The sequence below is a fragment of the Methylobacterium amylolyticum genome (genome assembly GCF_030700245.1).
GTDB lineage: Bacteria > Pseudomonadota > Alphaproteobacteria > Rhizobiales > Beijerinckiaceae > Methylobacterium.
This window is the reverse complement of sequence record NZ_JAUYZI010000007.1, coordinates 109,638-158,437: the sequence shown is the minus strand read 5'-3', so window position 1 is coordinate 158,437 and position 48,800 is coordinate 109,638. Positions and strand designations below refer to the sequence as shown.

Annotated in this window: 46 protein-coding genes (1 of these 46 only partly in view); 23 read left to right on the top strand and 23 right to left on the bottom strand. The window is 73.4% G+C overall.

Annotated features, from left to right (window positions below; all coding sequences use genetic code 11):
• The first annotated feature begins 207 nt into the window (after positions 1-207).
• Positions 208-1,146 (top strand): IS110 family RNA-guided transposase, encoded by a 939-nt coding sequence (locus Q8W71_RS07890; protein WP_305524427.1) that lies wholly within the window; start codon positions 208-210, stop codon positions 1,144-1,146.
• A gap of 157 nt (positions 1,147-1,303) precedes the next feature.
• On the opposite strand, the gene Q8W71_RS07885 is transcribed toward Q8W71_RS07890, so the two are convergent.
• A complete protein-coding gene (locus Q8W71_RS07885; RefSeq protein WP_305524788.1) occupies positions 1,304-3,619 on the bottom strand; it encodes an NADP-dependent malic enzyme in 2,316 nt (771 codons plus the stop codon).
• A gap of 270 nt (positions 3,620-3,889) precedes the next feature.
• The gene (locus Q8W71_RS07880) at positions 3,890-4,762 is read right to left on the bottom strand and encodes a LysR family transcriptional regulator (RefSeq protein ID WP_305524787.1); all 873 of its coding nucleotides are present in this window, start codon (positions 4,760-4,762) and stop codon (positions 3,890-3,892) included.
• Positions 4,763-4,837: 75 nt separating this feature from the next.
• On the opposite strand from Q8W71_RS07880, the gene Q8W71_RS07875 reads away from it, so the two are divergent.
• On the top strand, positions 4,838-6,070 hold the full coding sequence (locus Q8W71_RS07875; RefSeq protein ID WP_305524786.1) for a YbfB/YjiJ family MFS transporter: 1,233 nt from the start codon (positions 4,838-4,840) through the stop codon (positions 6,068-6,070).
• A 129-nt stretch (positions 6,071-6,199) separates the two neighbouring features.
• Here Q8W71_RS07875 and Q8W71_RS07870 read toward each other — a convergent pair whose 3' ends face one another.
• Positions 6,200-6,625 carry a hypothetical protein gene (locus Q8W71_RS07870; protein ID WP_305524785.1) on the bottom strand — a complete coding sequence of 142 codons (426 nt, stop codon included), beginning with the start codon at positions 6,623-6,625 and terminating at the stop codon, positions 6,200-6,202.
• Positions 6,626-6,737: 112 nt separating this feature from the next.
• On the opposite strand from Q8W71_RS07870, the gene Q8W71_RS07865 reads away from it, so the two are divergent.
• A complete protein-coding gene (locus Q8W71_RS07865; protein WP_305524784.1) occupies positions 6,738-7,061 on the top strand; it encodes a hypothetical protein in 324 nt (107 codons plus the stop codon).
• A 31-nt stretch (positions 7,062-7,092) separates the two neighbouring features.
• Here the strand turns inward: Q8W71_RS07865 and Q8W71_RS07860 are convergent, their stop codons facing one another.
• The 4 genes from Q8W71_RS07860 to Q8W71_RS07845 form a co-directional block, all read right to left on the bottom strand.
• The gene (locus Q8W71_RS07860) at positions 7,093-7,491 is read right to left on the bottom strand and encodes a hypothetical protein (protein WP_305524783.1); all 399 of its coding nucleotides are present in this window, start codon (positions 7,489-7,491) and stop codon (positions 7,093-7,095) included.
• Positions 7,492-7,597: 106 nt separating this feature from the next.
• Positions 7,598-7,849, bottom strand: coding sequence for a hypothetical protein (locus Q8W71_RS07855; RefSeq protein ID WP_305524782.1), 252 nt, complete (start codon positions 7,847-7,849; stop codon positions 7,598-7,600).
• A gap of 234 nt (positions 7,850-8,083) precedes the next feature.
• Positions 8,084-8,284: a hypothetical protein gene (locus tag Q8W71_RS07850; protein ID WP_305524781.1), complete on the bottom strand. Its 201-nt coding sequence runs from the start codon at positions 8,282-8,284 to the stop codon at positions 8,084-8,086.
• Between the two features lie 311 nt (positions 8,285-8,595).
• Positions 8,596-8,844, bottom strand: a complete 249-nt coding sequence (locus Q8W71_RS07845; RefSeq protein ID WP_305524780.1) for a hypothetical protein — start codon at positions 8,842-8,844, stop codon at positions 8,596-8,598.
• A gap of 273 nt (positions 8,845-9,117) precedes the next feature.
• Here Q8W71_RS07845 and hrpB point away from each other — a divergent pair, with 273 nt between their 5' ends.
• Positions 9,118-11,616: an ATP-dependent helicase HrpB gene (gene hrpB / locus Q8W71_RS07840; RefSeq protein WP_305524779.1), complete on the top strand. Its 2,499-nt coding sequence runs from the start codon at positions 9,118-9,120 to the stop codon at positions 11,614-11,616.
• Between the two features lie 34 nt (positions 11,617-11,650).
• On the opposite strand, the gene Q8W71_RS07835 is transcribed toward hrpB, so the two are convergent.
• Positions 11,651-12,547: a bestrophin-like domain gene (locus Q8W71_RS07835; RefSeq protein ID WP_305524778.1), complete on the bottom strand. Its 897-nt coding sequence runs from the start codon at positions 12,545-12,547 to the stop codon at positions 11,651-11,653.
• Positions 12,548-13,719: 1,172 nt separating this feature from the next.
• Between Q8W71_RS07835 and Q8W71_RS07830 the strand changes: the two genes are divergently transcribed.
• On the top strand, positions 13,720-14,073 hold the full coding sequence (locus Q8W71_RS07830) for a hypothetical protein (protein ID WP_305524777.1): 354 nt from the start codon (positions 13,720-13,722) through the stop codon (positions 14,071-14,073).
• A 23-nt stretch (positions 14,074-14,096) separates the two neighbouring features.
• Here the strand turns inward: Q8W71_RS07830 and Q8W71_RS07825 are convergent, their stop codons facing one another.
• From Q8W71_RS07825 to Q8W71_RS07810, 4 genes are all read right to left on the bottom strand, one after another.
• On the bottom strand, positions 14,097-15,635 hold the full coding sequence (locus Q8W71_RS07825; RefSeq protein ID WP_305524776.1) for an undecaprenyl-phosphate glucose phosphotransferase: 1,539 nt from the start codon (positions 15,633-15,635) through the stop codon (positions 14,097-14,099).
• Between the two features lie 128 nt (positions 15,636-15,763).
• Positions 15,764-16,972, bottom strand: a complete 1,209-nt coding sequence (locus tag Q8W71_RS07820) for a glycosyltransferase family 4 protein (RefSeq protein WP_370875361.1) — start codon at positions 16,970-16,972, stop codon at positions 15,764-15,766.
• Positions 16,973-17,148: 176 nt separating this feature from the next.
• On the bottom strand, positions 17,149-17,832 hold the full coding sequence (gene trhA / locus Q8W71_RS07815) for a PAQR family membrane homeostasis protein TrhA (protein ID WP_305524775.1): 684 nt from the start codon (positions 17,830-17,832) through the stop codon (positions 17,149-17,151).
• Positions 17,833-17,994: 162 nt separating this feature from the next.
• Positions 17,995-19,101, bottom strand: coding sequence for a COX15/CtaA family protein (locus tag Q8W71_RS07810; protein ID WP_305524774.1), 1,107 nt, complete (start codon positions 19,099-19,101; stop codon positions 17,995-17,997).
• A 159-nt stretch (positions 19,102-19,260) separates the two neighbouring features.
• Between Q8W71_RS07810 and Q8W71_RS07805 the strand changes: the two genes are divergently transcribed.
• Together Q8W71_RS07805 and Q8W71_RS07800 are read left to right on the top strand one after the other, a co-directional pair.
• Positions 19,261-19,467 (top strand): DUF2842 domain-containing protein, encoded by a 207-nt coding sequence (locus tag Q8W71_RS07805; RefSeq protein ID WP_305524773.1) that lies wholly within the window; start codon positions 19,261-19,263, stop codon positions 19,465-19,467.
• 78 nt (positions 19,468-19,545) lie between these two features.
• A complete protein-coding gene (locus tag Q8W71_RS07800) occupies positions 19,546-19,893 on the top strand; it encodes a hypothetical protein (protein WP_305524772.1) in 348 nt (115 codons plus the stop codon).
• Positions 19,894-19,899: 6 nt separating this feature from the next.
• Here Q8W71_RS07800 and Q8W71_RS07795 read toward each other — a convergent pair whose 3' ends face one another.
• A complete protein-coding gene (locus Q8W71_RS07795; protein ID WP_305524771.1) occupies positions 19,900-20,961 on the bottom strand; it encodes a polysaccharide deacetylase family protein in 1,062 nt (353 codons plus the stop codon).
• 251 nt (positions 20,962-21,212) lie between these two features.
• On the opposite strand from Q8W71_RS07795, the gene Q8W71_RS07790 reads away from it, so the two are divergent.
• The gene (locus Q8W71_RS07790) at positions 21,213-22,394 is read left to right on the top strand and encodes a GNAT family N-acetyltransferase (protein WP_305524770.1); all 1,182 of its coding nucleotides are present in this window, start codon (positions 21,213-21,215) and stop codon (positions 22,392-22,394) included.
• 11 nt (positions 22,395-22,405) lie between these two features.
• Here the strand turns inward: Q8W71_RS07790 and Q8W71_RS07785 are convergent, their stop codons facing one another.
• Positions 22,406-24,619, bottom strand: coding sequence for a GumC family protein (locus tag Q8W71_RS07785; RefSeq protein ID WP_305524769.1), 2,214 nt, complete (start codon positions 24,617-24,619; stop codon positions 22,406-22,408).
• Positions 24,620-24,813: 194 nt separating this feature from the next.
• Between Q8W71_RS07785 and Q8W71_RS07780 the strand changes: the two genes are divergently transcribed.
• A complete protein-coding gene (locus Q8W71_RS07780) occupies positions 24,814-25,392 on the top strand; it encodes a polysaccharide biosynthesis/export family protein (protein WP_305524768.1) in 579 nt (192 codons plus the stop codon).
• Positions 25,393-25,547: 155 nt separating this feature from the next.
• Here Q8W71_RS07780 and Q8W71_RS07775 read toward each other — a convergent pair whose 3' ends face one another.
• Both Q8W71_RS07775 and Q8W71_RS07770 read right to left on the bottom strand, forming a co-directional pair.
• Positions 25,548-26,177, bottom strand: a complete 630-nt coding sequence (locus tag Q8W71_RS07775; protein WP_305524767.1) for a hypothetical protein — start codon at positions 26,175-26,177, stop codon at positions 25,548-25,550.
• An 82-nt stretch (positions 26,178-26,259) separates the two neighbouring features.
• Positions 26,260-26,523 carry a hypothetical protein gene (locus Q8W71_RS07770; protein ID WP_305524766.1) on the bottom strand — a complete coding sequence of 88 codons (264 nt, stop codon included), beginning with the start codon at positions 26,521-26,523 and terminating at the stop codon, positions 26,260-26,262.
• 346 nt (positions 26,524-26,869) lie between these two features.
• Between Q8W71_RS07770 and Q8W71_RS07765 the strand changes: the two genes are divergently transcribed.
• Positions 26,870-27,085, top strand: coding sequence for a hypothetical protein (locus Q8W71_RS07765; protein ID WP_305524765.1), 216 nt, complete (start codon positions 26,870-26,872; stop codon positions 27,083-27,085).
• Positions 27,086-27,109: 24 nt separating this feature from the next.
• On the opposite strand, the gene Q8W71_RS07760 is transcribed toward Q8W71_RS07765, so the two are convergent.
• Together Q8W71_RS07760 and Q8W71_RS07755 are read right to left on the bottom strand one after the other, a co-directional pair.
• On the bottom strand, positions 27,110-28,171 hold the full coding sequence (locus tag Q8W71_RS07760) for a hypothetical protein (protein ID WP_305524764.1): 1,062 nt from the start codon (positions 28,169-28,171) through the stop codon (positions 27,110-27,112).
• Between the two features lie 73 nt (positions 28,172-28,244).
• Positions 28,245-31,274: a penicillin-binding protein 1A gene (locus tag Q8W71_RS07755; protein WP_305524763.1), complete on the bottom strand. Its 3,030-nt coding sequence runs from the start codon at positions 31,272-31,274 to the stop codon at positions 28,245-28,247.
• 186 nt (positions 31,275-31,460) lie between these two features.
• On the opposite strand from Q8W71_RS07755, the gene Q8W71_RS07750 reads away from it, so the two are divergent.
• The 7 genes from Q8W71_RS07750 to gyrB all read left to right on the top strand — a co-directional run bounded on the left by Q8W71_RS07750 (position 31,461) and on the right by gyrB (position 38,764).
• The gene (locus tag Q8W71_RS07750) at positions 31,461-31,781 is read left to right on the top strand and encodes a BrnA antitoxin family protein (protein ID WP_305524762.1); all 321 of its coding nucleotides are present in this window, start codon (positions 31,461-31,463) and stop codon (positions 31,779-31,781) included.
• A gap of 112 nt (positions 31,782-31,893) precedes the next feature.
• The gene (locus tag Q8W71_RS07745; protein WP_305524761.1) at positions 31,894-33,561 is read left to right on the top strand and encodes an alpha-amylase family protein; all 1,668 of its coding nucleotides are present in this window, start codon (positions 31,894-31,896) and stop codon (positions 33,559-33,561) included.
• A gap of 55 nt (positions 33,562-33,616) precedes the next feature.
• A complete protein-coding gene (locus Q8W71_RS07740; RefSeq protein WP_305524760.1) occupies positions 33,617-33,916 on the top strand; it encodes a hypothetical protein in 300 nt (99 codons plus the stop codon).
• Positions 33,917-33,918: 2 nt separating this feature from the next.
• Entirely contained in the window at positions 33,919-34,428 is a 510-nt protein-coding gene (locus tag Q8W71_RS07735; protein ID WP_305524759.1) for a hypothetical protein, read from the top strand.
• 88 nt (positions 34,429-34,516) lie between these two features.
• Positions 34,517-35,161, top strand: coding sequence for an MBL fold metallo-hydrolase (locus Q8W71_RS07730; RefSeq protein ID WP_305524758.1), 645 nt, complete (start codon positions 34,517-34,519; stop codon positions 35,159-35,161).
• 17 nt (positions 35,162-35,178) lie between these two features.
• Positions 35,179-36,141 (top strand): aldo/keto reductase, encoded by a 963-nt coding sequence (locus Q8W71_RS07725; protein WP_305524757.1) that lies wholly within the window; start codon positions 35,179-35,181, stop codon positions 36,139-36,141.
• A 178-nt stretch (positions 36,142-36,319) separates the two neighbouring features.
• Positions 36,320-38,764 (top strand): DNA topoisomerase (ATP-hydrolyzing) subunit B, encoded by a 2,445-nt coding sequence (gene gyrB, locus Q8W71_RS07720; RefSeq protein ID WP_305524756.1) that lies wholly within the window; start codon positions 36,320-36,322, stop codon positions 38,762-38,764.
• Positions 38,765-38,777: 13 nt separating this feature from the next.
• Here gyrB and Q8W71_RS07715 read toward each other — a convergent pair whose 3' ends face one another.
• Genes Q8W71_RS07715 through Q8W71_RS07705 form a run of 3 tightly spaced genes read right to left on the bottom strand, consistent with a single transcriptional unit; the run spans position 38,778 to position 40,901 of the window.
• Positions 38,778-39,236 carry a DoxX family protein gene (locus tag Q8W71_RS07715; RefSeq protein ID WP_305524755.1) on the bottom strand — a complete coding sequence of 153 codons (459 nt, stop codon included), beginning with the start codon at positions 39,234-39,236 and terminating at the stop codon, positions 38,778-38,780.
• A gap of 45 nt (positions 39,237-39,281) precedes the next feature.
• Positions 39,282-39,914 carry an alpha/beta hydrolase gene (locus Q8W71_RS07710; RefSeq protein ID WP_305524754.1) on the bottom strand — a complete coding sequence of 211 codons (633 nt, stop codon included), beginning with the start codon at positions 39,912-39,914 and terminating at the stop codon, positions 39,282-39,284.
• Between the two features lie 60 nt (positions 39,915-39,974).
• Positions 39,975-40,901 carry a ring-cleaving dioxygenase gene (locus Q8W71_RS07705; RefSeq protein WP_305524753.1) on the bottom strand — a complete coding sequence of 309 codons (927 nt, stop codon included), beginning with the start codon at positions 40,899-40,901 and terminating at the stop codon, positions 39,975-39,977.
• A 123-nt stretch (positions 40,902-41,024) separates the two neighbouring features.
• Here Q8W71_RS07705 and Q8W71_RS07700 point away from each other — a divergent pair, with 123 nt between their 5' ends.
• The 6 genes from Q8W71_RS07700 to Q8W71_RS07675 all read left to right on the top strand — a co-directional run bounded on the left by Q8W71_RS07700 (position 41,025) and on the right by Q8W71_RS07675 (position 46,433).
• Positions 41,025-41,945 carry a LysR family transcriptional regulator gene (locus Q8W71_RS07700; protein WP_305524752.1) on the top strand — a complete coding sequence of 307 codons (921 nt, stop codon included), beginning with the start codon at positions 41,025-41,027 and terminating at the stop codon, positions 41,943-41,945.
• A gap of 219 nt (positions 41,946-42,164) precedes the next feature.
• On the top strand, positions 42,165-43,463 hold the full coding sequence (locus tag Q8W71_RS07695; RefSeq protein WP_305524751.1) for a glycosyltransferase: 1,299 nt from the start codon (positions 42,165-42,167) through the stop codon (positions 43,461-43,463).
• Positions 43,460-43,642, top strand: a complete 183-nt coding sequence (locus tag Q8W71_RS07690; RefSeq protein WP_305524750.1) for a hypothetical protein — start codon at positions 43,460-43,462, stop codon at positions 43,640-43,642. Before Q8W71_RS07695 ends, Q8W71_RS07690 begins: the two co-directional genes overlap by 4 nt.
• Positions 43,629-43,871 (top strand): ferredoxin, encoded by a 243-nt coding sequence (locus Q8W71_RS07685; RefSeq protein ID WP_305524749.1) that lies wholly within the window; start codon positions 43,629-43,631, stop codon positions 43,869-43,871. The genes Q8W71_RS07690 and Q8W71_RS07685 overlap by 14 nt, the downstream gene beginning before the upstream one ends.
• Complete coding sequence (locus Q8W71_RS07680; protein ID WP_305524748.1) at positions 43,868-45,184, top strand: NAD(P)/FAD-dependent oxidoreductase; 1,317 nt, start codon at positions 43,868-43,870, stop codon at positions 45,182-45,184. The genes Q8W71_RS07685 and Q8W71_RS07680 overlap by 4 nt, the downstream gene beginning before the upstream one ends.
• On the top strand, positions 45,177-46,433 hold the full coding sequence (locus Q8W71_RS07675; RefSeq protein WP_305524747.1) for a cytochrome P450: 1,257 nt from the start codon (positions 45,177-45,179) through the stop codon (positions 46,431-46,433). The genes Q8W71_RS07680 and Q8W71_RS07675 overlap by 8 nt, the downstream gene beginning before the upstream one ends.
• Before the next feature lie 9 nt (positions 46,434-46,442).
• Here Q8W71_RS07675 and Q8W71_RS07670 read toward each other — a convergent pair whose 3' ends face one another.
• The gene (locus tag Q8W71_RS07670; RefSeq protein WP_305524746.1) at positions 46,443-47,627 is read right to left on the bottom strand and encodes an SMP-30/gluconolactonase/LRE family protein; all 1,185 of its coding nucleotides are present in this window, start codon (positions 47,625-47,627) and stop codon (positions 46,443-46,445) included.
• Between the two features lie 62 nt (positions 47,628-47,689).
• Positions 47,690-48,800, bottom strand: the 3' portion of a protein-coding gene (locus Q8W71_RS07665; protein WP_305524745.1) for a zinc-dependent alcohol dehydrogenase. 62 nt of this gene lie beyond the right edge of the window; 1,111 of the gene's 1,173 nt are visible here — the last part of the coding sequence; its start codon lies beyond the right edge, outside the window; its stop codon occupies positions 47,690-47,692.

Below are 48,800 nucleotides of genomic sequence, written 5' to 3'. Positions count from 1 at the left end.
GCCACCCTTGTATCTAGGAGGCGGCCCTGTGATGTGCTGAGATTGGGGCTGCGCCGGGTGGGGTGGCCACCCCACCCGGCGCGCGGCGTTTGGCGCCCGCCCACCCTCCGGCCACAACCGTGGGAGAGCTTTGGGACCGAACGCCGCCTCGTCACGCACGACCGGACAGTCGCTCGATTGCCGCTCGCATGGACAAGGCAGGTCACCGTGACACGCATCCTCTGTGGCGTCGACATCGGCGCCGACACCCTGGTCGCCCGCCTGGGCCGGGACGGGCCCGAACACACCTGCCGCAACACGCCGGAGGGTCTGGCCGACCTCGTCGCCTTCTGCCGGACGCATCGGGTCGACGTGGTGGCCATGGAAGCCACCGGCGGCTACGAGCGCTTGGCGTTCGGCCTGCTCTGGGGCGAGGGCCTCGCCTGCGCGCTGCTCAACCCGCGCGCCGTGCGCCGGTTCGCCGAGGGTATGGGCGTGCTGGAGAAGACCGACCGGATCGATGCTGGGCTGATCGCTTGGTACGCGCAGGTCAAGGCTGTCCGGCCCACCCCGCTCGCCTCGGCGGCGCAGGCCCGGCTGACCGCCCTGGTGACCCGCCTGCGCCAGCTCACCGCGCTCAAGGTCAGCCAGAGCAACCAAGCCCGTCTCGTCACCGATCCGGACGCCCTGGCCTCGTTCGCGCCCATCCTGGCCGCGGTCGCGGCGCAGACCCGGCGCCTGGAGGCGCTGATCGCCGAAGCGCTCGCCGCCGACCCGCTCTGGGCGGCGCTGGAGGCCGAGTTCCGCACGATCAAGGGCGTGGCGGGCCGCACGGTGGCGCTGCTCATGGCCGAGATGCCCGAGATCGGCACGCTCTCGGGCAAGGCGGCGGCCAAGCTCGCCGGCCTCGCCCCCCTGGCCAACGACAGCGGACGCCGCACCGGCCCGCGGCCGATCCGGGCCGGGCGCGCGAGCGTGCGCGGCATCCTGTTCGTGGTGGCCGAGATCGTCCGCCGCCATGAACCGGACTTCCAAGCCTTCCATCAGCGGTTGAGCCAAGCCGGCAAGCCCAAGAAGGTCATCCGCGTCGCCCTCGCCCACAAGCTGCTCGTGCGCCTCAACGCAAAAGCCCGAGATCTCCGTGCCGCTCTGCCCCAACCCGCTTGACACCCCAGACAGTCGCTCTCCCGCAGAGGGGAGAGGGAGTGCGCGGGGCCACGATGCGTGCTTCCGGTAGCCCAAGCGGGGGAGGGGACTCGCGGTGCGGTTCAGCAGCCTGTCCCGGAGGCGACGGGTGGGGCCCACCCGTCGCCGGCGAAGGCGTTCAGTCCGCCTTCAACGCCCGGTCCCCTCCCGCCGCACCCGCCGCGACGGCGGTGAGCGCGGTCATGTTGACGATGCCGCGCACCGTGGTCGTTTGGGTGAGGATGTGGACCGGCTGGGCGGCGCCGAGCAGGATCGGCCCGACGCTGATGCCCTGGCCGGCCACCACCTTCAGGGCGTTGAGGGTGATGTTGGCCGCGTCGAGGTTGGGCATCACCAAGAGGTTCGCCTCGCCCTTGAGCGTCGAGTCGGGGAAGACCCGCTCGCGCAGGGTCGGGCTCAGCGCCGCGTCCGCCTGCATCTCGCCGTCGACTTCGAGGTCCGGTTCCCGCTCGCGGATGAGCTGGAGCGCCCGGCGCATCTTCTCGGCGGACGGGTTGCGGGCGGTGCCGAAGCTCGAATGCGAGACCAGCGCGACCTTCGGCGGTCGGCCGAAGCGGCGCATCTCGGCGGCGGCCAGGACCGTCATGCCGGCGATCTCCTCGGCGTTCGGGTCGAGGTGGATGTAGGGATCGCAGATGAACAGCGTGTGCTGCGGCAATTGCAGCAGGCTCATCGCCGTCAGGCCCTGGACGCCGGAGCGCGTGCCCACCGTCTCGCGCACGGCGCGCAGGTGGCTGTGGTAGGAGCCGAACCCGCCGCAGAGCAGGCCGTCGACGTGGCCGAAGCGCAGCAGCATCGCCCCGATCAGGGTCGGGTTGCGCCGCGCCTCCGCCCGGGCCAGCTCCCGGGAGAGCCCGTCGCGCTTGCGCAGGGCGTAGTAGCCCTCCGCCGCCTCCGAGACCACCGCCTCGTCGCCGAGGCCGACCACGTCCACGTCCTGGCCGACCGCGATGCGCAGACCGAGATCGCGGATCTTCTGCGCGATCCGCTCCGGGCGGCCGATCAGGACCGGCCGGCCGAGCTTCTCGTCGACCACCACCTGCGCGGCGCGCAGGATCCGGTCGTTCTCGCCCTCGGAATAGGCGATCCGGCGCAGGCCGGTCTCGGCGGCCGCGGCGAAGACCGGCTGCATCACCGTGCCGGAGGTGTAGACCACCTGCTCCAGCGAGCGCCGGTAGGCGCCGACATCGTCGAGCGGCCGGGCGGCGACGCCGCTCTCCATCGCCGCCACCGCCACCGCGGGGGCGATGCGGGTGATCAGCCGCGGGTCGAACGGGCGCGGGATCAGGTAGTCGGGCCCGAAGCTGATGTCCTGCGTGCCGTAGGCCGCGGCCACCACGTCCGACTGCTCGGCCTGGGCGAGGTCGGCGATGGCGCGCACGGCGGCGAGCTTCATCTCCTCGTTGATCGTCGTGGCGCCGACGTCGAGCGCGCCGCGGAAGATGAACGGGAAGCAGAGGACGTTGTTGACCTGGTTCGGGTAGTCCGAGCGGCCGGTGGCGATGATCGCGTCCGGGCGCACCGCGCGGGCGGCCTCCGGCCGGATCTCCGGGTCGGGGTTGGCGAGCGCCAGGATCAGCGGCCGCTCGGCCATCGCCTTGACCATGTCCTGCGTCAGCACGCCGGCCATCGAGACGCCGAGGAAGATGTCGCAGCCCGCCATCGTGTCGGCGAGCGTGCGCGCCTCGGTGGCCCGGGCGTACAGGGCCTTCTGCGGGTCCATGCCCGCCGTGCGCCCCTCGTAGATCACACCGCGGCTGTCGCAGACGGTGATGTTCTCCCGGCTCATGCCGAGCGACACGAGCAGGTTGAGGCAGGCGATGGCCGCCGCGCCCGCCCCCGAGCAGACGAGCTTGACCGACTCGATCGGCTTGTCCACCACCTTGAGGCCGTTGAGGATCGCGGCGGCGGCGATGATCGCGGTGCCGTGCTGGTCGTCGTGGAAGACCGGGATCTTCATCCGCTCGCGCAGGCGCGTCTCGATCTCGAAGCACTCCGGCGCCTTGATGTCCTCCAGGTTGATCCCGCCGAAGGTCGGCTCCAGGCTCGCGATGATGTCGATGAGCTTCGCCGGATCGGTCTCGTCGATCTCGATGTCGAACACGTCGATCCCGGCGAACTTGCGGAACAGGCAGCCCTTGCCCTCCATCACCGGCTTGCCGGCGAGCGCGCCGATGTTGCCCAGCCCCAGCACCGCGGTGCCGTTCGAGATCACCGCCACGAGGTTGGCGCGGGAGGTGTAGTCGGCGGCGGTGAGCGGGTCGCGCTTGATCGCGAGGCAGGCGGCGGCGACGCCCGGCGAGTAGGCGAGCGCGAGGTCGCGCTGCGTGCCCATCGCCTTGGTCGGCAGCACCGCGATCTTCCCCGGGCGGGGCAGGCGGTGATAGTCGAGCGCGGCCTTCTCGAGCTGTTCGTCCACGGGTCTGTCGTCCATCGTTTCCTCGCCGTTTGTTCTGGAAGATCTGGTCTGTGCCGGTCTTCGTGCAATCAGTATTCCCTGCCTCCGGCCTGTGGCGTGCCGCGGGAGGCAAAGAGGGGTCGAACTAGTGCGCGCCGGGGCCATGGGAACGCGCGCGGGCCCGGGAGGCGACAGGACGGCCGGGATTGTCATGCCGGGATTGTCATGCCGTCGCCCGTGCCGCGGTCGTCGGTCCGCGAGAGCCGGGGATGCGGGTTGCGGGCCTTCGGCGCGGCGCAACCTGCGTCAGGTATGATCCCCGGTCGCCTCCGGTCGGAGCAACTCTGTGAACGCCCGGAGCGGGGCGCTCGCCTCCCCCGCCCAGACGAGGCAGGTGCGGTTGACCCGCAGGGCCGCGGGCAGGGGGTGCCGCTCCACCGCCGCGCTCAGCACCACGTGGTCGAGCACCTCCGCGGGCACGATCGCCGCGCCGGTGCCCGCCGCCACGCAGGCGACGATGGCGTAGTACGAGCTCATCTCCAGCACGCGGTCGGGGGCGGCCCCGTCCTCGGCCAGCCACTCGATCAGGCGGCGCCGGTACGAGCAGCCGTGCGGGAACGCCACCAGCGTCCGCCCGCCGAGGTCGCCGCCGCGGCCGATCGCCGGGCCGCCGCGGGCGGTGATCAGCACCAGTTCCTCCGCGAAGGCCGGGACCGAGGACAGGCCGCCCCGCTCGAACGGCTCCGACACGAACGCCGCCTCCACCTCGAAGCGGTCGAGGCGGCGCAGCAGCGCCCGGGTCGTGCCGGTCTGGAGCTCGATCGACACGTCCGGGTAGCGGGCGTGGAAGGCGGACAGGATCGGCGGCAGCCGCGCCCCCGCCGCGCTCTCCAGCGAGCCCAGGCGCAGCACGCCGCGCACGCCGCCGCCGCGCATCTCCTGCTCGGCCAGATCGGCCATGCGCAGCAGGCGCTCGGCGTGGCCGAGCAGCGTGCGCCCGGCATCGGTCAGCGCGAGGCCGCGGCCCTGGCGGCGGAACAGGGCCGTGCCCAGCCGCTCCTCCAGTTGCTTGATCCGGGTGGTGACGTTGGAGGGCACCCGGTGCAGCAGGCCGGCGGCGCGGGTGACGCCGCCCTCCCGCACCACGCAGCGGAAGATCTGCAGGTCGTCGAGGTCCATCGTTCTCATGGCGAGAAGGATGGATCACGAAAATTCATTTCACAAGCGGTCGGATCGGGTGTTCATCGCGGATCCATGAGCAGCGCGCCCCCGTCCTCCGCTCCGCCCCCGTCCTCCGCTCCGCCCATCGTCCCGCCCGCGCGCGGCGCCGCGATCGTCCTGGCGGGCGCGGTCGCCCTCGCGGTCGCCATGGGGGTCGGGCGGTTCGCCTTCACGCCGCTGCTGCCGCTGATGATGCGCGACGGCAGCCTGACCGCGGCCTCCGGCGCCGCGTGGGCCGCGGCCAACTACGCCGGCTACCTCATGGGCGCGCTGACCGCGGCGCGGATCGCGCGCGACCCGCGCCGCGGCCTGACCTGGAGCCTCGTCGGGATCACCCTGACCACGGCGGCGATGGCCTGGAGCGACCGGGGGGCGGGCCTCGCCCTCGGCGCCGGGCTGCGCGCCGCCTCGGGCCTGTTCAGCGCCTGGGCGCTGATCTGCGCGAGCGCGTGGTGCCTGCCCGACCTCGCCCGCCGGGGCGTGCCGCGGCTCGGGGCCTGGATCTACACCGGCGTCGGCCTCGGCATCGCGCTGACCGGGACGCTGGCGTGGCTCGGCGGGGGCCAGCCCGCCGACAGGCTGTGGCTGGAACTGGGGCTGATCAGCGGGGCCGGCGCGCTGCTCGTCCGGGCCTGCGCGGGCGGGCCCCGGGCCGGGCCGGAGATGCCGGAGCGCGAGGCCGCGGCGATGGCGCCGGCGGCGCGGGGCCGCCACGGCGCGCTGGTGCTGTGCTACGGCGCCTTCGGGTTCGGCTACATCGTGCCGGCCACGTTCCTGCCGGTGATGGCCCGGGCGCTGACGCCCGATCCCCTGGTGTTCGGGCTGGCGTGGCCGGTGTTCGGCCTCGCCGCGGCGCTGTCGGTCGCCGCCGCGGCGCGCTGGCTGGCGGGCTGGCCGCGCCGGCGCGTCTGGGCGCTCGCGCAGGCCGCGATGGCGCTCGGCACCGGGCTGCCGCTGGCGGTGCCGGCGCTGTGGGCGGTCATCGCCTCGGCGGTGCTCGTCGGCGGCACCTTCATGGTCGCCACCATGGCCGGCCTGCAACTGGCCCGCGAGGAGCGGCCGGACGACCCGACGCCGCTGCTGGCGCGGATGACCGCGGCCTTCGCCGCGGGTCAGGTCGCCGGGCCGCTGCTGGTCCGCGCCCTCGGCCCGGGCCGCTGGGCCGGGCTCGACGCCCTGGGCTGGACCGGCGCCGCCGCCGCCCTGCTGCTGGTGCTGACCGCGGCCTGGCTCGGGTGGGAGACCCGGCCGCGGTTCCGGGGCTGAGGCGGTCCCGCCCCGGAGAAGAACGCCCCGCTAGAGCCGTTCCCGATCGCGTTGCGATCGCGCACGGCTCCAAGCCTTTGCTTTGACGCGCTCTCCGCCGAGCCGGTGTCCACCTCGGCGGAGAGCGCTCTAGAAGAACGGCCCCCAGCCGAAGCCCGGGCCGAACCCGTACCCGAAGCCGATCGGGCGGAAGGGCCGGTAGAAGCCCGGGCCGTAGGCGAAGCGCGGCCGGAACGGCGGCGGGCCGTAGGCGTAGGGTGGCGGGCCGTAGCCGTAGGGCCCGACAACCACCTCGCGGAACACCGGGCGCGGACGGAGATAGACCGGCCGCTCGACGATCACGGTGCGCACGACCCGGCGCGTCCGGTAGACCGGGCGCTCGACGATCACCTCTCGCACGGCGCGGCGGGGCCGCTGGGCGACCCGGTGACGGTAGACCGGCCGGCCGCGATAGGTCCCGACGGCGACCTCGTCGGCGCGGGCGGGCGCGACCTCGGCGGTCAGTCCGGCGCCGAGGGCGAGCGCCCCGGCGAGGGCGTAGGCGAGCGGTTTCATGGCGATCCCCGTGTTGCGCGGGCCCGTGCCACGCCCGCGCCGGCATCTATACTCAGGCTCGCCCGCGCGACAGCCGGGGCGGCCCGCGTCGCGGTCACGGGGAGAAAGCGGCATGTTCTTGCGGGCCACGGCGCGGGCGAGCGGCCTCTCGCACCACATCCTGCCGACTGCGGGCACGATGATCGGGGTGTGCACCACGCTGATCGGGCTGGTGAAGATCTACGAGACCGAGACCGGGCCGAGCCGCGTCGACGAGGCGGCGGCGCTCGCCGCGGTCCTGTTCCTGGCGAGCGCGATCGGCTCCTACCTGTCGATCCGGGTCGCGGCCGATAGCGACCTCGCCCTCCGCTTGGAGCGCGCGGCCGATGCCTGCTTCGTGCTCGGGCTGATCGGCCTGTCGATGATCGCTCTGCTGTTCGCCTACGAGGCGATCTGAGCGGCCCCGGCGTGAGAGTACCCGCGTCGGATCACCAGCCGCGCCCGCCGTAGGGCCCGTCCCAGTCGCGCCCGCCGTAGGGCCCGTGCCAGTCGCCGCGCCAGCCGCGGCCCGGGCCGTAGCCGACCGGCACGCGCTCGTCGATCACCACCCGGCGGGTCTCGTAGACCGGGCCGCCGTAGGGGTCGGGGCCGTAGACCCGGCGCACGGCCGGCGGGGGCGGGCCGTCGTAGGCGGGATAGCCGTAGGCGGGCGCGGCGTGAGCCTGTGCGGCCGCGCCGAGGAGCGCCCCGGCCGCCAGCCCGCCGATGATGCCGGCCGCCACCGCGCCGCCGCCGCCGCGCGCCTCGGCCGCCGGGGCGGCCAGCAGGCCCGTCGCGAGTCCGGCGCCCGCCAGCGCGGCGGCCGCGACCCGAGCGATCCGCGTCATGATTCGTCTCCCGTTCCGCGGGGTCGCCGCAGCGGCGCCCCGATCACGACCGGGAGCTTCACCGTCCGCCGCTGCACCGGGCCTGAAGCGGCCGTGCAGCCGCCGTTCAGTTCGGGGGCGCCCGGGACTCGGCCCCAGGCTCGGCCTCGGCGAGGGCGCCGCGGACGTAGCCGCGGGAGATCAGCCGGCTGCGCTCGCGGGTGCGGCGCTCCGCGTCGAGCAGGTCGGACAGGGCGTCCGCCACCGCGCAGCGCAGGGCGAGGCGGGCGTCGCCCCCCGCGAAGCCGAGATAGGCGGCGGTGATCGCCTCGACCGGGCAGGCGTGGTCCGGACGGTCGACGGGCGCCTCGCGCGGCATCGCTCTCTCCCTCGTGCCATGGAACGAAAAGAGAACAAGCCACGCCGGGACCGGCCCCGTCAACGCACGGCAGGTCCCGTCGGCGATGCGCACGCGGTGGTGGTATTCCCGCGAAGCCCCTAGGCGCCCAGGGGCTTCACCCCCCGGCGACGATCCCCGATCCCGGACGCGCGGCGCTCACTTATCCCCGCAACCCACAGGATGCCGGCGTGGCCCCGTCACGCGAGCGGGTGATCACTCGGGCTGGTGATGCGCCTCGATCTCGCGCAGCCACAGGTCGGCCGACAATTCCGCGCCGAGCGCGGTCACGAAGGCGTAGGGCGAGCGCGCCACCAGCGCGCCGTCGGACCCGCGGATCACCCAGCGGAAGCAGCCGATCTCGGTCTCGCTCGGGATGACGGAGACGCGGCAGGGCCATGCGACGATCGTGTCCATGCGGCCCAGATGGGGGGTCCCGGCGCGAATGCCAGGGCGCGCCCGGACCGAGCGTGTCGATCTCTGCCGGAAGACTGCGTATCCGCCCCGTCTCCGGGCCGGACGATCTGTTGTCGTGATGCAACGGCCGGTTGCGATCGGCTCAAATCAGGATTGGCCGGCTGTCGATCCCGGCGATCGTGGGATATCACGGGCGCGGCCATTCCCGAGGCCGGACCCAGACTCGGGCGCGCCGGGACGCGAGACTCGGCGCGCCCGCTTTGCCGCTGGGCGCCCTGATCCCCGTCCCGTGCCCGAGCTTTTGCCGGGTCTCACTCCGCCGCGTCGTCCCGGGCGTCCTGGGCCGCGGCCAGCGTGCGGGCGAGCGCCAGCACCTCCTCCCGGTCCGTGTCGCGCCTCAGGCCGTCCCACAGCCGGACGAGTTCGATGAGGCTGGCGAGGTCGGCGGTCGCCGCGCCGTCGTCGTAGAACAGGCTCCGCGGCTGGCCCAGGGCATCCGCGATCCGACCCAGCGTCGCGTGCGGCCGTCCCGTCGGGCCGGAGTCTCGATCGTTCGGCACGGACGCTCCGCAGGTGAAGGACGGGTTCCATACCGACAAGCCCGCGCCTACACAATGCCGGCTGCGACACCGTCGTGAACCCGCCCGGCCCGATGTCCACAGTCGACTGATCACGGCCGCGACGCGCGGTTGTTTTCCCTGCCGAGAGCTTGCCGTTTCGTCCCGAACGTGTCGATCCGGGCGCGATGGCCAGTCCTCGGGCGATGTCCGGGGGATCGCGCCGGCAGGGCCGAGCGGTTGCCTCGGCCGCCGCGGCGCGCCATCAGCGGCGCCATGGACGCCTCCGCCCCCGCCCTGCCGATCGAGGCGGCGCTTCCCGATCTGCGCCGGGCGCTCGCCGGGCGCAACGCCGCGGTGCTGGCCGCGCCGCCGGGCGCCGGCAAGACCACGCGGGTGCCCCTCGACCTGCTCGACGCCCCCTGGCTCGCGGGCCGCAAGATCGTGCTGCTGGAGCCGCGGCGGCTCGCCGCCCGGGCTGCGGCGGCGCGGATGGCGGCCACCCTCGGCGAGGCGGTGGGCGGCACGGTCGGCCTGCGCGTCCGGCTCGGCTCCAAGGTCTCGGCGCGCACCCGGATCGAGGTGGTGACCGAGGGCGTGTTCACCCGCATGATCCTCGACGACCCCGAGCTGACGGGGATCGGCGCGGTGCTGTTCGACGAGTTCCACGAGCGCTCGCTCGACGCCGACCTCGGCCTCGCGCTCGCCCTCGACGCGCAGGGCGGCCTGCGGGAGGACCTGCGGATCCTCGTCATGTCCGCGACCCTCGACGTCGCGCGGGTGGCCGGCCTGCTCGGCGACGCCCCCGCGATCGCCTCCGAGGGCCGCGCCTTCCCGGTGGAGACCCGCCATCTCGACCGCGACCCGAACCGGCGGATCGAGGAGGCGGTGGCGGAGGCCACCCTGCGCGCCCTGCGGGCCGATCCGGGCTCAGTGCTCGTGTTCCTCCCGGGGCAGGCGGAGATCCGCCGCACCCACGATCTCCTGGCCGGGCGGGTCGGGCCGGAGGTGGTCCTCGCCCCGCTCTACGGGGCGCTCACCCCGGGCGAGCAGGACCGGGCCGTCGCCCCGGCCGCGCCCGGCACCCGCAAGGTGGTGCTCGCGACCGCCATCGCCGAGACCTCGCTCACCATCGAGGGCGTGCGGATCGTCGTCGATTCGGGGCTCGCGCGGGTGCCGGTCCACGAGCCGGGGTTGGGGCTGACGCGGCTTTCCACCGCGCGGGTCTCGCGCGCCTCGGCCGAACAGCGCCGCGGCCGCGCCGGCCGCACCGAGCCCGGGGTGTGCTGGCGGCTGTGGGCGGAGGCGGCGACCGGCGCCCTCGACCCGTTCTCCCGGCCCGAGATCGTCTCCGCCGACCTCGCCGGGCTGGTCCTCGACTGCGCCGCCTGGGGCGTGACCGACCCGCGCGCCTTGCGCTTCCTCGACCCGCCGCCGGTCCCGGCGCTGGCCGAGGCGCGGGCGATGCTCGCCGATCTCGGGGCGCTCGACGCCGACGGCCGGCTCACCGCCGCGGGCACGCGCCTGCGCGCCCTGCCGCTGCCGCCGCGGCTCGCCCGGATGGTCACCGCGGCGGCGGCGGAGGGCCGCGCCCGGGCGGCCGCCGACCTCGCGGCGGTGCTGGTGGAGCGCGGCCTCGGCGGCGACGGCGCCGACCTCGACGAGCGGGTCGAGCGCTTCCGCCGCGACCGGGGCGGCCGCGCCGCCGACATGCGCCGGCTGGCGGAGGGCTGGGCGCGCGGCGCCGGGGGAGTACGCGAAAGTGAGGTTCGCGCGGGTGGGGTTCGCGACCAGGGAGGGCGCGACGCCGGTCCGGCGCCGGCCGGCCCCCTGCTGGCGCTCGCCTACCCGGACCGGATCGCCCGCGCCCGCGGCCGCGACGGCGAGTTCGTGATGGCGAACGGCCGGGCCGGCCGTCTCGACTCGGCGAGCGCACTGGCGCGCGAGACCTTCCTTGTGGTCGCCGACCTCGCGGGCGCCGCCGGCAACGCCCGCATCCTCGCCGCCGCGGCGATCGACGCGGAGACGATCGAGCGGCTGTTCCCCGACCGGATCGAGGCGCGGACGCAGGTGACCTTCGACCCCGCCGCCGCGGCCCTGCGCGCCCGCGCGGTCCGCCGCCTCGGGGCGGTGAGCCTCGGGGAGCGGCCCCTGCCGGTTCCGGCCGACGCCGAGGCCGCGGCGAGCCTCGCCCGCGGGATCGGCGCGCTCGGCCTCGACCGCCTGCCCTGGAATCCGGCGCTGGCGCAGTGGCGGGCCCGCGTCCGGTTCCTCCGGGCGGCGGAGGGCGAGCCCTGGCCCGACCTGTCGGACGCGGCGCTGGCGGACACGATCGAGACGTGGCTCGCCCCCGCGCTGGTCGGGCGCCCGAGCCTCGCGGCGGTCACCGCCGACGACCTCGCCGGCGCGCTGCACGCCCTGCTGCCCTGGGACCTGCGCGCGCCGCTCGACGCGCGGGCGCCGACCCACGTGGAGGTGCCGACCGGCTCGCGGATCCCCGTCGATTACGGCGCCGAGGAGCCGGCCCTGTCGGTGCGGGTGCAGGAGCTGTTCGGCCTCGACCGCCATCCGTGCGCGGGCGGGCGGCCCCTGGTGCTGCACCTGCTCTCGCCGGCCCAGCGCCCGCTCCAGATCACCCGCGACCTGCCGGGCTTCTGGAGCGGCTCCTGGGCGTCCGTGCGCGCCGAGATGCGCGGGCGCTATCCCCGCCACCCCTGGCCGGAGGACCCCCTCGCCGCCGATCCCACCCGGCGCGCCAAACCGCGCGGGACCTGAAAGCCCCGAGGGACCTGACGGGCGGGTCCCGCCCTCACGAGTGCCAGTCGAGGTTGGCCCTCAAATCAATCAACGGTTGCGACGGGACCGAGTCCGGCCCGTAATACGGCCAGTCCAGGGCCACGATCATCGTCATCGCCAGCGCGATCGAGAAGGCGAGCAGGCAGCTCATGAACAGGTGGGCGACGAAGTTCTCGACCCCGAACATGACCGCGAACACCACCGTCGCGACCGAGCCCAGCAGCACCACCGTCCAGACCACGGGATCGACCCCCGAGGTGGCGAGGTCGCTGCGGCCCCGGCGCATCTCGTAGAGCCGGTCGATGTGCCGCCGGAGTTCCTGGGCGCCGGTCATCTCCGCGAGGTTCGTCATCGGCAGGGCCGCGACCGCCCGCCAGAGGGCGGCCAGCGCGCCTTCCCCGGCATCCGGGCGCTCCGCCCGGTGCATCTGCGGCCACTCGCGGTCGATGACCGCGTCGAGATAGGCGCCGATCTCGGCGCGGATCGCCGGCCGCACGTCCTGGGGCAGCACGACCACCTCGCGCTCCAGGGCCGCGAGCCGGTCGGCCTCCTCGTAGACGAGGTTCTCCGCCCGGTCCTTGCGGGCGAGCACGGTGATCGCGAGCGACGAGATCAGGATCGCGTAGACGATGCCGACCACCGCGATCAGGAAGCCGGCGATGTCGTTGTGGAGGCGGCGGCGCTCCTTCGGCCAGAGCCGGTCGATCAGGAACATGCTGAAGGTCGTGCCGCCGATCGCGATGGCGCTGACGATGCAGCCCATCTGCCAGACCGGCGCCGCGTACAGGAAGTCGACGAAGCCCATGTCCTCACCGTCGGTTCGCCCGGCGCCGATCCGCCCCCGCGGACGGGCCGCGTCCGGGGTCCGGCGCGGCGCCCGGGCATAGCCCGCCGCACGGTCCGGGGCCACCGGATGTCGCGCGTTCGTGACATCGCGCGATGCCCCGCGCGGACCACGGCTCCGAACGCGGGTCAACGCAGGCTTGGCAGCGGCGTTTGCGAGAGGGCCCGTCGGTCCGGGCCCTGCTGCGCAGTCCCGGAATGGCGGACTGCGTGTGAGAGGGGGTTGCATCTCTCCTACGACGTCCGGCTGAAGGGTTCGGGATCGACGCTCTCCGTCTTTGCGAGCGGAGCGAAGCAATCCAGGGGCGCCACCGTCTCAAACCGCGCGCTGCCCTGGGTCGCTTCGCCTGCGGCTCGCGATGACGGTGCGGGGCCGGAGCACCGAACGGTTCACCCGGGAACGGTATCACAGGGTGCGGGTCGTCATCCCGCGTTCGGACCCCTGCCACGCGGACGATTGTCCTTGACAATGTTCCTGTTATGTGCTCATTGTCCGTCACCTGCCGCCCGGCGCCGAGGGAGCGATCCCAGGGGCGTCCAGCAGGGACCCGCGCTGGACTGAGCGCGGGTTTGGGCGGCGGGGCGGTGCCCGCGGGGTCAGGCTTCAGTCGGCCGGCCACCCGGGCGGCGCGTCCGGTGCGGGACGGCTCGGGTTGTGGGCATGGAGGCAGGGGCGTACGCGCCCGGCGCGGCACCAAATGAGCCGCGCCCGGACCCCATCCTGGGCCGATCCTGAGGTAAGACTGCGGGCCCGCATGCCACTACGGGCACGGGCCGGGCTGCAAAGCCCCAGCGACGATGCGGGTTCCGGGGGCGCGCGGCCGAGAGGCCAGGGACGCCCCGTCAGAGACCGCTCACGTGCGGGCGTAGACCGGGCGGGCTGGAAGACACCGCGACGACAAGATGGCCGGCGGCCCCGGTGACGGGGGCTGCTCGGCCACGGGGCGCCGCGGGGGCCGGCTTCCGCGTGTGTCACACGACCAGGGCTCCCGCGGCGTCCCGCGTCCCCTGTGCCGAATGTGTTGCGTTTTCTTGGGCCATGTCCCCGGCGCCAACGCGGGTGGGGGCGATCCGCCATGTCCGCACGGGCCCGCTGCGGCCTCCTGTCTCGGGAACGTGACCGGCCCCGCCGCGTCTCTCTCCGACATCCCGGCCGACAGCGCGACCGACATCGCGACCGTCTGCGCGGCCAGTGCCCGTCACGGGACCACCCAGCGGGACAGATCTGGAGAGACGCCCTTGAAGATCCGCATCGCCCTCGCCGCCCTCGCCGTCGCTGCGGCCGGTCCGGCCCTCGCGACCCCTTGCGCCGACGAGGTCACCACCCTGGAGAAGCGCCTCGACAGCGCCGGCGCGGCCGAGGTGACCGGCACGACGCCCCCGGGCGGCGCGCCGAAGGCCCATTCCGACAAGGCGCTTCCCGCTCCGCCCGCCGGCAAGCCCAGCGACCCGAGCGTGACGCCCACCGCCTCCGGCGTCTCCGAGGCGCGCAAGCTCCTGGCGCAGGCCCGCGAGGAGGATCGCGCCGGCAAGGCCGAGGCCTGCCGCGACACGATCCTCAAGGCCAAGGAGAAGGCCGGCGCCCTGCCGTAGGCGCCCCGCTCCGGCGGCCGTCCTCAGTACGCGTTCTCGGTCTTCAGGAGCGCGAACGGCGTGGTGAGCAGGATCTGGAGATCGAGCCGCACGGACCAGTTCTCGATGTAGTACAGGTCGTGCTCGACGCGCCGCTGGATCTTCTCGGGCGTGTCGGTCTCGCCGCGCCAGCCGTTGACCTGGGCCCAGCCGGTGATGCCCGGCTTGACCCGGTGGCGGGCGAAGTAGCCGTCGACCACTTGATCGTAGAGTGTGTTGGCGGCCTTGGCTTCGAGGGCGTGGGGCCGGGGGCCGACGAGCGAGAGGTCGCCCCGCAGCACGTTGAACAGTTGCGGCAGCTCGTCGAGGGAGGTCTTGCGGATGAACCGGCCCACCGGCGTCACCCGCGGATCGCCCCGCGTCACCATCCGGCTCGCGGTGGCGTCGCACTGATCGACGTACATCGAGCGGAACTTGTAGACCTCGATCAGCTCGTTGTTGAAGCCGTGGCGCTTCTGCTTGAAGAAGATCGGCCCCCGCGAGGTCAGCCGCACGGCGAGCGCCACCGCGATCATCACCGGCGCCAGCGCCAGCAGCATCAGCGCGCCGACGCAGCGGTCGAAGGCGGCCTTCACCACCACGTCCCAGTCGGCGATCGGCTTGTCGAACACGTCGAGCACCGGCACCGCGCCGAGGTAGGAGTAGCTGCGCGGGCGCAGCCGCAGCTTGGCGGCGTGGGCGGAGAGGCGGATGTCGATCGGCAGGACCCACAGCTTGGCGAGCATCTGGAGGATGCGCGCCTCCGCGGTGATCGGGATCGTGAACACGATCAGGTCGAGGCGGGTGTGGCGGGCGTAGTCGACGAGGTCGGAGACGGTGCCGAGCTTCGGGTAGCCCGCGACCACGTCCGAGGTCCGGTCGGCGTTGCGGTCGTCGAACACGCCGACGATGCGCAGGCCCGCCTCGGTCTGCGCCTCCAGCGCGGCGATCAGCGCCTCCGCCGCCGGCCCGCCGCCGACGATCGCGGTGCGCCGGTCGAACCGCCCGGCCCGGGTCTGCGCGCCGATCACCAGGGCCAGGGCGTAGCGGCCGGCGAGCAGCAGGGCGAGCCCGCCCGCGAAGTAGGCGCCGAGCCACAGCCGCGAGTAGTGGTCGGCGACCTTGGCGAAGACCAGCACCGCGGCGACCACGAGGAAGGTCGTCGACCACGCCGCCACGAGCCGCACGGCGGTCCGGGAGAACGCGCGCATCGCGGCGATCCGGTAGGCGCCGGCCGCCTCGAACAGGGCGACGGTGGTGATCGAGACCAGGGCGATCACCCCGGCATAGGTCAGGCCGAAGGGCACGGCGCCGCGCAGCAGGAGCGCGTGGAGGGCGGCGCCGAGCCCCAGGATCAGCGCCGCCTCGGCGGTCCGCACGAGGCCGGCGACGACCACCGGCGACACCGCCTTGGGCTGGGTCAGGGATGCTGCGGGCAGCAGCGTCTCGGCGAGCGGCGCGCCGGTCCGCGGAGCTGGGGCCGGATCGACCGTCCCCGGCGGCCCCGCGGCCTCGAGAAGATCGCGGACATCGAAGGCTCTCACGGACCCGATCCTCTCCTCCGGTTGCGCCGCAGCCCTCCGGGCGGTCACCGGCATCCTGCCACGCGGGGTTGTCGGAACCCTTAAGGCTCCGGCCCGGCGGCGACGCGGTCACGGCCCCGTGCCCGGGATCAGGCGGTCTCCGGGCGGCCGACGCCCCGGGCGCCGCCGCGGACCGCCCGGAAGGCGGCCGCGTAGCCGGAGAGCACGTCCGCGCCCATCCGCTCCATCGAGAAGCGCTGGCGGACGGAGTCGCTGAGGGCGCGGACCCGGGCGTCGCGGGCGTCGGGCGCCTCGTCGAGGACCCGGGCGACCGCCCCGGCGAGCGCTCCGGCGTCCCGGGCGGGGACGAGTTCGCCCGCGGCGGCGCCGAAGATCTCGGGGATGCCGCCGACATCGGTGGCGACCAGGGGCTGGGCGGCGGCGGCGGCCTCCAGGACGACGTAGGGCAGGGATTCGGCGAAGGACGGGACCACGAGGATGCGGCCCCGGGCGAGCACCGGGCGGATCGGCTGGGCCGGCTCGATCTCCACCGACCGGGTCAGGCCGAGCCGGTCGACGGTCGCGCGCAGGCTGTCGGCGTCCGGTCCCGAGCCGACCATCAGCAGGCGCAGCGCGCGGCCCTCGGCGCGCAGCCGGGCGAGCGCCTCCAGCAGCACCGGCAGGCCCTTCGCCTCGCGCAATTCGCCCACGTAGAGCAGGTCGTAGCGCTCGGCCGCCGGGACGATCGGCGCGAACTCGGCCTCGGAGATGCCGTTGTGGACGATGCGGGTGACGCGCTCCGGGCCGCCGGCGAAGGCCCGGTGCCGCCCGGCGACGTACTCGCTCTCGAACAGGAACACGTCGGTGCGGCGGGCGAGCATCGCCTCGGCGGCCATGTAGAGGCGGTGGAGCGGGGTGCCGGGCCGGTAATTGTAGCTGCCGCCGTGCGGGGTGTAGGCGCGGATCGTGCCCCGGGGCGCGGTGGCGAGCCGGGCATAGGCGCCGCCCTTGGCGCCGTGGCCGTGCAGCACGTCGACCCCGAGCGCCGCCGCCCGGTCCCGCACCGCCCGCAGGGCGAGCCAGTCGCCCGGGTGCGGGTTGCGGCGCATCGGCACGCGCATCACGCCGAGGCTGAGGGAGGGCGCGAGGTCGGCCAGCGCCCGCTCCGCCCGCTCGCCGCCGGTGGTGGCGTCGCACAGCAGCCCGACCGCGTGGCCCGCCCCCGCCTGGAGCCGGGCGAGATCGACCACGTGCCGGAACAGCCCGCCGACCGGCGCCCGGAAGACGTGCAGGATGCGGTGGGGCGCGGCCGGCAGGGGGGCGGCGGTCAGGGGGGCGGGCAGGGGTGCAGGGGGTATGGGCGCACCGGGGTGCGGCGCTGCGGGATCGGCGGGGGGAGGGGGGGCGGCCACGGCGGAAATCCTCGAACGTCGTCGCCCGACTGTCCCGCCGCTTGGATGGCCGCCGGCTTAATCCGCTCCGCTCCGCCCCCGGCAATCCGGCGGGACGGTTAGCGGGTCCTGTCGCGGACCCGTCAGGTGACCGGGACGCTCGCGAGGCTCGCCCAGATGGTGCCGTAGTGGCAGGCGGCCGCGGCCAGGACGAAGGCGTGCCAGATCGCGTTCTGGAACGGCAGGCTCCGCCACACGTGGAAGACGACGCCGACCGAGTAGAGCAGGCCGCCGACCGCCAGCAGCCACAGGGCGGTCGGCTGGAGCGCGGCGATCACCGACTCGTAGGCGAACAGGCCGCTCCAGCCGAGCACGAGGTAGAGGCCGATCGACAGCCGGTCGTAGCGGCCGGGCAGGAACAACTTCACCGCGATCCCGACCAGCGCCACGATCCAGATCACGGCGAGCAGCACGTAGGCCCGAGCCCCCGACCCGACCAGGGCGACGAGGGGCGTGTAGGTGCCCGCGATCATCAGGTAGATCAGCGCGTGGTCGGCCCGGCGCAGCAGCCACTTGCGGGGGCTGACCGGGTGGAGGTTGTAGACCGCCGAGACGCCGAGCATCAGCACCAGCGCGGCGGCGTAGAGGACCACCGCGGCGCGCTCGCCGAGGCCGAGATGCGCGGTGACCGCGGTGACGACGAGCGCCGCGGCGCCGGCGAGGCTCAGGGCGACGCCGAGGGCGTGGACCACCCCGTCGGCCAGGATCTCGCGCGGCGTGTAGTGCCACGTGAGAGACAGCGGACGACCATCCTCCGCGACGAACATCACCTGCCTCCTGCCAAGCCTCCTCCGACGGCGACAGACAAAGTCACAGGCAAGGTCAGTCGTTCCACGCGCAAACTGCGCAAGGTTGTCTCATGCCGAGTTGTCCCCAAGTTCCCGGCCGCCGCTGTTCTCCGCGGCGTGCCCTCCGCACTGCGGGAAAGCTCAGGCGCCGCGGCCGGCCAAGCCCTCGAAGCCGACCGGCACGGAGGCCGGCGCCGGCCGGGCCCGCGTCAGCCCGAGGCTGAGGCGGGCATGCGCGGTCGCCATCACCAGCACGGCCATGGCCAGCACTTGGTGAGCGAGCGCCGCCCAGAGCGGCACGCCGAGCAGCAGCGTCGCGATGCCGAGGCCCATCTGCGCCAGCGCCAGCCCGGCGACGCCGGCGGCGCGGCGGGCGCACGGCCCCTCCGCGCGCCGCGCCGCATCGACGGCGTGGGCGAGGGCGACCAGCACCACGAGGTAGGCGGTCAGGCGGTGGTTGAGCTGCACCAGCGCGTGGTTGTCGACGAAGTTCTCGATCCAGGGGCGCACCGCGAACAGGCTCTCGGCCGGCGGGATCAGGGCGCCGTCCATGTCCGGCCACGTGTTGAAGACGAGCCCGGCATGGGACCCGGCCACGAGGCCGCCGAGGAAGATCTGCACCAGCACCAGCGCCGGCAGGACCAGGGCGACGGCACGCAGCCGGGAAGGGGCCGGCGCCAGGGCCGCGCGCCGCTCGCCCGCCGCGAGCCAGACGAGGCCGGCCAGGATCAGGCTCGCGGTGGTGAGGTGCAGGGCGAGCTTGAGCGGCGCCACGGCGGTCATGCCGGGCTGGAGCCCCGAGGCGACCATGATCCAGCCGATCGCCCCCTGGAGGCCGCCGAGGATCCCGAGCCCCAGCAGGCCGAGGCCGAGGCGGCGGCCGATCATCCCGCGCCACCAGAACACGAGCAGCGGCACGAAGAACGCGAGGCCGAGCAGCCGGCCGAGCAGGCGGTGGCCCCATTCCCACCCGTACAGCACCTTGAAGGCGGACAGCCCCATCCCCCGGTTGAGGATGGCGTATTGCGGCGTGTCCCGGTACTTGGCGAACTCGGCCGCCCAGTCGGCCTCGGAGAGCGGCGGGACCGCGCCGGTCACCGGCCGCCACTCGGTGATCGACAGGCCCGAGCCGGTGAGCCGCGTCGCCCCGCCGACGGCGACCATCGCCACCACCAGGGCGGCGACGATGTAGAGCCACACCCGCACCGCCGATCCGCCGGCCGCCGCGTTCCCCTGGATCCGGTTCATGCCGCCTCGTCGTCTCGTCCGCGGCGCCCCGGTTAGGGGATGTTCCCCGGGGCGGCAACGTCCGCGGCGCCGCGGCGCGTTGCCATCCCGGGCCCGCGGCGATAGCCGGGGCCGGCGCGGCGCCCCGGACGGCCCGCGGGACGGGAGAGGTCGAGAGCGATGCGGCGGCGCGTCAGAACCCTGGTCGGGACCGTGGCGATCCTCGTCTTCGTCTGCGTCTACGCCCCGCTCGCGATGGCGCTGGCCGACAGCCGGATCGCCGAGGCGCCGGCCGCGCTCCAGGCCGTGCTCTACTCGATCCTCGGGATCGCCTGGATCTTCCCGCTGATGCCGCTGATCCGCTGGATGGAGCGGCCGGACCGCTGACCCGACCCCTCGTTTTCGCCGCACTCCGGACCGACAAGCACCCCGCCGATTCGTCGTGGCCCTCCGAGTCCCGTGTACATGTCCCTCCCGCGTCTGGCGGCGCTCGCCGCCCTGCTCGTGCCGCTGCCCGCCCTGGCGCAGGGGACGCCCCGCTCGATCGGGGAGTGCGAGCGCCTGAAGAACGACCTCGCCTACAACCAGTGCCTCGCGATGTTCGGCCCCGCCGCCAAGAACGTGGCCGGGGGCTACGCCTCGCTCGACGCCGCCTCGGCCCCGGCGATCGCCACGCCGCTGCCGCAGGCGGAGGAGGCCGTCGAGGCCGCCCCGGCCCGGCACGGGCGCTACCGCAGCCGGCGCGGGCGCCAGAGCGCGGTGTTCACGAGCGGCGGCTCGCGCAGCTACTACCGCCGCCGCCACCGGTCCTGACCCGGATCAGGCGACGTTGAGCCGCCGGCCTCGGTTCCAGGCGAGCAGCGGCACCCCCGACAGCAGTCCCGCCAGCGCCGCCCGCGACTGGTGGCAGCCGTTGACCGAGACCCGCGGCAGCGCGTGCAGGTGGTCCGCGTGGCCGGCGAACAGGTGGCCGGGCCGCGTCGTCACCGCGGTGTCGAAGCCGAGGTCACGCGCCAGGGCGAATTCCCGCGCGCCCGCCGAGGTCGGGTCCCCGACCGGGTAGGACAGGTGCCGCACCGGCCGGTTCAGGGCGCGCTCGATCCGCGCCCGGCCCTCGGCGATCTCGCGGGCTGCGGTCGCGGCGTCGTGCTTGGCGAGCATCGGGTGGCTGACCGTGTGCGCGCCGATCGTCACGGCCGGGTCCCGCGCCAGGGCCCGCACCCCGTCCCAGCCGAGGCACAGCTCCGCCGCCAGAGCCCCCGGCGCGAAGCCCGCCTGCCGGCACAGCTCCGCCACCCGGTCGAGCAGCCGCGCCTCGCCGCCGCCGCGCAGGTCCCGGTAGAGCGCGTCGAAGGCCACCGTCTTCTCCTCCGGGCTGCGGGCGGGCAGGTCGAGGCTGCGCGGGCCGACGGACACCCGGATCCGGTCGAGGCGGGCCACGGCCCGCTCCAGCTCGATCCACCACAGCCGCCCGCGCCCCTCGGCGAAGTCGCTCGTCACGAACAGGGTCCAGGGCACGCCGTGGCGGCCGAGCACCGGCCGGGCGTGGGCGGCGTTGTCCCGGTAGCCGTCGTCGAAGGTCAGCACCGCGAAGGGCGGGCCGGCATCCGGCCGGGAGAGCCGGCCGGGCACCGCGTCGAGGCCGATCACCTCGAAGCCGCGGGCGTCGAGTTCGCGCAACGTCGCGTCGAGGAAGTCCGGCGTGATCGCCAGCAGCCGGTTCGGCGCGAAGGCGGCGGGGGGCTCCGGGCGGACGTGGTGGAAGGTGAGGATCAGGCCGAGGCCCCGCGCCGCCGGGGCGAGCCAGCGGTCGGCGCCCGTCGCGCGGACCGCCCGGAACCCGGCCTCGAAGACGCGGTGCTTGGTGCGCGAGGACAGCATCGTGGACCCGGGAGGCGGGCCGCCGAGCCGGCCGCGGGACGAGAATCGCGCCGGCGCCGTTAATAAAGCGGCAACCGGCGCTCCCCCGGGGCCCGCAAGGTTGCGTTACCCAAACCCGCGCTTTGTCCGGCCGCTCCCCTCGGAGGCCGGGGAGGGCGGACATACCTAAACCCGCGATTCAGCCGGCGGCGCGCAGGGTCGAGGCCGCAGGCCGGGGCCGGGACCGGGCCGACGCGACGGAGACCGAGGCGATGACGGTGATCGTCCACGAGCGTGCGGGGGCGGACATGATCGGCGAGCGCGCTCCGGGCGGCTTGGCGGCCGAGATCGTCGCCGACCTCAGCGCCGTCGAGGCCCTCTGGCGGTCGATGGAGGCCGATCCGGACTGCTTCGGCACGCCCTACCAGCGCTTCGACTGGATCGCGTCCTATCTCCGCGCCACCGGGACGGACGGGGAGGCCCGGGTCGCGGTGCTGCGCGACGCGCGGGGGCGGCCGCGGATGCTGCTGCCGCTGGTGCTGGTGCGCGAGCCCGGCGTGGTTGTGGCGCGCAGCGCCGGCGACGCGCACGCCAATTATCAGTTTCCCCTGCTCGCCGCCCGCGACGCGGCGGCGATCCCCGCGGCCGCCCTGCACGCCGCCCTGGCCCGGGCGGGCCGCGCCGGCGGGATCGACGCCTTCGTCCTGCGGCACCAGCCGCGGGTCTGGGACGGGGCGATCAACCCCCTGGCGGCGACCGGCGAGCCGGAGGCCAGCGACGCCTACGGCCTGATCCTCGGCCCCGACCCGGAGGCCACCGTGCGCCGCGTGTTCAGCGCCGACGCGCGCAAGAAGATGCGCTCCAAGGAGAAGCGCCTCGCCGAGGCGCACGGGCCGCTGGCCTACCGGCGGGCGGGGACGCCGGAGGAGGCGCGCGCCTTCCTCGCCGCGTTCTACGTGCAGAAATCCGCCCGGTTCGCCGGCATGGGCATCGCCGACCCCTACGCCGCCGAGCCGATCCGCCGGTTCCTGGCCGCGGCCGCCTCCGGCGCCGATCCGGCGATCGAGCTGCACGCCCTGGTCCTGGCCGAGACCGGCCGGGTGCTCGCGGTGTTCGGCGGGGCGGTCGACGGCGCGCGCTACAGCGGCATGTTCACCGCCTTCGATCCCGAGTTCGGTCGGTTCAGCCCCGGCGACCTGCTGCTCCAGCACCTCGTGCGCGATCAGGCGGAGCGCGGGCGCCGGGGCTTCGACCTCGGCGTCGGCGAGGCGCGCTACAAGGCGAGCATCTGCGACGAGACGATCGAGATGGTGGAGACCGTGCTGCCGGTCACGCTGCGCGGGCGGGCGTACCGGCTCGTCCGGGTCGGCCTCACCCGCGCCAAGCGGCGGGTGAAGCGCAACCCGCGCCTGCGCGCGGCCGCCGAGCGCCTGGGCGCGCTGCGCAGGCGCTGAGCCCCGGCCGCTCAGGCCGCCGAGAGGCGCAACTCGGGGGCGGCCGGCTCCGCCGCGGCGGACGACTGGGCGGCCGGGCGGTCCTGGGCGACGAGGATCTGGCCGGGGCCCGCCTCCTCGGCCGCGGCGTAGAGCGCGGTGAGGGCGGGGTCGTCGGCCTTCGCGTCCGAGGCGATGACGACGCTGTCCATGCAGGCGGCCGCGAGGGCGAGCAGGTCGGCGGCGTCCGGCGACGGGCGCAGGCGGCAGACCACCCAGTCGTAGGCCTCGGCCATCGCCTCCAGGGTGAGGGCCAGGGCCTGCGGCTCCTCGAACAGCACCTCGCTGCCCGTCTGCCCCGCGCCGACCCGGTGGATCCCGGCGGCGCGGTCGGCCTGGATCGCGTCGAGGAAGGCGGCCTGACCGGCCACGAGGTCGCTGAAGCCGGGCGCATCCGCCGCGCCGGCCGGCCCGTTCAGGTCGATCGTCACCACGCTCGCGCCCCGCCCGAGCGCGGCGGCGAGGCCGTCGGACAGCCCGACCGGTCCGGCCGGGGCGCGCGTCTCCATCACCAGAGCCGTGCGGCCGGCCGGTCCGTTCGGCAGGCGCGGGCCGGCCTCCAGCCGCGCGACCAGCGGTTCGAGGTCGAAGCCGGCCGGCTCCGGCGCGGTGGTCGGTGCAGTCGCCAGCGCCGGGACCGCCGGCTCGGCGGCCGGGGCCTGGTCGGGCCAGCGGCCGGGGGGCAGCGCCTCCGGGAAGGCGAAGGGCGCGGGTTCGAGGGTCGGCTCGCGCCGGGCGTCGGCCTCCCCGCCCGCGGCGTGGCCGGGATCGGACAGCAGCGCCCGGGCGAGCACGGCGCCGATCGACAGCATCAGCGCGAGCAGGGTGGTGAAGCCGATGATCGGGAGCTTCTTGGGGAAGGACGGCACCTCCGGCGTCACCGCCCGCGAGACGATCCGCGCGTCGGCCGGGGTCGCGGCCTCGCCGTCGCGGGCGGCGGCCTCGCGGTAGCGGCTCAGGTAGGATTCGAGCTGCTCGCGCTGGGCCTTGGCCTCGCGCTCCAGGGCGCGGAGCTGGATCTCGTTGGAATTGCCCTTGACCACCACGTCCTGCTGGCCGTCGACCGCCGCCTGGAGGCTGGCGACCCGGGCCTCGGCGATCTTGGCGTCGTTCTCCAGGGTGCGCACCACCCGCTCGGCGGACGCCTTGATCTGCGCGTCGAGGTCGTCGAGCTGGGCGCGCAGCTCCTTGATCCGCGGGTGGGCGGGCAGGAGCGTGCGCGATTCGAGGGCGAGCTGGGCGCGCACGCCGATGCGGTTCTCGACCGTGCGCCGGATCACCTCGTTGTTGGCGACATCCGGGATCTCGAAGCTGCGGCCGTCCTTGATCAGGTCCTTGATCGCCTTCACGCGGCCGGCGAGATCCGCCTTGAGGGTGCGCGCCTGCGAGAGCTGGGTGGACAGCTCGCTGAGCTGCTGGGTGGTGAGCGGCTGGCCGGTCGCGCCGGTGGTCCCGACGAGGCCGTGCTTGGCCCGGAAGGCCTCGACCTTCGCCTCGGCCTCGGCGACGCGCTTGCGCAGGCCCTCGATGTTGCCGCCGAGCCACGACGAGGCGTAGCGCGCGGTGTCGACCTTGTCGGCCTCCAGCGACGCGATGTAGAGCTTGGCCACCGTGTTGGCGCCCTCGGCCGCGAGCTTGGGGTCCTTGGACCGGAACTCGATGGCGAGGATGCGCGACTTGCCGGCCGGGAACACCAGCAGGTGGTCGAAATAGGCGTCGAGCACCCGGTCCTCGGCGGGGCGGTCGAGGGGGTTCTGGCCGATCCCGAGCATCATCAGCAGGCGCTGGACCGGGCCGATGCCGCCCGCGCTCGGGTCGAACTCGGGGTTGCCCACGAGCTTGAGCCGGCGGATCGCCTCCCGGGCGAGGTCGCGGGACATCACCACCTGGACCTGGCTCGCCACCGCCTGCTCGTCGATCGGCAGCGCCTGGTCGGCGCGCTCCTGGGCGGTGCGGGCGAAGGCGGGGTCGCGGCTCTCCAGGAGCAGCTTCGCCTCGCCGGTGTAGCGGGGCGTCACGACGTTGACGAACACCCCCGCGCCGATGCCCGCGACCACGGTCGGCACGAGGATCCAGCCGAGCGAGCGGCGGAGGATCTGCGGCACCTGCGCGAGGGTCAGGCCCTCGCCACCCTGGGGCTGCGGCCGGGCGACGGCCGGTGTCGCGCGCTGGCTGATTCGAGACATGCACAGGCTCTGAACGCGGAAGGCGATGGGACCGCCGCGCGGCGATCCCTCCGGCATTAGAGGCTGTTAAGGTTGCCCGAGGGTTAAGCGCCCCCGAGCCGCGTCGTCCCGGCCCGGATCCGGTCGCGGGCCGCGGTCAAGGTTCATTAACCCTAACCGCCTATTGCCGGTTCGAACGGACCTCCACGACGGCGATGGTGATGAACCGGCGCGCACTGCTCCTCGCACTCGGCTCGACGCTGGCCCTCGGCGGCTGCTTGCGCCCGAGCTTCCGCACCGACCAGCTCGATGCCACCGGCACCGGCTCGATCGGTGCCCGCTACACCCTGGCCGCGGGCGACAAGCTCCGCGTGATCGTCTTCGGCCAGGACAACCTGTCGAACATTTACAACGTCGACGGCGCCGGCAAGATCGCGATGCCGCTGATCGGCTCCGTGCCGGTCGGCGGCCTGACGACCGGACAGGCGGCCAAGGCGGTCGAGGCCAAGCTCGCGGCGGGCTTCGTGCGCGAGCCGCACGTCACCGTCGAAGTGGACACCTACCGGCCGTTCTACGTGCTGGGCGAGGTCACGACCTCGGGGCAGTACCCCTTCGTCAACGGCATGACCGTGGAGACCGCCGTGGCGATCGCCGCGGGCTTCGGGCCGCGGGCGGCGCGCGACTACGCGATCCTCACCCGCGACATGGGGACGGGGCTCGTCTCGGGCATCGTGCCGATGACCTACCCGGTGCGGCCGGGCGACACGATCGTCATCAAGGAGCGCTTCTTCTAGCGCGCTCTCCGCCGAAGTGGATGCCGGTTCGGCGAAAGAGAGCGCGTCAAAACAAAGACCTAGAGTCGAGCACGATTGCAACGCGATCGGGAACGGCTCTAGCGCGCTCCCGCCGGCTTCTGGTCGCCGCGCCGGGTTGCCGCGCGACGAGGGCGTCAGGGCGCCTGCCAGGGATTGATCACCCGCATCGTCGCGGCCTGCGTGACGACGGGTTCCGACGCCGGCGTCGCCTTGCGCATGCGGGCCAGCACGCGCCGCGCCTCGTCCGCCGGCAGCGCGCCGACCGGGGTCATCATGCCGGCCAGCAGCTTGCGCGTCGTCTTGCTCACGTAGGGCGAGCGCTGCACCGGCTCGAAATCGCTCATCCGGTGGCGCTTGTCCGGGTTGCCCGTGAACACCCGGGCGCCGGTGTTCAGCACCACGATGTCGCCGGGCCGCAGGGTCTCGTCCTTCATCAGCGCCGCCGCCGCGCCCTGCGACATGTCGAGCGGCGTCTGCCGCTCGCTCACCGGCTCTTTGACCCGGATCTTCACCGGCAACGCCGCGTAGCGCGTCCGCAGGCGGTGGCGGGTCTCGCCGACCCGGGCACGCGCCCGGCGATAATCCTGCCCCTGCCGCGAGAGCCCGCCCGGATCGGGCGCCGCCTGCGGCGCCTGCGGGGCCGGGCGCGCCCCGAACAGCATCTCGAAGAAGCTGAGTTCGGCGGCCTGGACGTGCACGGCCGTGCCGGCCAGGAGAGCGGTCGCGGCGACGACCGCCGCCGCCCTCGTCAGTCGGAAAGCCATCGTCAACCCTCAGCTACCTTGCCGCCGCGCACTCAACTTGCATGCGGGGAGGAGGGTTCCAGGATGTCGCACCGTCCCCGTTTCAGCCCGGGACGACGTGCTCGCCCTCGCCGATGCAGTCGAGGGCGCGCTCGACGGCGCTGACGGCGTCGAGGAGGTGCTGCACCGTCCGCTCGACCTCCAGGGTCGGCCGCCCCATCGCGGCGGCGCGCGCGCTGACGTCCTCGAGCTGTTCCAGCAGGCCGAGCAGGTCGCCGGCGACGGTCACGACCTCGCAGCGGGCGAGGCGGGCGACGGCCGGACGCGGCCGGAAGGGCAGGACGTTTGTCGGCAGGACGTTTGTCATGGCGGTCCTTCGTCGCCCGAAACCGGAGGCGTCGCTAGGGGGATCGCGGCGCGCTCAACAGAATGCCGCTCCGGTGCGGCGGGGACGACGCGCCGTGGTGAGTTTTCCGTGGCCGCGGCGCATCGGATGCCGCCGAACCCGCGCCCGGCCGCCCTCCGCGCCTTGACGGGGCCCGGGCTGCCCTGACCTTGCCCGGATCGCGCGTCCATCTGGGCCGCGAGCCGCGGCCCCCGCCGCGGGCCGCCGCCCCGCCCGGGCCGCGAGGCCGCGCGGGGCGCTCGGACGGACCGACAATCCCGGAGCCGCCGGCCGGTCAAGGCCGGGCCCGGGTCAGCCAGGATACGCGATGCGCCTCATTCCCCTCGCCCTCACGACGCTGATCGTCGCGCTGCTCGGCGCCTGCTCCAGCACCGACGGCACCGGCCGCAGCGGGCTCTCCGAGACCTTCAGCCTCGACAACTACCGGGTCGGCAACAGCACCGACGGCACGCAGACCCGCCGGGACGTGAACCGGGCCTACACGCAGCCCTCGCTGCCGACGATCGGCAACCGCGGGATGTGAGCGGCACGGGTCCCGGCCGCGCCGTCACCGCCGGGAGACGGCCTCGGCGAAGGCGGCGATCCGGTTGCGCGCGTAGACCGGGAGGCCGGCGCTGATCGAGGTGCCGGTGTTGAAGCTCGAATTGCCCATCAGCACCTGCGCCGGCAGGAGGTTCTTCAGCACCGGCACGCGGGCGTACTCCGCCTTCCGGTCGAGCACGTCGCCCTTGATGGCGAGCGCCATGTAGGCGGTCACCACCGTCCGGGTCGGGTCCCCCGGCAGCGGCTGGAACACGGCCAGGAACGTGCCGAACCGCAGGATCTGGTTGACCCAGAAGATCCTCTGCTCGAGCCCGCCGGTCGGGTTGGTGCCGATCCGGGTGAGCGCCGCGAGCGGGGCGGCCTGCTCGGCGTTCAGGGCGCGCAGCTCGCTCTGGAACGACACGAACTCGGCGATCTTCTTGGCCGAGCCCTCCTCCAGCTTGTTGGCGAGCTTCACGCCGAGCGGCAGCTTGCCTTCGAGGTCGTAGCGGGACTCGATGCAGGCGCTGGCGCCCTCGCACCAGGGCCGGTCGGGGCGCTTGGCGAAGGCGGCGGCCGGATCCTTGGTCGGCGTCGCGTCGGCCGGGTTCAGGGTCCGGTGCTTGATCGCCGGGTCCATCTTCTGGACGAAGGCGAGGTTGGCGAAGCCCGCGAGGTCGATCGCCTCCGGCGGCCGCGCCACCACGAACCGCCCCTCCGCGACGTAGACCTTCAGGGTCTCGTGGCGGGGCTTCGCGATCCCGTTCACGGTCACCGTGTAGTCCGGCTCCCTGTAGCCCGGGTAGGGCGACAGCGCCGCGGCCTCGGCCGGCCGCGCCTTCAGCCAGTCCAGGTAGGGGATCAGGCCGTTCTCGGGCGCCGAAGGGTTGTCGCGGTGGTCGGTGAACAGGATCTGGCCCGGCTTGATCGTCGCCGGATCGACGGCGCTCACCGACGGCACCTCCTTGATCCGCTCGGCGCCCGCGCCGCCCGCGGTGTTGGCGGCGGGCGTCTGCGCCGCGGTCGGGGAGGGGAGCGGGGCGGCGGTCAGGGCGAGGAGAAGGGCGGCAGGAATCTGCGGTCGCAACGGTCGGGTCCCATCGGGTCGGGGAGGGGAGGCGGGGTGCCCGCGCCGCGGTGTGTCGCCGCGCCGGGCGCGATCAGTAGCCGGGATCGTCGCCGAACAGGTAGTCCGGATCGCGGCGGCGGGGCTGCCGGCCGAGATCCTCGTCGCCGAAGGGCGAGCGCGCGGCCTGCCCGGGCCAGGGCTGGTAGGGGTCCTGGCGATAGGCGTCGACCGTCCCGTCCGCCCGGCGGCCGCGCGCCTGCGGCCGGCGGTCGCCGAACGGGTCGAACGCGTCCGGCCGCGCCCGCTCGCCGGTCATGGTGCCCGCGTAGTCGCCGGCTACGCTCGCGCCGTCCTCGTCCCCGCCGAGATCGCCGTCCTCGGCGTCCGGGCGCATGGCGTAGAGGGTCTCGCGCGGCACGAGCCGGAACTGCGTGTCGGCCATCTGCCCGTTCCCGGCGGTGCGGAAATGCTCCAGGACGCCGCCACCCGCGATGCGCCGGCCGCTGCGCGGCTCGATCGGCAGGTCGGCGATGAAGGGCCGCGCCTCGGGGGAGGGGCCGCGCAGCGGCGTGCGCGGCACGCCGTTCGCCCAGGCCGCCTGGAAGATCTGGCCGGCGATCGGCACCGAGACGTGGCCGCCGGTCTGGCCGCGGCCGAGCGTCCGGCGGGTGCCGTCGGCGTTGTCGTAGCCGACCCAGACCACCACGGTGATCTCGTTGGAGAAGCCGGCGAACCACGCGTCGTTCTCGTTCTCCGAGGTGCCGGTCTTGCCGGCGACGAAGGCGGAGACCTTGGAGAGCGCCGCCGCGGTGCCGTGCTGGGTCACGCCCTGGAGCATGGTCTTGAGCTGGTAGAAGGCGACCCGGTCGGCGGAGCCGATCCGGACCGGCTCGCGCGCGGGGCGGGTATAGAGCGGCTTGCCGTCGCGCTCGACCGCTTCGAGGGCGTAGGGCGCGGGGCGGGCGCCCTCGTTGGCCACCGCCGCGTAGAACCCGGCGAGGTCGAGCATCCGGACCGGCTGCGCGCCGAGCACGAACGGGTAGTACCGCTCGCACTCGGCGTAGATCTGCGCCTCCAGCGCGATGTCGCAGACCCGCTTCAGGCTGGCGGGCGCCTTCGGCATGATCCCGCCCTGGAGGAGGCGCGCGGTGACGAGGTTCTTCGAGAATTCGAGCCCGCGCCGCAGGGTGGTGGGGCCGGAGCCGCCGCCGTCGTAGTTCTTCGGCGACCACGAATCCCCGGCGCCCCCGATCGGCGGCAGGGTGACGGGCGCGTCGAGCACCAGGGTGTTGGGCTGGAGGCCGGCGTTGAGCGCGGCGAGGTAGGTGAGCGGCTTCAGGGTCGAGCCGGGCTGGCGCACCGCCTGCGTGGCGCGGTTGAGCTGGCTCAGCGGGTAGGAGAAGCCCCCGGCCATCGCCAGGATGCGGCCGGTGCGGTTCTCCAGCACCAGCGCCGCACCCTGCACCGACGGCTTGACGCGGAGCTGGGCGTGCGGCGCCCCCCGACCCTCGGACAGCTTGACCCGCACCACGTCGTAGGGTTGCAGCCGGCCGCGGGCGATCCCCGGATCGAGGGTGCCGACCCGGCCGTCGGCCAGCCCGATCCGCACCGGCCCGCGCCCCGCCTCCAGCACCACCGCCAGCGGCCAGTGCACGTCGTAGAGCAGCGGCCGGGCGCTCTCCAGCGCCCGCAGCCAGGCGGGCTTCTTCTGCGGCTCGGCCGACGCGGCCCTGGGCGCGCGGGCGGCCTTCCCGGCCGGCTTCACGGCCTCCGCCCGGGCGCCGGTGACGGCGGGTGCGGCCTGCGGCGACGCCTCGGGGGCGGGGGCTGCCGCCTGGATCCGGCGGACGCTGTCGGCGAGGTTGAGTTCCGGCCCGGCGAACACCTGCCGGCCGGCGCCGCGCTCGTAGGTCGAGAGCCCGTCCTGGAGGGCCGTCTCCACCGCGCGTTGCAGGCCGGCATTGACCGTCGAGCGCACCGTGAACGAGCCGGCGGTCAGCGACTCGATTCCCGCGAAGGTGCGCGCCTCCCGGTTCAGGTGATCGACGAGGTAGAAGCCCGAATCCCGCCGCGCCGCGTCGAGCGGCTTCAGGCCGAGCCCCGCGGCGCTCGCCGCGCCCATCTCCGCCTCGGTGATGGCGCCCTCTTCCTTCAGCCGCGCGAGCACGTAGGCGCGCCGCTCCCGCGCCCGCTCCGGGTACTTGTCCGGGCTGTAGAAGTTCGGGCCCTTCGGCATCCCGGCCAGCAGCGCCGCCTCGGGCAGGGTGAGCTGGCCGACCGACTTCCCGAAATAGCTCTGCGCCGCCATCTCGATCCCGTAGGCGCCACGGCCGAGGTAGATCCCGTTGAGGTACAGGCCGAGGATCTGCGGCTTGCCGAGGATCTTCTCCAGCCGCGCCGCGACGATCATCTCGCGGATCTTGCGCTCGTAGGTGACGTCGTCGCCCACCGACAGGTTCTTGACCACCTGCTGGGTGATGGTCGAGCCGCCGGCCGGGCGCCCGGGCGAGGCGAGGTTGCCGATGAAGGCGCGGATCACGCCGCGCTCGTCGATGCCGCGGTGGCTCTCGAAGCGCTTGTCCTCGGCGGCGATGAACGCCTTCTGCACGAGGCTCGGCACCGCGGTGATCGGCACGACGAGCCGGCGCCCGTTCGCCTCGAAGGTCTCGGCGAAGGGCTTGCCGGACGCGTCGAGGATGCGGCTCATCCCCGGCAGCGCCTTGTCGCGCAGCGACTCGGCGCTCGGCAGGTCCTTGACCGCGTTGTTGTAGAACGCGATCACCGCCCCCGCGTCGAAGGGCGAGTTCGCCGGGTTCTCGCCCTTGCAGAACTGCTTGTAGCTCGTGTTCAGCTCGTTGAGGTCGAGCCCGTGCAGGATCTTCGGCGCCGAGGCGCCGGCGACGCTCGACGGATCCTCCATCGCCGTGGAGATCAGCTCGTCGAGGTTGATGTCCTCGATGTCGAAGGCCTTGCGCATGTGGGCGCAGCCGTCGCGCAGGATCTGCACCACGAGGCCGCCGTCGGTCGCGGGGTCGAACTGCGTCCGCACCGCGTCCGGCCGCGTCGTGACCTGGCTGAGGGTCAGCGCGGTCGCGAACAGCTTGATGAGGATGGCGTTCATTCAGGCCGGTCGGCGGTGCGCTTCGGGTCCGCGGTCCGAGGGCTAGCGGTCCGCGCCTGAACAGGGCGTGCACAAGGCGGCTGATTTAAGGAGACGCGCGTTCCGCGATCGGCGGCCTGGGGCTTGCGCGCGTCTGGACGTGGCGCGACGACAAGCGACGAGCGATCCCATTCAGGAGAGCACGCGATGGAGAGCGAGAAGCGTATCGTCAGCTATTCTGCGGCTGAGCTGAAGGCGATGATCGAGCGGGGAGAAAGCGAGACCGACTGGGACGCCGTCAGGGCAATGACCGATGCCGAGGTCGAGGCGGCGGTCGCCTCGGATCCTGATGAGGCCGGCATGGAGATCGATTGGAGCAAGGCGGTCTTCCATCCCGAGACGCGCAAGACACCGATGACCATCCGGCTCGATCCGGACGTGCTGGCGTTCTTCCGCAACCAGGGTCGCGGCTATCAGACGAAGATCAACGCTGTGCTGCGCGCCTACATGGAGCACGCACGGAAGTAGCCGGCCCGCCACGCGGAATGGAACCGAATCCGCGGGCTCCCCGTCTGTGTGCTCGGGCGGCCGTGTCCGGGCAGTCGGATAGCGTCACGCTGTGCGCCCCGGGGGAGACCGCATGATCACCGACCTCTGGTACAAGAACGCGGTCGTCTACTGCCTGTCGGTCGCCACCTTCATGGATTCGAACGGCGACGGCATCGGCGACTTCGCCGGGCTGGAGCGCCGGCTCGACTACCTCCAGGGGCTCGGCGTCACCGCGATCTGGCTGATGCCGTTCCAGCCGTCCCCGAAGCGCGACGGCGGCTACGACATCGCCGACTATTACGGCGTCGATCCCGATTACGGCTCGCTCGGCGACTTCGTCGCCTTCACCCACGCCGCCAAGCAGCGCGGCCTTCGGGTGCTGATCGACCTCGTGGTCAACCACACTTCGGACCGGCACCGCTGGTTCCAGTCCGCCCGCTCCGACCCGGACTCGCCCTACCGCGACTGGTACGTCTGGGCGCAGGAGCGGCCCGCCAACGCCGACGAGGGCATGGTCTTCCCCGGGGTGCAGGACACCACCTGGACCTACGACGCGAAGGCCAAGGCGTGGTACTTCCACCGCTTCTTCGCGTTCCAGCCCGACCTCAACACCGCCAACCCGGAGGTCCAGGCCGAGATCCTGAAGATCATGGGCTTCTGGATCGAACTCGGCGTCTCGGGCTTCCGCATGGACGCGGTGCCGTTCGTGATCGCCGAGAAGGGCGCCGACGTGACCGGCGAGCCGCGCGAGCAGTTCGACATGCTGCGCGACTTCCGCGAGTTCCTGAGCTGGCGCCAGGGCGACGCGATCATCCTCGCCGAGGCCAACGTCCTGCCGAAGCAGGATCTCGACTATTTCGGCGACGACGCCGACCGCATGAACATGATGTTCAACTTCCAGGTCAATCAGGCGACGTTCTACGCGCTGGCCGCCCATGACGCCCGGCCGCTGGTGAAGGCGATCGAGCGCACCAAGCCCCGGCCGCTCTCCTGCCAGTGGGGCATCTTCCTGCGCAATCACGACGAGCTGGATCTCGGCCGCCTCACCGAGACGCAGCGGGCCCTGGTATTCGAGAGGTTCGGGCCCGAGAAGCGGATGCAGCTCTACGACCGGGGCATCCGCCGCCGGTTCGCGCCGATGATGGACGGCGACCCGCGCCGGATCCGGCTCGCCTACTCGCTGATGTTCACCCTGCCCGGCACGCCGGTGCTGCGCTACGGCGACGAGATCGGCATGGGCGACGACCTCACCCTGAAGGAGCGCGACTGCGCCCGCACGCCGATGCAGTGGACCGGCGAGGTCCACGGCGGCTTCACCCTGTCCGACCGCCCGGTGAGCCCGGTGATCGCGGGCGGCCCCTACGGCTACCCGCACGTCAACGTCGCCGACCAGCGCCACGAAGCCGACTCGCTGCTCAACTGGATGCAGGGCATCATCCGCCTGCGCAAGGAGGTGCCCGAGATCGGCTGGGGCGACGTGGTCGCCCTGCCGACCCGCGAGAAGGCGGTGGTCGCCCTGCGCTACGACTGGCGCGGCAATGCGGTGCTGTGCCTGCACAACCTCGATCCCGGTCCGGTCGAGATCGCCCTCGACACCGGCGTGCCGGCCCCGGAGGGCGCGGTGCTGGTCGACCTGCTCACCGGCGCCCGCAGCGAGGCCGGGCCGGACGGCCGCCACGGGCTGATGCTGGAGGGCTACGGCTACCACTGGTTCCGGGTGGGCGGCCTCGACGCCCTGCTGAAGCGGCGGCCGACGTGAGGCGGCGCGGCGCGATCCGTGCTATTCTTCGGCGACGCACGTAATCTTCGCCGCCATGCTCGACACCGCTCGGATTCAGGATATCGCCCGGGACGTGGCGCTGGCGCGCGTCGCGAAGGCCGACCTCGAACGGATCGTGGCGATGCCGATGACGGACAGCACGGGGCACGATGCGCTGCGGATCACGGTCGTGCTCGCTCCCGGCGCCGCGCGGCGGGTGACCGGTGATGTGGCGCTCGACGTGCTGTCCTCGCTCCAGCAGCAGCTCCAGATCGCCGGGGAAGACCGCTTCGCCTTCATCGACTACGCGACGGAAGAGGAACTCCACGCGGATGCCGGGGCCGACGAGGCGTAGCGGTGTCGGTCCTGAACGCGGATCACCTGTTCGATCAGGCCCGGCGCCTCGTCGAAGCGCCGCCTGCCGGCCCGCCGCGACAGGTCGACAGCCGCCACGCGATCTCGGCCGCCTATTACGGGGTCTTCCACGCCGTCCTGACCGCGGCCGCGGATGCCTTCGTCGGGTCGACCAAGCGCACTTCTGCCCGCTACGCACTGGTCTATCGCAGCGTCGATCATCGGGCCTTGCGCGACCTCTGCACGGAAGCGCAGCGGTTGAAGCCGTCACCGAAGTACCTTCCCTACCTGTCCGGCACGGGTTTCGGACCCAACCTGCGGAGCTTCGCGAGTGCCGTGCTGGAGCTTCAGGAGAAGCGCCACAGGGCCGACTACGATCCGAGACCGCATGTTCGCACGTCGGATGCGCTGATCGCGGTCCAGATCGGCGAGACTGCCATCCGCCGTTTCCGGGCCGAAGGCTCAGAAGGGCGGACACTGTTTCTCACCCTCCTGCTCTTCCCTCCGCGCTGAGGGGGCGGGGAATCCGGCTCGCAAAACCTGCGCAAGGGGCTAGAAGGACGGTTCCGCGCCTCGCCGCGCCCAGCGACCGATCGAGCCGATGCCAGGAACGCCCCGCGCCGGGATCATCCCGGTCACGCCCTTCCAGCAGAACTGCACCCTGATCTGGGACGACGCCACCAAGGTCGGCGCCGTGGTCGATCCCGGCGGCGACCTCGACCGGATCGAGGCGGCGATCCGCGAGCAGGGCGTGCGCGTCGAGAAGATCCTGCTGACGCACGGTCACGTCGACCACGCCGCGGGCGCCGACGAGCTGCGCGAGCGCCTCGGCGTGCCGATCGAGGGGCCGCATCAGGCCGACAGGTTCCTGCTGGATTCCCTGCCCGAGACCGCCGCCAATTACGGCCTCGAAGCCGCGCGCCCGGTGACGCCGGACCGCTGGCTCGACGAGGGTGACGGGGTCACGGTCGGCGGGCTCGGCTTCGACATCCTGCACTGCCCCGGCCACTCGCCGGGCAGCGTGGTGTTCGTGAGCCGCGACGCGCGCTTCGCGCTGGTCGGCGACGTGGTGTTCAAGGGCTCGATCGGCCGCACCGACCTGCCGGGCGGCAACCACGAGCAACTGATCCGCGCCATCAAGGAGAAGGTGCTGCCCTTGGGCGACGACGTCGCCTTCATCCCCGGCCACGGGCCGACCGGCGTGCTCGGCGAGGAGCGGGTCTCGAACCCGTTCCTCCAGGGCTGAGGCGGAGGAATACGACCATGGAGAAGCGCCGCATTGGCCGCTCGGACCTCGCGGTCGCCCCGTTCTGCCTCGGCGGCAACGTGTTCGGCTGGACCGCCGACGAGCCGACCTCCTTCGCGATCCTCGACCGCTACGTGGAAGCGGGGTTCGACTTCATCGACACCGCCGACGTGTACTCGCGCTGGGCGCCCGGCCACGTCGGCGGCGAGTCGGAGACGGTGATCGGCCGCTGGCTCGCCGCGCGGCCCGGCGCGCGGGAAAAGATCGTGCTCGCCACCAAGGTCGGGATGGACATGGGCGAGGCCGGCCAAGGCCTGTCGCCCGCCCATATCGAGCGCGCCTGCGAGGCCTCGCTGCGGCGGCTCGGCACCGACCGGATCGACCTCTACCAGTCCCACGTCGACGACGCCTCCGTGCCGCTGGAGGAGACGCTGCGGGCCTACGAGCGGCTGATCGCGGCCGGCAAGGTCCGGGCGATCGGCGCCTCGAACCACGATGCAGCCCGGCTCGGCGAGGCGCTGTCGGTCGCGTCGGAGCGCGGCCTGCCCCGGTACGAGTGCCTGCAACCCGATTACAGCCTCGCCGCCCGCGGCTACGAGGCCGAGTTGGAACCGCTCTGCCGGGAGCGGGAGGTCGGCGTCATCGGCTACTTCTCCCTGGCGGCGGGCTTCCTCACGGGGAAGTACCGGTCGGCCGGGGCCGCCGCCGGCCGCGCCCGCGAGAACCGGGTCGCCAAGTACCTGAACCCGCGCGGCTTCGCCCTGCTCGACGTCCTCGACGCCGTGGCCCGCGACCTCGGGGGAAGCCCGGCACAGGTGGCGCTCGCCTGGGTGATCGCCCGGCCCGGCATCACCGCGCCGATCGCCAGCGCCACGTCGGTGGCTCAGCTCGACGAGCTGCTCGGCGCGGTGCGGCTGACGCTGCCGCAGGAGGCGGTCGCACGTCTGGACGCCGCCAGTGCCGGGGGGATCGACGGCTAACGCGGCCTTAACGCGAGCCGCGCCAGAAGGGTGTTCGGCACGGGCCGCGAGCGGCCCGAAAAACGTGCAATCACAAGGCGGAACCCCTATATTGGGCTGACCGAGAAGAAGCGCAGGCGCGGGTGCCGAACGGCGCGTGTCCCCTTCCGCGAGCCCGTCCGCCTGCCCGAGGACATTCATGGCCGATTCCCCCGAGATCCAGCACGCCGAGTACGGCGCGGAATCCATCCGCGTGCTCAAGGGCCTCGACGCCGTCCGCAAGCGCCCGGGCATGTATATCGGCGACACCGACGACGGCTCCGGCCTCCACCACATGGTCTACGAGGTGGTGGACAACGCCATCGACGAGGCGCTGGCCGGCCACGCCGACCTCGTGACCGTGACGCTCAACGCCGACGGCTCCTGCACCGTGACCGACAACGGCCGGGGCATCCCCGTGGACATCCACAAGGAGGAGGGCGTCTCGGCGGCCGAGGTCATCATGACCCAGCTCCACGCCGGCGGTAAGTTCGACCAGAACTCCTACAAGGTCTCGGGCGGCCTGCACGGCGTCGGCGTCTCGGTGGTCAACGCCCTGTCGCAGTGGCTCAAGCTGCGCGTCTGGCGCAACGACCAGGAGCACGCGATGGAGTTCCGCCACGGCGACGCCGTGGCCCCGCTGGCGGTGATCGGCCCCGGCAACGGCCGGCGCGGCACGGAGGTGACCTTCCTGCCCTCGACCGACACCTTCTCGATGATCGAGTTCGACTACGCGACGCTGGAGAAGCGCCTGCGCGAACTCGCCTTCCTGAATTCGGGCGTGCGTATCGTGCTCACCGACGCCCGCCACGCCGAGAAGAAGCGCGAGGAACTGTACTACGAGGGCGGGATCGAGGCGTTCGTGCGCTACCTCGACCGCTCGCGCAAGCCGATCGAGGGGATGGCCGCGCCGGTCGTCGTCCGCTCGGAGCGCGACGGCATCCGCGTTGAGGTGGCGTTCTGGTGGAACGACGCGTTCAACGAGACGGTGCTGCCGTTCACCAACAACATCCCGCAGCGCGACGGCGGCACCCACATGGCGGGCTTCCGCGCGGCGCTGACCCGTCAGATCACCGGCTACGCCGACTCGACGGGCATCTCCAAGAAGGAGAAGGTCTCGCTCACCGGCGAAGACTGCCGCGAGGGCCTGACCGCGGTCATCTCGGTACAGGTCCCGGACCCGAAATTCTCGTCGCAGACCAAGGACAAGCTCGTCTCGTCCGAGGTGCGTCCCGCCGTCGAGAACGTCCTGAACGAGGGACTGTCCACGTGGCTCGAGGAGAACCCGGGGCAGGCCCGCTCGGTGATGGGCAAGGTCGTGCTCGCAGCTTCCGCGCGCGAGGCGGCGCGCAAGGCCCGCGAGACCGTGACCCGGAAGGGCGCCCTCGACATCGCCTCGCTGCCCGGGAAGCTCGCGGACTGCCAGGAGCGCGACCCGAGCAAGTGCGAGATCCTGCTGGTGGAGGGCGATTCCGCCGGCGGCTCGGCCAAGCAGGGCCGCGACCGCACCTTCCAGGCGGTGCTCCCCCTGCGGGGCAAGATCCTGAACGTCGAGCGGGTGCGCGCCGACCGGATGCTGTCCTCGGCCGAGATCGGCACGCTGATCACCGCGCTCGGCGCCGGGATCGGCCGCTCCTCCACCGACCGCGAGGGTTTTTCTCCCGAGAAGCTGCGCTACCACCGCATCATCATCATGACCGACGCGGACGTGGACGGCTCGCACATCCGCACGCTGCTGCTGACGTTCTTCTTCCGGCAGATGCCCGAGCTGATCGAGCGCGGCCACCTCTTCATCGCCCAGCCGCCGCTGTACAAGGCGGAGCGCGGGCGCCGGGCGATCTACCTCAAGGACGAGCGGGCGCTCGAAGACTACCTGATCGACCAGGGCACCGAGGGCGCGGTGCTGCGGCTCTCGACCGGCGCGGAGTTCACCGGCCCGCAGCTCAAGACCCTCGTCGAGGAGGCGCGGACCTTCCGCGGCATCCTCCAGGGCCTGCACACCCGCTACGACCGGGCGGTGGTGGAGCAGGCGGTGCTCGCCGGCGCCCTCGATCCGGAGGCCGCCGACCGGGCCAGCGAGGCGGAGGTGCTGGCCGACATGACCGCCCGGCGCCTCGACGCCATCGCCGACGAGATCGAGCGCGGCTGGTCGGGCGAGGCGTTCGAGGGCGGCTACCGGCTGAGCCGGACGCTGCGCGGCGTGCGGCAGGTCGCGACGCTCGATGCCGGCCTGATCGGCTCGCAGGAGGCGCGCCGCCTCGCCGAGCGCGCCGACGCGTTCCGCGAGATCTACGGGGAGCCGGCGACGCTCGCGCGCAAGGCCGACGAGACCGTCCTGCACGGACCGGTGGCCCTGTTCGAGGCGGTGATGGCCTTCGGCCGCAAGGGTCTCCAGCTCCAGCGCTACAAGGGCTTGGGCGAGATGACCGCCCAGCAGCTCTGGGAGACGACGCTCGACCGCGACGTGCGCTCGCTGCTCCAGGTCAAGGTCAAGGACACGACCGACGCCGACGACCTGTTCGTCAAGCTGATGGGCGACGTGGTCGAGCCGCGCCGGGAGTTCATCCAGGAGAACGCGCTGAGCGTCGCCAACCTCGACGTTTGAGCCGCGACCGCCGTCAGACCCGGCCGCGCTGGGCGTCGACGCTGAAGGCGTCGGCGCCGAAGGCCGCGACCTGGAGGAGCCCGCCGGCCATGGCGAGGTTCTTCAGGAAGTGGATCCACTGGTTCCGGTCGCCGAAGGCGGTGTGGAAGCTCAGTGCGGCGGCGACCGTGAACAGCGCCAGCACCAGGGCGACGGTGCGGGTCCGGTAGCCGACCAGGAGCAGGACGCCGCCCACGACCTCGACCGCCGCCGCGACCGCGAAGGCCACCTCCGGCATCGGCAGCCCGGCTTTCTGGATATAGGCGATCGTCGCGGCCGGCGCGGCGAGCTTGCCGACGCCGCTCACCAAGAAGATCGCCGCCATCAGCGCGCGTCCGAGCGCCGGCAGCGGGCGGGCCAGCGCCTCGACGGTGCTGTCGGCGGCGAGCGCGCGGGTCGGATCTCGGGTGATCGGGGCTCGGGTGGTGCTCATCGTGCAACTCCGGTCTCGGTTCTGCGAAGTCGGGGCCCGGGCCGGTCAGGCCGCGCGGGCCTGCTGTAGACCCCGCGCCCAGGCCGTTGCCAAGCTCACGTCGGCCTGACCCAGACCGTGGCCGGCCGGCAGCACCCGGTGCTCCACGGCGGCACCCGCCGCGCCGAGCTGCCGGGCGAGGCGCGCGGCGGTCTCGGCCGGGACGATCGGGTCCATCGCGCCGGACAGGATCAGCACCGGTTTGCCCGCGAGATCCGCCGCGGGCGGGTCGGCCAGCGGAGGCATTGCCCGCAGCAGGATCGCGCCGGTCAGCGCCTCCGGCCGAAGGAGCAGGGTCGCCGCGGCGATGTTGGCGCCGTTCGAGAAACCCAGTGCGACCGGCGCATCGAGCCCGTAGCGCGGCCGCGCCGCGGCGACGAAGTCGGCGAGGTCTTCCGCGCGGCGGCGCAGGTCCGCCTCGTCGAACACGCCCTCTGCCAGCCGGCGGAAGAAGCGCGGCATGCCGTTCTCCAGAACCGGGCCGCGCGGGGAGAGGAGGGCGGCGCCCGGCGCCACGAGCCGGCCCAGCGGCAGCAGGTCTCGCTCGTCGCCGCCGGTGCCGTGGAGCAGCAGCAGCGGCCGCATGCCCGCCGCGCTGGGCTCGAAATGGTGGATGAACTCGAGGGATCGCTCGGTCATGGCAGCCTCTCCGGCGTTCGTGGAAGCCCGCCCCGCGGGTCTGCGGGGCGGGGTTAGAGGTCAGGCGACCTTCGGCAGCACGTCCTCGATCTGCGCCCGGTGCGGTTCGAGGCCGGGCGGCAGCTTCAGGCCGCTGCCCAGCGCCGCGACCGGCTCGTCGATCGCGAAGCCCGGCGCGTCGGTGGCGATCTCGAACAGCACCCCGCCCGGCTCGCGGAAGTAGATCGAGCGGAAGTACTGGCGGTCGCGCTGCTCGGTGACGGAGAGGCCGTGCGCCTCCCTGAGCCGGGCGACCATCGCGGTCTGCGCGGCGTCGTCGGCCGCCCGGAACGCGATGTGGTGCACCGAGCCGGCACCGGTCCGGCCCGCCAGGAAGCCGCCCACCGCCCGCAATGTCACCGAGCCGCCGATCGCGGCCCCGCCGACGTAGCGGGTCGCCGAGCCTTCGCGGGCAGCCTCGGTCAAGCCGAGCACGTCCGTGAGGATCGCGGCGGTGGGACCCGCCTCGGCGAGTAGCAGCGTCACCCCGTGCAGGCCGCGGATCGCGTGCTCCGCCGGGACCGTGCCGCCGGTCCAGAGCGCCGCTCCGGCGTCGTCGGTGCCGACGAGCGCCAGCATCATGCCGTCCGGATCGCGGAACCGCAGGGTCGGCTCGCCGAACGCGTGCACCAGCGCCTCGTGGGCGGCGCCGGCCTCGATCAGGCGGTGGGTCCACCAGCCGATCGAGGCGCGGGGCACCCGGAAGGCGGTCTCCTGCGTCTCGCCGATCCCGACCCGCCCCGGCGCGGCGTGCGCGATCGGGAAGAAGGTCAGGAGCGTGCCGGGCCGGCCGGTCTCGTCGCCGTAATACAGGTGGTAGGTGCCCGGATCGTCGAAGTTGACGGTCTTCTTCACGAGCCGCAGGCCGAGCACGCGCGTGTAGAAATCGAGGTTGCGCGCGGCCGACCCGGCGAAGGCCGTGACGTGGTGGAGGCCGGTCTCGGACATGGTGGTGTCTCCCGCTTGAGCCGCGCCGCCGCGATAGGGCGGGCTCCGATGGGTGCAATCTGAGGCTTGCCATCGCTCCGGAAAAGCGAAACGATCGAAACTCATCGTTTCCAGGATGCGCCGATGCGGCTGCCGGATTTCGAGGCGTGGGCGGTGTTCGCCAAGGTGGTCGAGGCCGGCTCCTTCGGGCGGGCGGCGGCGGAACTCGGACTGTCGAAGGGTACGGTGTCGAAGGCGGTCGGCCGGCTGGAGGTTCGCCTCGGCGCGCGCCTGTTCCACCGCACGTCGCGCAAGCTCGCCCTGACCGAGGCGGGCCTGGCCGCCCGGGAGGACGCGGCCCGCCTCCTGGCGGACGGCGAGGCGGCTGAGGCGCGGGCGACGGCCGGTGCCGCGGAGCCGCGTGGCCCGGTGCGGCTCGCGGCGCCGATGACCTTCGGGGTGCTGCACGTGGCGCCGCTGCTGCCGGATTTCCTGGCGCGCCACCCGGCCGTCTCCGTGGACCTGCACCTGTCCGACGCGGTGGTCGACCTCGTCGGCGGCGGCTTCGACATCGGCCTGCGCATCGCGGCGCTGCCGGATTCCTCCCTGCGGGCGCGGCGCCTCTGCGCGGTCCGCCGCTCGCTGGTGGCCGCGCCCGCCTATCTCGACCGGCACGGACGCCCCGGGCACCCGGACGATCTCGAACGGCACGCCTGCCTGAGCTACGCCTACCTGCCGACGCCGGACCGCTGGCGGTTCACCGACGCAGGCGGCGCCGAGGCGGTGGTCGTGCCGCGGGGCCCGATGCGGGTGAACAACGCCGAGGCACTGGGGCCGGCGCTGCTCGCCGGGCTCGGGGTCGCGTTGCAGCCCGACTTCATGGTCTGGGAGCACTTGGAGGCCGGCCGGCTGGAGCGCGTGCTGCCGGGCTGGTCGCCGCCGCCGATCGCCCTGCATCTCGTCATGCCGCCGGGCGAGCCGCGCCCGGCCCGCGTCACCGCGCTGATCGCCCATCTCCAGCGCGCGCTGGTCGACGCGCCGTGGGCCGGCCCTTCGAGCGCCTGACGGTCCCGGCCGCGCGCGGCGCATCGGATCGCCGCGCGGACGCCTCACCTGGATCAAGCCCGGCCGGGCCGTGGGGCGCTATTGCCGGCCGGTCGCCGCGTAGACACCGGCCGGGTGCGCCGCCGCACCCCGCATCGGAGGCGCAGGTAACGATCGCCGATGCGCGCCGTATCTTGTGCAGTGCACCCGACGCACACGGTCCGCCGTTCGGAGGCCACCATGAGGATCCTGATCGCGGCGACGCCGCTCACCGGGCACGTCAACCCGCTCCTGGCCATCGGCCGCCTCCTCGCCGGACGCGGCGACGCCGTGACGGTCCTGACCGACCCGCGGTTCCGCGGAGCCGTCGAGGCCGCCGGTCTGCGCTTCTCGGGATACGACGACGACGGCTCGGCGCAGTACCTGGAGCCGGCCCTGCCGCCCGGCCCGGAGCGCTGGCGGAACGAGTTCGACCGGCGCTTCATCGCGCCGATGCCGGTGCAGGCGGCGGCGCTGCGAGCCCTCATCGCCCGGGAGGCGCCGGACGTGATTGTCGCCGGCAGCATGTTCCTAGGCGTGCTGCCGCTGCTGCTGGACACGGCGACGCCGCGGCCGCCGATCGTGACTTGGAACATCAGCTTCCTGTTCCTCGACCGGCCCGACGGCGCCCCCGTCGCCCTCGGCCTGCCGCCGGCGCGGAGCGCCGCCGAACGGGACCGCTACGCGGAGCTGAAGGCGCGTGTGGACGCGGCCTACGTCGATCCGGTGCGCGCCCGCGCCGACGCACGGCTCGCCGCGATGGGTCTGCCGGGCCTGCCGGCCTCGCTGACGCACGCGGTCGTCGTGCTGCCCGACCTGTTCCTTCAGCCGACCGTGCCGGAATTCGAGTACGACTTCGGTGCCCTGCCGCCGGGCCTGCGCTTCATCGGCTTGCCGCCCCTGCCGCAGGCGCCCGCCGACCTGCCGGACTGGTGGTCGGAGCTCGACGGCGGCAAGCCGGTGGTCCTCGTCACCCAGGGCACGCTCGCCAACGCGGATCTCGGGGCGCTGATCGAGCCCACGCTCGCGGCGCTGGCGGACCGGGACGACCTCCTCGTCCTCGCCACCACCGGCGGACGGCCGGTCGAGGCCCTGCGCGGGCCGCTGCCGCGCAACGTCCGGGTGGCGCGCTTCCTGCCCTTCCGCGAGCTGCTGCCGAAGGTGAGCCTGCTGGTCACGAATGGCGGCTACGGCAGCGTCTCGCAGGCGCTCAGTGCGGGCGTGCCGATCGTCGCGGCCGGCCGCACCGAGGACAAGGCGGAGGTCGGCGTGCGGATCGCGTGGTCGGGTGTCGGTCTCGACCTCGCCACCGACACGCCGGACCGCGAGACGATCCGCGCGGCGGTCGAGACCGTGCTCGGCGAGCCGCGCTTCCGGCAACGGGCTGCGGCGATGGCCGAGGCCTTCGCCCGGCGCGACGCCGCACGCGAGACGCTGGCCGCGATCGACGAGGCCGCCGGTCACCGGAGATCCGAAGAGCCGCACAGGAGGTTCGCATGACCCCGCACACCCACGCCGCCCCGCAGCCCGTTGCCCGTACCGCGCCCTGTCCGGCGGGTCCGGTGCGGCGCTCGCTCGCCACCGTCGTGCTCGCCCTCGTGACCGGGTTGCCGCTCGGCTCCGCCGGCCGGCTCGTTCCGGACGCGGAGGAGCGGGACGGCCCCTATGTCGGCGTCTGACGGGCGCGATCCCGCATTGCGGATCGTGGTCGATCTCAACCGCTGTCAGGGCTACGCGCAGTGCTGCTACGCGGCGCCCGGCGCCTTCGTCCTGCGCGGCCACGAGATCCTGTTCTACGATCCGTCGCCTCCGGCCCATCGCCGGGGCGAGATCGAGCGGGCCGTGCTCGCCTGCCCGGTCCGCGCCATCGCGGTCCAGACGGCGGCGGACGAGGAGGACGTGGCGTGAGCGCGGCGGAGCTGGCGGGCATCGTCGTCGTCGGCGCGTCGCTCGCGGGCCTGCGCGGCGCGGAGGCCCTGCGCCGGGGCGGCTACGAGGGGCCGCTCACGATCGTCGGCGCCGAGCCCCACCGGCCCTACGACCGGCCGCCCCTGTCGAAGCACGTGCTCGCGGGCGAACTCGCCGCCGACGCGACGGGTCTGCCGGCGCTGGCGCCGCTGCGGGCGCGCTGGCGGCTCGGCCAGCCGACGGTCGGCCTCGACCGCGCGGACCGGATCGTGCGCCTCGCGGACGGGACGCGCCTCGCCTACGACCGGCTGCTGGTCGCTACCGGCGCCGAGGCGCGGCCCTGGCCGGCTCCCACCGGCGGGACGCTGACGGGCGTGTTCACCCTGCGCGGCCGGGACGATGCGGCGGCCCTGCGCGCGGCGCTCGCCGCCGGCCCGCGCCGGGTGCTGATCGTCGGCGCCGGCCTGATCGGCTGCGAGGCCGCCTCCTGCTGCCGCGATCTCGGCCTCGCCGTCACCGTCGTCGATCCGAATCCGACGCCGCTCGCCCGTTCGCTCGGCACCGGCATCGGAGGGGTGATCGCCGCCTGCCTGCGCGACGCGGGCGTGGCGTTCCGTCCGGGCACGCAGGTCCGGGCCTTCGAGGGCGACGGCGCGGGCCACGTGGTCCGCGCCCGGTTCGCGGATGGCGGCGCGATCGAGGCGGATCTCGTGATCGCCGCCCTCGGCGCCACTCGGGCGACCGGCTGGCTCGCGGGTGCCGGCCTGCGCGCGGACGCGGGCGGCCTGACCTGCGACGCGGCCTGCCGGGCGCTCGCCGCCGACGGCACGCCCTGTCCAGACATCTACGCGGCCGGCGACGTGGCGCGCTGGCCGATCCCGGTCTACGGCGGCCGGCTGGTCTCGGTGGAGCACTGGGGCAACGCGGTGGAGCAGGCGGGCCACGCGGCGCGCAATATGCTGGCCGGGCCGGACGACCAGCGCCCCTACGCGCACCTGCCGGCCTACTGGTCGAGCCAGTTCGGCATCAACATCAAGGCGGTGGGCCTGACCGACGGGGCCGATTCCGTCGCCGTGGTGCAGGGCTCGCGCGCCTCGCGCCGCTTCCTCGCCGTCTACGGCCGGGCCGGGCAGACGATCGCCGCCGTGTCGTTCGATCAGGCCCGCTGGCTGCCCGCCTACGCCGACGCGATCCTCGCCGGGCGGCCGTTCCCGCCGATCCGCGACGCCACCGACCGAGCGCGCCCGGAATCGCTGGCGCCGGGCTTCCCGTCGCCACGGGCGGTCAGCGCCGACGAGTTCGCCCATGCCTGACGACACGCCACCTGCGGACGCGCTGTTCGCCGCGGTGCTGGACCCCGCCTACCGCGCGGATCCGTACCCGCTCTACGCACGGCTGCGGGAGCGGCCGGTCTCCCGCCAGCGCGACGGCAGCTACGTGGTCAGCGCCCACGCGGCGATCCGGAGCCTGCTGTTCGACCCGCGTCTCAGCTCCGAGGATCTGCCGCCCTCACGCCGGCCGCGCACCGGCAACCCGCTCAAGGACTGGATCCTGAACCCGATCCGCAACCGGATCGCCACCGCCCACCGCCCGCTGATCTTCCGCGACCCGCCGGACCACGACACCCTGCGCGCCCTGGTGATGCGCAGCTTCACCGTGCCCCGGGTCGAGGCCCTGCGCGGGCGGATCGTGCGCGACGTGGACGCGCTGCTCGACGCCTGCCGCGGGCGCGACCGGATCTGCCTCGTGGACGACCTCTCCTACCCGCTGCCGGTCGCGGTGATCTGCGACCTGCTCGGTGTGCCCGAGGCGGACGAGCCGCGCTTCCAGGCCTGGGCGACCGAACTGGCGACAGCCCTCGAGCCGGATGCCCGCCACGACGAGGCCGGGCGGCACCGCATCGTCGCGGCGTTCGACGCGATCTCGGCCTACATGCGCGACCTGATCCGGGAGAAGCGCCGCCGCCCGGCCGATGACATGCTGAGCGAACTCGCGGGGCCCGGCCCCGATGGCCGTCGCCTGATGGGTGCGTTCGACCTGATCTCCACCGCGATCCTCCTGCTGGTCGCCGGCCACGAGACCACGGTGAACCTCATCACCAACGGCATGCTCCAGCTCCTGCGCCACCCGCGCGAGCTGGAGCGCCTGCGCGCCGACCCGGAGCGGGCCCCGCGGGTGATCGAGGAGGTGCTGCGCTTCGACCCGCCGGTGCATTTCCGGACCCGCAAGGCGCTCGGCGCCATCGAGATCGGCGGCGTGACCATCCCGCAGGGCGCGCCGGTGGTGCTGCTGTTCGCCGCCGGCAGCCGCGACCCGGAGCGGTTTCCCGATCCGGACCGGTTCGACCCGGACCGTGCCGACAACCAGCACTTCGGGTTCGGCGGCGGCCTGCACTACTGCGTGGGCGCACCGCTCGCACGGATCGAGGCCGAGATCGCCCTCGTCGCCCTGTGTCGGCGGCTGCGGGAGCCGCGCCTCGTCATGGATCCGCCGCCCTACCGCCCCGGCGCCTCCCTGCGCGGCCCGGAGCAACTCCACATCGGCATCGCCGGGATCGATTGAGTCTCCGCCTCAGCGCGGGGCGGAGGGCTTGAAGCTCCACAATTCGGTCGGCAGGCTGATCGGCGCGTCGGGCCTATAGAAGGCCGAGTCCTGGATGTGCGAGGTGGTGACGTAGAGCGTGCCGTCCGGCCCCTCGCTGAACGTATCGGGCCAGCGCAGACGCGGATCCTGCACCAGGGTCGTCAGGCCGGCATTGTTGCCGCCGAGTTCCCGGACCTTGATCGCGTCGTCCTGGGGCGAGGTTACGTACATCCGGCCGTCGCTCCGCGCGATGATCAGCCCGTCGGCGGGGCCGTTCTCGCCGATTGTCGCGATCTTGGCCGTCAGGCTGCGGTCGCTCAAGGATTCCGGGACGATCGCGGCGGTGGCCCAGCCGGTCAGGGCGTCGGTCGGCAGGCTGTAGAGGGTCTTGCCCTTGATCGCCTGCCAGTACAGCGTCCCGCCGTCCGGAGAGAGTGCGATGCCGTCGGCCGCGAACTCGACGCCGCGCCCGTCGGGCCGGCGCAGGGGCTTGCCGTCGTAGGTCACGGTCACGCTCTTGTCGGGCATGGTCGCGGGGGCGCCCGCGAGCAGCCGCTTGGCGGAGCCGGAGTCGATGTCCACGACGATCAGCGCGCCCTCGGCGCCGGAATCGGTGAGGTAGGCGGTCTTGCCGTCCGGCGAGATCCGCACGTCGTTGAGATAGGAACCCTGCGGGGCGATCGACGGGTCGAAGGCGATGGTCTTCGTCACCGCGTTGGTCTTCAAGTCGATGCCGACGAGCTTCGGCCCGTCCTTGACGAGCGCCGCCATGGCGGGGGCCGCCGCATCGACCACCCAGAGGCGGTCGTGGGGATCGGCCACCACGCTCTGCACGCAGACGAAGTGGGTCTTCGGGTCGAGCGTGTCCTTGCGCGCGTTGCGCCACGCGTTCCACTCGGCGTTCGGGTAAGGCACCGGCTTGCCGTCCTTCAATTCGGCCACGGAGACCGGCGCGTCCTCGGTCCAGCGCGGGAAGTTGACGAAGATCCGCCCGTCCTTGGTGACCGTCACGCCGGTCACCTGATGGTCGAACCGGGCCACCTGCGTGAGCCCGCCCGGCGATGCGGTCGGTGCGGGTGTGGCCGGACGGGACGGCTCCTGCGCCAGGGCCGGGGCAGCGGTGGCGTAGAACAGCGTGGCGCTCAGCGCCCGGATCGTCGGCGTCGTGATCATGCGTGATACCCAATGAAAACGGGCGGCTTGCGCCGCCCGGATGCCGGTAGAGCGAGAAGAAATCAGTTCGGGTGGAAGACGACCTTCACGCAGCCGTCCTTCTTGTCGCGGAACGTCTTGTAGAGATCCGGGCCGTCGGCGAGATTCGTCGAACGGTGGGTGATCAGCGACGTGACATCGAGCTTGCCCTGCTGGATCAGCTCCGTGAGCGTCTCCAGGTAGCGCTTCACGTGGGTCTGGCCGCTCTTGAGGGTCAGGCCCTTCTGCACCACCGAGCCCATGTTGATCGGCAGCGGCCCGCCGTAGACGCCGGGGATCGAGACGATGCCGCAGGGGCGCACCGCCTTGATCGCCTCGGTCAGCACGTAGGGCCGCTCGGTCGCGGTGAGCTTCTCCTGGATCGCGCTCACCACGCCGGCGATGCCGTGGCCGGCGGTGGCCTCCATGCCGACGCAGTCGATCACCGCGTCGGCGCCCTCGCCGCGGCTGATCTCCTTGATGCGCTCGAACACGTCTTCCTTCTCAAAATCGATGATGTCGGTCGCCCCCGCCTTCCGCGCCAGTTCGAGGCGCTCGGGAACCGTGTCGATGGCGATGATCCGCTCGGCACCCATCAGCTTGGCCGACTGGATCGCGAAGAAGCCGACCGGCCCGGCGCCCCAGATCGCAATCGTCTCGCCGCCCTGGATCTCGCAGTGTTCGGCGCCCTGCCAGCCTGTGGGCAGGATGTCGGTGAGGAACAGGGCCGACTCGTCGTCCATGCCGTCCGGGACCTTCATCGGCGCCACGTCGGCCATCGGCACGCGGACGTACTCGGCCTGGCCGCCCGCGTAGCCGCCGGTGAGGTGCGAGTAGCCGAACAGGCCGGCGGTGGTGTAGCCGAACATCGCGGCCGCCATCTCGGCGTTGCGGTTCGAGCGCTGGCAGACCGACCAGTTGCCGAGCTTGCACTGGCGGCATTCGCCGCAATTGATGTTGAAGGGCACGACGATCCGGTCGCCCTTCTTGAACTTTGTGAACCCCTGGCCGACCTCGACGACCTCGCCCATGAATTCGTGGCCGAGCACATCGCCGGATTCCATGGTCGGCATCAGTCCGTCCATGAGATGGAGGTCCGAGCCGCAGATCGCGCAGGACGTGACCTTGATGATCACGTCGCGGGAATCCTCGATC

Coding starts and splice junctions, on each gene's coding strand:
- Q8W71_RS07885 (WP_305524788.1), bottom strand. CDS start 3,619: ATGGACGACAGACCCGTGGACGAACAGCTCGAGAAGGCCGCGCTCGAC.
- Q8W71_RS07880 (WP_305524787.1), bottom strand. CDS start 4,762: ATGGACCTCGACGACCTGCAGATCTTCCGCTGCGTGGTGCGGGAGGGC.
- Q8W71_RS07875 (WP_305524786.1), top strand. CDS start 4,838: ATGAGCAGCGCGCCCCCGTCCTCCGCTCCGCCCCCGTCCTCCGCTCCG.
- Q8W71_RS07870 (WP_305524785.1), bottom strand. CDS start 6,625: ATGAAACCGCTCGCCTACGCCCTCGCCGGGGCGCTCGCCCTCGGCGCC.
- Q8W71_RS07865 (WP_305524784.1), top strand. CDS start 6,738: ATGTTCTTGCGGGCCACGGCGCGGGCGAGCGGCCTCTCGCACCACATC.
- Q8W71_RS07860 (WP_305524783.1), bottom strand. CDS start 7,491: ATGACGCGGATCGCTCGGGTCGCGGCCGCCGCGCTGGCGGGCGCCGGA.
- Q8W71_RS07855 (WP_305524782.1), bottom strand. CDS start 7,849: ATGCCGCGCGAGGCGCCCGTCGACCGTCCGGACCACGCCTGCCCGGTC.
- Q8W71_RS07850 (WP_305524781.1), bottom strand. CDS start 8,284: ATGGACACGATCGTCGCATGGCCCTGCCGCGTCTCCGTCATCCCGAGC.
- hrpB (WP_305524779.1), top strand. CDS start 9,118: ATGGACGCCTCCGCCCCCGCCCTGCCGATCGAGGCGGCGCTTCCCGAT.
- trhA (WP_305524775.1), bottom strand. CDS start 17,832: ATGTTCGTCGCGGAGGATGGTCGTCCGCTGTCTCTCACGTGGCACTAC.
- Q8W71_RS07810 (WP_305524774.1), bottom strand. CDS start 19,101: ATGAACCGGATCCAGGGGAACGCGGCGGCCGGCGGATCGGCGGTGCGG.
- Q8W71_RS07805 (WP_305524773.1), top strand. CDS start 19,261: ATGCGGCGGCGCGTCAGAACCCTGGTCGGGACCGTGGCGATCCTCGTC.
- Q8W71_RS07800 (WP_305524772.1), top strand. CDS start 19,546: ATGTCCCTCCCGCGTCTGGCGGCGCTCGCCGCCCTGCTCGTGCCGCTG.
- Q8W71_RS07795 (WP_305524771.1), bottom strand. CDS start 20,961: ATGCTGTCCTCGCGCACCAAGCACCGCGTCTTCGAGGCCGGGTTCCGG.
- Q8W71_RS07790 (WP_305524770.1), top strand. CDS start 21,213: ATGACGGTGATCGTCCACGAGCGTGCGGGGGCGGACATGATCGGCGAG.
- Q8W71_RS07785 (WP_305524769.1), bottom strand. CDS start 24,619: ATGTCTCGAATCAGCCAGCGCGCGACACCGGCCGTCGCCCGGCCGCAG.
- Q8W71_RS07780 (WP_305524768.1), top strand. CDS start 24,814: ATGGTGATGAACCGGCGCGCACTGCTCCTCGCACTCGGCTCGACGCTG.
- Q8W71_RS07775 (WP_305524767.1), bottom strand. CDS start 26,177: ATGGCTTTCCGACTGACGAGGGCGGCGGCGGTCGTCGCCGCGACCGCT.
- Q8W71_RS07770 (WP_305524766.1), bottom strand. CDS start 26,523: ATGACAAACGTCCTGCCGACAAACGTCCTGCCCTTCCGGCCGCGTCCG.
- Q8W71_RS07765 (WP_305524765.1), top strand. CDS start 26,870: ATGCGCCTCATTCCCCTCGCCCTCACGACGCTGATCGTCGCGCTGCTC.
- Q8W71_RS07755 (WP_305524763.1), bottom strand. CDS start 31,274: ATGAACGCCATCCTCATCAAGCTGTTCGCGACCGCGCTGACCCTCAGC.
- Q8W71_RS07750 (WP_305524762.1), top strand. CDS start 31,461: ATGGAGAGCGAGAAGCGTATCGTCAGCTATTCTGCGGCTGAGCTGAAG.
- Q8W71_RS07745 (WP_305524761.1), top strand. CDS start 31,894: ATGATCACCGACCTCTGGTACAAGAACGCGGTCGTCTACTGCCTGTCG.
- Q8W71_RS07740 (WP_305524760.1), top strand. CDS start 33,617: ATGCTCGACACCGCTCGGATTCAGGATATCGCCCGGGACGTGGCGCTG.
- Q8W71_RS07730 (WP_305524758.1), top strand. CDS start 34,517: ATGCCAGGAACGCCCCGCGCCGGGATCATCCCGGTCACGCCCTTCCAG.
- Q8W71_RS07725 (WP_305524757.1), top strand. CDS start 35,179: ATGGAGAAGCGCCGCATTGGCCGCTCGGACCTCGCGGTCGCCCCGTTC.
- gyrB (WP_305524756.1), top strand. CDS start 36,320: ATGGCCGATTCCCCCGAGATCCAGCACGCCGAGTACGGCGCGGAATCC.
- Q8W71_RS07715 (WP_305524755.1), bottom strand. CDS start 39,236: ATGAGCACCACCCGAGCCCCGATCACCCGAGATCCGACCCGCGCGCTC.
- Q8W71_RS07710 (WP_305524754.1), bottom strand. CDS start 39,914: ATGACCGAGCGATCCCTCGAGTTCATCCACCATTTCGAGCCCAGCGCG.
- Q8W71_RS07705 (WP_305524753.1), bottom strand. CDS start 40,901: ATGTCCGAGACCGGCCTCCACCACGTCACGGCCTTCGCCGGGTCGGCC.
- Q8W71_RS07700 (WP_305524752.1), top strand. CDS start 41,025: ATGCGGCTGCCGGATTTCGAGGCGTGGGCGGTGTTCGCCAAGGTGGTC.
- Q8W71_RS07695 (WP_305524751.1), top strand. CDS start 42,165: ATGAGGATCCTGATCGCGGCGACGCCGCTCACCGGGCACGTCAACCCG.
- Q8W71_RS07690 (WP_305524750.1), top strand. CDS start 43,460: ATGACCCCGCACACCCACGCCGCCCCGCAGCCCGTTGCCCGTACCGCG.
- Q8W71_RS07685 (WP_305524749.1), top strand. CDS start 43,629: ATGTCGGCGTCTGACGGGCGCGATCCCGCATTGCGGATCGTGGTCGAT.
- Q8W71_RS07675 (WP_305524747.1), top strand. CDS start 45,177: ATGCCTGACGACACGCCACCTGCGGACGCGCTGTTCGCCGCGGTGCTG.
- Q8W71_RS07670 (WP_305524746.1), bottom strand. CDS start 47,627: ATGATCACGACGCCGACGATCCGGGCGCTGAGCGCCACGCTGTTCTAC.